This is a genomic window from Paracoccus sp. Z118, from assembly GCF_019061185.1.
Lineage (GTDB): Bacteria > Pseudomonadota > Alphaproteobacteria > Rhodobacterales > Rhodobacteraceae > Paracoccus.
This window is the reverse complement of record NZ_JAHQZU010000019.1, coordinates 1-46,492: the sequence shown is the minus strand read 5'-3', so window position 1 is coordinate 46,492 and position 46,492 is coordinate 1. Positions and strand designations below refer to the sequence as shown.

Sequence of the window (46,492 nt, the reverse complement as noted above, 5' to 3'; positions counted from 1 at the left end):
GACACCCGCAAAGCGCCATCGAAGACCTCATGCCCTGGCGCTTCAACCAGCCGTCAAGCATCGCCGCATAGGGCAACGACCTCGCGCTTACGATCACAGTGCAGCACCACAGCTTGAACCACCGTTAGAAGAGCAGTATATGACCAAGTCATACCAAGGAGACTTGTCCATGACAGTCAAGACCACCTTGAGCTTTACGGACCGTCACCACCAGTTCCTGAGGGAACAGGTGGAGAAAGGCATCTATGCAACTGCCAGCGCCAGCGTCGCCGCTGCCATTGAGCAGATGATTCAGGACGAAGAGGCGCGGCAAGTCATGCTGTCGGCGCTTGCAGACGAGGTCCGCTCCCGTGCATCGACGCCACGGGAGGCCTATGTCGCCGAAGATGAAGCCTTCGCCGGCGTCTTCGCGGATATTGAAGTCGCCGAGGAGGGGTGAGTTACCGGGTCCGCTTCCATCCGGCCGTTTCCGATGACCTGCGCGGAATCGCTCGCAGCATGCTTCCGCATGCAGGCAAGACGATCACCACCCGTGTCGCCTCCGAACTCCGCGATGCAGCCCGCTCACTTCAGGAGGCTCCACATCGCGGATCGCTCAGGCATGAGATCATGCCGGGCCTCAGGGCCATCCCCGCGGCTCGACGAGGCGTGATCGCGTTTACTGTCGATGATGCGACGCGGGAGGTGTTCGTCCTCATCATTGCCTACGGAGGCGCAGACTGGGTGTCGCGTGTCCCGGGGCGGCGGGCCTCAGGCCGGGAACCGAGGTCGATTTTGTGATCGGCAATGACGGGCTGGTGCGGGTGATCCCCTCGGACCGGCTGCGGAGCGAGCAGGCGGCGAGGCTCCAAGGGACGATGGCCCGACTGCGTGGCAGCCCTGACAGCGCCCTCTCCACGGACGAGATCATGGCCCTGACCCGCGAATGACGCCGGTCCTAGCCGATTCCAATATCCTGATCGACATCGCCACCAGCGAGCCGGCTTAGCGCCCGGGGTCGGTGGACGCCCTTGCCGTCACCCGCCCGTAACCTTCGCACCCTATTCTGTCGGCACGTTGACGGAGGATCGTCCATGGGCCACTGGCACGCGTCATCTTTGGCGGGGCTGCTGCTGACCGGGTGCTACAGGCCGATCTGCGCCTTTGTCTACGGCCTGCCGGACAGCCGCGTCCGCACGGCGTTCATGCGGCTCATGGAGATGGCATTTTCGGAAACGGACCATTGCGCGCGAGTGGCGCGAACCTATGCCATTGGTGTTGCGTTGCGGGATTACAAACCGCAGCCAGAGCATCGAACCCATGACCAACTTTCTGATAGAAGTCGCGACCTTCCTGATTATGGCGATTGTCACTTTCGCGATTACCTTGGCGGAGCACGCCGCCTGACCTGAGCATCCAAAAACTTAACCAATGGCTCCGCCGCGCGGGGTCTCTTGGTATGTGCCCGTGACCCGGCCAGAAGCGCGTTCTTACCGGTCTATTCAGTGCTGAGGCTGGCTTCAGTCACAGCAAGCTTCATACCTGAGCTTGCTTCCTCCGGGCTGGCCAGCGCGAGCTTGCGAAGTCCTGTGGCTACCGCGGATATACGATCCTCAACACCTTCCGGTATCGGTGAGGCTGCCAGACTGTCAGCTATTGCGAGCGCAGTCTCCCTGGCGGGCGGCTGAGCAGAGAAGATCGCCTTCAAGGCCGCTTCAATCACGTGGAGCTTGTCCATGACCTCACGGTGCCGATCTTCAGCCTCCTGAGCGACGAAGCCAATCGCCTCATAGTAGGACCGGAATGAATAAATCTTGTCAATGTTCGACATGTTCTGTCTTCCCGCGGTCCAACCCGGCCGGCAGCGCTCTCTGGCGCGCCCAAATACGCTCTAGATGAAGCCGTGGCGTTCGTAAGCCATCTCTAGCCTGCTCCAACCCGCTAATGTTACGCAGAGCATCCCTTAACCCGCTCATAAGTGACGTTGAGTGCCGGCTAGGCAAACATCTCCTCAGGCAGACAGTTCGTCCAGCGAGCGCCCTGCCTCGAGTGCGGCCTTGACCCAACCGGGCCGACGGCCTCGCCCACTCCATGTTTGGTCGGAGTTGTCGGGGTTCACATAGCGGATGTCAGCAGACGCGCTTGCCCGCTTGCGCCCGGTCTTTGTTCCTTCAACCAGATCGGCAAGCTTGAATCCATGTTCCCGAGCCACCTCTTCCACGGCATCCAGCGCTGCTTGGCGAGTTCTGGTCTCATAGCTTGTTATCGCCTGGTCGACGTTCTTCCGCAGTTCGCGCAGTTGCTCGATCGTCATGTCATCCAGATCATGCATGGGAAATCATCCTTGATGAGTTTTCGATCCCATACCTACAACTTCAACGAGGTGCCATGCTCGAGTTTTCAGGGCGTGTTCAACCGGCTTGAATCACCGTCGACATCAGCCATCTGGCCCACCTCCCTCAGAGCGGGGTGAGGCCCGCCGATAGCCATCCGGCGAACTCCGTCTCGCTTATGCCTCCTGCCGCCAGGTCCTCCATCATCCTGACGCCTTCGCGGGGGTCAGGACGACAGGAGAAGCCGTTCAGGCGCAAGAAGGTGAGTGTCGTGACAAAGGCGGTGCGTTTGTTGCCATCCACGAAGGCGTGCGCCTTGGAGATGCCGAAGGCGTAGGCTGCCGCGATTTCCGCAAGCCCGGAGTCAGTGTAGGCAGCCAGGTTCATTGCGCGAGCGCAGCCCATCTCCAAGAGCGCCCGGTCGCGCATGCCGGGAGCACCGCCATGCCGGGTGATCTGGCGGTCGTGAATAGCCACAACGGCAGCGAGCGGAACCCAGACCGGAGCCATCATGCGAGGGCTTGAAGCAGATCTCGGTTTTCATCCATCACAATCTCGGCTGCGGCGAGGGCTTCAGCCACCGACGGATCGTGCGCCATGACTTTGAGGCTGCCATCGTCTCCGCGCAGCACGAAGAGTGTGTCACCCTCTTTGACATCAAGAATGGCCAGCATTTCGGTTGTCAGGGTCAAGACAGCAGAGTTGCCAACTTTCCGAACCTTCGTTTCGATCATTAGACGACTCCCTCAGAATATACAGAAGTATATACGATGAAAGGCGGTGTAGACAATCAGCTCTCTCGGCTGCTCTCGACCTGGGTGAGCCAACCGACTGGGCGATCGAGCAAGCCGCACCCGCGTGAGAGCCATCGAGGACGCAGTCTTCGCTCGGTGGTGGCCCGCATCAGGGGCCCAGATCACGAACCTCTGCCCAGCCTGCGGCGCGTGATCAAAGAGCGCGCCATCCCGTACTTCGACACGGACGATGAGGCGCCGGTCGTGCGTGTTCTCGTGATGTTATTCGGGAGACAGGATCACCGTTGGGGATGCTGATCAGGGGGCTGGAGGGCTGATCGGTCGCGGCCAAATGGGAAGGCCGTTTCTGGGCGACGATTGCACATCATGGCCCCCGGTGGGGGCGACCCCACTTATACAGCCGTTATCAGCTTCGTCAACCTCTATCTGCTCTCAGCCCCTAGGGTTCCGCAGGACTGAATGGAGGTTGTTTCGACCAGTTAGCCTTTCGGACGATGTTTTCCCTGACCTTTCGACCGTATTGAGGCTCGATCAGCCCCCTGATCCTGCACGAGACTGTACGTTTGCTATGGTCTGGGGTTCCCTCCCATTAACTGCCAGTCTTTCGGAATGATGTTGGGCTGAAACGATCGGGATCATAGGGGTGATACAGGTCTGACTCATGTGGTTCTGGAACTACAGGCTCCGGATCATGAAGGTGATGGCGAACACGCTCAGGGACAGGCCGCTGACGGCCCTGATGTTGGCGGGGGGTGTGGGACCGCAGACAGGGATCGACACGGTCTGGGACGGGTCTCTGGCGGGTAATGCGGCCGATGGATCCGTCTGGTTCTCGGTGGGTCCGCAGATGGGCTTCAATTCGCCCTCGCTGCACCCGGTGCTGGAAAAGCACAATCTAGCTATAGCGACCTGCGAACGGAACTGTCACCTATAGGTTGTGTTTAACGCGGAGAGTGGCTTCGTGCTGCCCTTCCTTCTGAATTTTCTGGAGTAATCCTGGCATGAGAAACATGACTCTTCCGCTTGCCTCGGCCATCGCGCTTGGCTTAACCGCGTCGGCACACGCCGGCGGATACACGGCCCCCGTCACCGAAATCGCCCCGGCGGCTCCCGTGGTCGTGGCACCTGAGCCTGCGGGTACCTGGGAGGGTCTGTATGCCGGTGGCACCCTCGGCTATGGCTTTGGCGGCGATGACGAGTTCACTCTGGGCGGCGTCACGGCCGACCAGGAAATCTCTGGCGTGAACGCGGGCTTGCACCTGGGCTACCGCTGGCAACGCGGCAATCTCGTGATCGGACCGGAACTGTCGGTCATGGGCGGCAGCGTCGACGACAGCGTTACGGCCGGCGGCCTAGACTACGAATCGTCCTTGAACCACATGATGACGCTGAAGCTGAAGACCGGCTACGCGGTGCGTCCCGACACGCTGGTCTACGGTACCGCCGGTATCTCGCGCGGCGACTTCACCTTCACCGCCGGGGGCGAGGAATACGACTACGATACCAACGGCTACGTCTTCGGCCTCGGAATCGAGCGCATGATCACCGACCGCCTGTCGGTCACCGGCGAGATCGAGCGCAACCACTTCAAAAGCGAGAACTTCGACGTGGGATTGCTCGGCGATACCAACGCCACGCCGTCTTTCAACAATCTCAAGGTGGGGGTGAACTACAGGTTCTGATCCGCTTGGCATCGGTCAAGGGCCGTCCTTCGGGGCCGCCCTTTCTCGTTGGCGTCGGTTGAGCATCGGTGGCCCGGCCCCAGCCCATACGGGTAGCGCGAATGCATCCGGAGACGGCAGCGGACCCTAGCCCCTCTAGGCAATCCACACGCTTGTATTCAGCCACCAGGGGCGGCGGCCACGGTATCGGCAACTTCACCTGCGAGAGCGCGAGCGCGTTGGACCACATCCCGCGGAAGCTCGGCGGCATCGGGCGAGACCACATCGCCGATCTGCACGTTGAGGGCGCGCCCGTAGATCTCGGCAATACAGAGGTTGTAGCCAAGCTCGCCCACGCGCGAGGTCATGCAGTGCATCTTCAGGCCGCCGGGGCTTTCGACGCTCTCGCGGATCACCGGGATCTCGCCGCCGGCCATATAGGTGTCAGCACGGGCAATGTTACCTTCTATCCCTCGCTCATCCAGGGGATAGAGCAGCACCTGCATGTTCCGATCGTCTTCTGGGCTGCCGTAGGTCGCCATGATCCGGCCTTCCTGCGGTCGGCTCTGGATCGAGGAACGCGCCAGTTCGTCGATTTTCTCGGGAAAACCCGGAAGGAACGCGTTGGTGAGATGACCCGCGACCTCGTTGGGCGCTCCCTTGTCCAACGTGGTCTGCGCTGAGGCGGGCGAGATGAGAGCGGCGAGCAACGTCGCGGCAAGGAGAAGTGTGGGTCGGGAATCGCGCGTCATCTATTTGTCCTTCTGTAGCCGGCAGGTGAACCGGCCTCGCGGGTGCAGGGTTCCTGCGAGCTTGCCCACCGCGAGGCAGGCCATGGCTCTCAAGTGCGCAACCTTTGATGACGGTGGCGGTCACCGGCATCGACAGCCGTCAACCTCCCTCGCTTAGCAGATGCTTTCGCAAGGAACGCCGTCGCTGTCGCCATCAAGGCGTCCGCCCCAAGAGCAATTATCCAAATACCAGCGCGCTTCCTGGCAGCTACCAATCTGAGAGCACGTCCGTCGAGGGCTACATGAATACGAGCGCTGGACCAACTGGTGCAGCATCGCCGGAAGTTCAGCCCGGTCATCCGACGTGCGTGATCCTTTCCGCCAATCCCGCGGCATATCGAACTTCGTTCGCCACATGCCCTTCCCAGCTTCGCGTGCTCGAACTTCATCACCGATGTATTCGGAGGAGTACTGGCGATAGGCGATGGCCACGCCTTCACTCACCATCCATTTGTTGAGGTCTTCGCGCTTGCTGAAGCATCTAGCGACGATACGCTCATAACGGTCCGTATCGGTTTGCTCACATCGAATGGGGGTCCGACTGATCTTTTCGGCAAGTGCCAACGCTGCCGCCTGCCCGCACCGCCACTTGGTCCCATCACGTTCAGTGCAAACCTGCCCACTTTCGGCTGCGTCGATGCCGTGCAAGCGGATACGCGACCCGTGAACCTCAAGGGTATCGCCGTCAATGACAGAAGCCACACCCTGTATGATATTTTGTTCAGCTCTGAATGCAGCAGTCGGTGTGTAGCTGGCCAGCACCAAAGCAGCAGCAGTAAAAAGGTACTTCACGGCCTTACCCTCGTTCTCCCTTACTGTCCCGATGAAGTCCCAGCTGCGCGGGCCCTTCACGCGCCGAAGAGGCTGGTCGCCCGCTCCAGCGGGTAGAACCGCTGCATGTTGCAGGGAGTATCCGCGCAGGTGACGAGCACAGACGCTGGCGACTGAGACCTGGTACCGGTCAGGACACCAGCGGCCTGGCGTTCTGAGCGTGGCGCATGGCCAGCTTGCGACCCATCCGGCCCGAGGCGAGCGTCCGCGCCGGGGCGCGGGCGGCCGCATCGTCGCTCAATTCGGGGAAGATTTCGAAGATCTCGTCGCGCCCGGCCTCGCCGACGGCGCTCAGGGCCTGCTTGCCGGGATAGAGCGATTCCGTCTCGGCCCCGTTCGACCAGACCACCTGGTGATCGTCGAAAAGGAAATGAACATAGGTCACGCCATCCAGATCCTCTGCGATGTCCACACCATCCATCAGGAGAAGCTGCTTGGCAGCGACCAGCACCTCCTCCGTGCCGAACATCTTCTGGGCAATCTTAGAGCGGATCAGAACTCGGTGCTGCGGCGACACGACCAGATCGGACGACGGCGTATTCGCCCCCAACGCGCCGGTGGCGATGCGGATCGGGCGCAGGTTCGGCGCGGCCTCCAGGTCGGCCCCGGTCAGGTGGCGTTTGCCGACCCAGCGGATCGGCTGGAGCCCGGCGTCACGGGTGCGGACCAGATCGCCCACCGCCAAATCGGCAGCAGCCACGGGACCCCGGTCCGTTTCGATCAGCGTGTCGGCGGCGAAGCACGTGACACCGGTGCTGAACCTGTCCAGTTCCGAGGCTGCCAGCGGCGTGCCGTCGGCGTCAGCCGTACCGCCGGTCTGGATGGTCAGGGTAAGGCTCGGCAGGCCATTCTGGCCGTCCAGCATGTTCAGGGTGCCGTCCGCCTGGTCGGCGCGAAGCCATCCCAGCGGCGTGGCGAACTGGTTTTCCGGGTTGGCTGTGTTCCAGCGGACAAGGTTTACGTCGTTGTAGTAATCCGTCAGGGCAACGTAATCCCGCTCGGCCGCGTCTTCACCTGAGTTGAAGTCCCGGATAACGGCGTTGGTAGCGCCGAAAAGGATAAAGTTGTCCGCCCCGGCACCGCCGACCAGCGTGTCATTGCCGGCGCCCCCTTCGATCGCGTCGTCTCCAGCCCCGCCCTCGAGCAGGTCATCGCCGTCGCCGCCGCGCATGGCGTCGTTGCCGTCGCCGCCGCGCAGCGTGTCATTACCGGCCCAGCCTTCCAGCGTGTCATTCCCCGCGCCGCCTTCCAGCAGGTCATCACCGACATCGCCATCGAGAAAATCGTCGCCGTCGCCGCCGAGAAGCGTGTCATTACCGTCGCGGCCAAGAAGCGTGTCGTTCCCCCCACCCCCATCGAGCAGGTCGTGGCCGGCACCCCCGTCGAGGGTGTCATCACCTTCCCCGCCATCGATGGTGTCGTCACCCTCCCCGCCCAAGAGCAAGTCGGCTCCACCCAAGCCCAGAATCTCATCGTTCCCGCCAAGACCGTCGATCGTGTCAGCCTCAGGCGTCCCGGTCAGGACATCGTCAAACTCCGTGGGAGTGGTAGGCATGCTATCTTCCTCGTTCCTGTTCGCGGGGCTGGACCTGCTTTTCGACGTTATCCGCTAGTCTGCAGCGGATCGCCAACGGTTTTTGGTTAGCTGAGGGCGTGCTGTCCTATGCGATGATATTGCCGCTGCCCCCTGACTACCGGCCCGCGGCGCTCGTCCCGTCGAGCCAGCGGCATTAGATGACCGCGTGGGCAAAGGCTCGCTTCGAACTCCGTCGCTCTGTGCCCGGTCCGGAGTCCGCCATCTCGGAGAGCTTGGCCCACGCCACGTCGTCAATATCCTCGGAATGATCGGTACCACCACCACGGGGCCGCGGCTCAGCCAGATTCTGCGGTGCGGCCGCGCCGTGCCCTTCACCAGCTCCAGCTCCAGCTCCAGCCGAAAAAATAAACCACCGCTACCCCTCGCAATAATGGCGACGAGCGTATATATGCAGGTAGCAATAAATTTTTCGAACCTGTTCCTGACGGCTCAGCTCTCGATTTCAGCTTTGCCGGGCCGCTGCATTTTGTGAGCGGCAAACATACAAGGAATGTCATGATGGCCAATGGCACCGTGAAATGGTTCAACTCCAGCAAAGGTTTCGGCTTCATCCAGCCTGAAAGCGGCTCGAAGGACATCTTTGTCCACGTGTCCGCCGTCGAGCGGGCCGGCATCCATCAGCTGAACGATGGACAGGCCGTCTCGTTCGATCTGGAACGGGACCGAGACGGCCGCGAGTCGGCAACGAACCTTGTTCTCGCCTGAGCAAGAGCCCATAGATCATGAAGGTTGGGCGGCTCCGATGGCTGCCCTCCTTCCCTGAGGACCGGCCGCATTGCGATGTGCCCGTGTTCATTTTTCCCGAAAGTACCCACGTTGATTGAGATTTATTGGGGCAAACCCTTGTCCTTTGTCGTTTCGCCAGAAGGCGATATCCAGAACTTCAGCACTGCTGAACAGGTGCGCTACTGGCTGCGAAAAAAATGGCCTGTGTCGGACCACGCCCGCGAACGGGCTCTTCACCAGGTCGAGGCGGCCATGAACTGCCTGGCATCAGTCGGGACTGCGCGTCGGGCGTTCATTGCCGCCGCGAAGTCTGCTGGTTTCATGCCTGAAAACCTTATGACCCAACCGAACCGCGACACTGCGGTGTGAAACGTGTGGACAGGCGGCCGGCTTGGCCGTCCGATCCTTGAAGTCTCTGGAAAGGGTGCAGTGCAGACCAATGCCACCCATGAAAGGTGATGCTGTGACGAAGCCTGCTGAGCTGACCGACGATGAAGTGGCCTATCTCATACTGCAGAACTGCTACGATCTGGGCGTTGGCCACGGAGCTGCTCAGGCGATGGTCGAGCGCTCCCTGCAGCATCGTCGGAAATTGCGAGACGCGAACGCCCTGGCCAAGCAAGCTCTGTAAGGTCCATGTCGCGCACGGCGTGACCGGGTCGCCTCTTCAACGCCGGTATAATACTCTTGCCCCTCATCCGTGGGTTCCTACGGGCATGCGGCGTTGCGAGAGATAGTCCGGGCGGCCTGGGCATATCACTGCCAGTCAGTGCCGCGGATAAAAATCGTTCATTAACAATCACCTAACCTCTTCCAAAGCGGGCTCTTAGGAAAATTGCCAATTGGCAATTTTTCATGTGAACCGGTCAATCTCCGGCGGCGCGACCGCTAGAAAATTGGGCGCCCCACGGAACCCCGATGACGCCCCTGCCCTCCCCTGATCCTGCTGAGCTACGATGACCCTGCATGAGCAAGGATCGCTTCGCTGGAAATTGCCAGTTGGCAATTTTTTTCCACCGGCCCTATCCGAACCGGTTGCTCAGGTACCTGTCGAGCTCCGCGCGGAGCGTCTCCGCCGGCACATCACTGTCAAAGCGCATTGTCACTTGCCCCCCCCGTTCCCGGATGTGCAGGACGCCTTCTTCCGCCGATTTCGGGGCCGTTGATTTTTTGGCCGCCGCCTTCAGCCGCATCAGCACTCGCGGAACCGGGACGAAGCCTCCCTGCCCTGCCCTCGCCTGATCCTGCTGGGTCGCGATCGCCTTCGCTTCGGCGAGAACGGCCGCCTGGTCTTCCGATAACAGGGGGCGCAGGGTCCGGGCATGCAGCTCCTTCAGGTCGGTGATCCGAGGCCACGCGCGGATCAACGGCTGGGGCAGCCGGGCTAGGTATAGATATCGGGAGAGCCACGCCTCGGATACTTCGAGCCGCGCAGCCATCGCCTTCTGCTTGCCCCCGTAATAGAGCGACAGCGCCCGCGCATAATCACGAGCTCGCTCATAGTCCGACAGGTCTGCGCGGTCCCGGTTCTCGATATCGGCGAGGCGAAAGGCTTCCTCATCCGTCAGGTCCCTCACCTCGATCAGGTAGCGGAACTGCGGATAGTTGTTGGCCCGTAGCCACGAAACCGCAAAGTGCCGGCGAGCGCCGCAAATCACCTCGTATTCGGCCCCCTGCCCCGTGCGGCGCCGGACGATCGCCGGAAATTCCTGCTGTCCTTGAGCGCGGATGCTGTCGATCAAGTCGCGGCAGTTCTCTTCCGTCAGAAGATCATAGGCGCGGTTATGGCCTTCCCACATGACGCAGCTCGCGGGATCGACCCACCGCAGCACCTTTTCCTCCCGCGCGCCCGTATCGGCCAGCGCGTTGGAGCGTTTGAGGAAGCGGCTCCCGCCACGTGAGACCGGAGCATCATCTGGGATGTCCCGAAGGACATCGTCGAAAATCGCATCGTGTCGCTTGCTCACAGCAGCCCCTCCCTGCGCAGATCATTGTGGTGGCTGGGCCATGTCTTGCGAACCAGCAATTCGACCTCACGGCCGACTGCATCGAGATAGGCCCGGCAGCGTTTGTGAGTTTCGGTTCGTGCCGCCGCCCCGGTCATCTCATAGACGGTCATCAGGTTGGCGCTGGCGTTATCGATCTCGGCGCTGTCCTTGAGGACCGACTGCAGCATGTCTTGGGGGAACACCGCGTCCATCATCCGTTTGATTGCTTGGTGAGCGGACTTCTGGTCGTTCATCTTCGAGGTCAGGATCTTGACGAAGCTGAACTGCCGGTCGCCACCGACCTGCGCCAGTTCGGCGAGGGTCGTCTCCAGCATCTTCAGGAAATGCGCGGTTGAGGCAAAGTCGATGTTGTTGGGTGGTGCTGGTACCAGCAAGGCGTTGGCGGCCCGCAGGACGGACAACGACAGCATGCCGAGGGCAGGTGGCGGATCCAGCAAGATGATGTCGAACTGGTCGGCGATGCTGTCCACCCCTTCGCGGAGGCGATCGAGAATGAAGGCTGGATCGCGCGCCATCCGGGCGGCGAACTCGTATTCTGCATCATATAGGCCAAGATTCGCCGGAATGATGGCGATGCCCGGCCAGTAGGTAGCGCGCAGCGCGTAGTGCAGTGATTTCGGCCCGCCATGGCGCAGGAAGGGATAAAGCGTATCCTCCTCCTCATCGACATCCACGTCAGGGTTGAGGCCGAATACGGCTGTCGTCGAGGCTTGGCTGTCACAGTCGATGATGCAGACGCGATATCCCTTGAGGGCGAAGAACTGTGCGAGATGGGACACCACGGTTGATTTACCGACCCCACCTTTGAAGTTCTGCACCGCCAGCACCAGCGGGGGATCGTCCGCTGCGCGGCGGGGCAGGGTACCGAAAACCTCGCGCATCCGCTGGATGTCAGCGAGCGAATAGCCGACCCGGCGACCGGTCTCGGGATCCTTGGCCGGTTCCGGGAGTCGGCCGTCTGCCTCGGCGTCGCGGATGGCCTTCTCCGAGCGCCCGACCATCTCGGCGGCTGTCCGGACGTTGAAGCGGAGTGCAAGCTGTTTCTGCGTGCCTGGGGCAAACACCCTTTCGCGCAATCGTTCGATCACGGTTCCTGCGCGCTGGCTGAGCACTGCAAGCTCGTCGAGTGTGACCGGTGGAAGAACACTGTCCATGATGTCTGTCCTGATTGTCCGCTCCATGGTCCTACGTATCATCGGCCAAGGTCGGTTATTTGGTGGCTCTGAGACCCCAGAGCGTAAGCTGTGCTGATTTGTAGCTCAGGCGCTTCGTTTATGCGAGACGGACGGGTTCTTGGGGAGCCTCTCGTGCCATGCATCCCAATCTGTAAGGGCTCCGCTCACGTGAGACGTTGAACCAAAAATCCTGTGGATAAGTAACCACCCCTTGTTCTAGATTCATAGTTCTAAGTTCATCGACCGCAATAGGTTGATTATATTGAATTAAAAGGTTGGTTCGCTTACGTTTCGGGATGGTTCTCCTTACGTTTCGGGACGGCTGGCGCTACAGATCGGGATGGCCCACGTTACATCTTGGGTGGGCCTGAAAGCTTACTTTTCGGGATGGTCATCGAGCCGCAGCGCTCCCCGGCGAAAAGCTGAGGAAGAACAGGTAGCTGCAAATCAGCAACCGGACTGGCCAAGGCAGTACGCTTACGTTTTGGGTGCCCCGACCTTTGTCCTGTTGAAGAATTACCAACAACTGTCTAGTCAGGTAAGGATTGAGGCCAAAGCGGGCAGGGGGATGACGATGGTTTCACCGGTTTACACCGTTGAGGCGCGCTCCAATGCCGACGGGCTGATCAAGCCGGGAGAGCTCATCGACCTGGTCGAGGTCACGCCGCTTACCTTGAACGACCGGCGGATCTACAACCAGCTGCTTGAGAACGCTTGGGACGCGATCGACAAGCCGGTAACCCACGTCATCGCCAAGTCGTCCCTCCGGGGCAGCCACAACTCCAATGACCGCGTGGGAGACAGCCTCGAGCGGTTGATGTCGGCGGTCGTCAAGGTCTCCGTCATCTGGGAGGGCGAGCCCGCGATCGAACGCGTACAACTGCTCGGCGGAAACCTGGAAAGCATGCGCCCCGACGGCATGCTCGAGTATGAGATCCCGGCACGGCTGCGCAAGATCATCCGCAACAGCCAGATCTTTGCGCGGCTGAAGCGCGAAGTGATGTTCGCGCTGTCTTCAAAATACGCGCTGACGCTCTACGAGATGGTCCAGAAGCGCGGCAACCTGCGCTGGAAGGCCTCGGAACGGTTCACGCTGGACAGCTTCCGGGGCATCATTGGCGTTCCCAGAGGAAAGCTTTCATCCTGGTCGAACCTTCGACTGCGCGCCATCGATCCGGCCGTGGCCGAGGTAAATGCGCTGTCGGATTTCATGGTCGAGGTCCTGCCGGTCAAGACGGGCAGGGCGGTCACGCATGTGGAGCTGCGCTGGTGGCGCAAGGACGGCGACGCGACCGGGGCGGCTGACCGGGCGCTGCAGTTTTCCAAGGTGGGGCGACGGACCAAGGCGGAAGGTCGCACCGAGCAGGTCGAGGTGGGGCAGGGGACCCACACTACGCCATCCTCGATACTCCCTGGCCTGCGGCCGCGCCCGGCCTGGCTCGACAGCCGTGGCGTGGCGCTGCAGACCGAAACCTACGAGACGGCGCGGCTGCGCCACCCCGGCTACGACATTTATTTCGTCGAAGGCGAATGGCGGGCCTGGGCCCAAGGGAAAGAGCCCGCGCGGGATCCAGACCGCGCATTCCTCGCCTTCTTCCGGCGCTATGCAGAGGACAACCCGATCTGAGCCAGAAGAAGTTGACATCCGCGATGTTAAAGCTAGTCTTCAAACCAGTCTGGGTGCTAGTCTAAGGAACATGGCCGTGCGGGAAATTGGAGCATTTGAGGCCAAGACACATCTGTCGGAACTGCTTGCCGCAGCGGAAGCTGGGGAGTCGGTTCTTATTACGCGCCGAGGCACTCCGGTGGCGCGGCTGGTGCCAGCCGCACCCGAGAGTGAGGATCGCGCTGCCGCTATCGTCCGACTGAACACTCTGCGCAAAAAGCTTGCTGACCATCGGGTGGCGATGACAGCATCTGAAATCTTGGCCGCGCGCGATGAAGGCCGGCGGTGAGCCTGGTTCTTGACGCTTCGGCCCTGATCGGCTGGGCCATGCCGGATGAGAGTAACCTCGATCTTGAGCCAGTGCTGATGAGCCACGACGTGGTGCTGGCCCCGTGGCTGTTGTGGGTTGAGCTACGCAACATCTTGCTGGTCAGCGAACGCCGCGGCCGGCTTCCCGCCGGGATGGTCGAACAGCTGGTCAGTACCTTCGATGCGCTGGCAATTAACCTCGACATATCGCCGGACGGGCCAGTCGTGATCGACCTTGCTCGCCGCCACAGCCTGACCGCCTATGATGCGTTGTATCTTGAGACGGCACTGCGCCACGGCGCGGAGCTCGCAAGTCTCGACCAGGCTCTTATACGCGCTGCCAGGGCCGAGGGAGTGAAAGTGGTGGCTGAAGGGCAGGGCCCCTGATCCCGTCCGGTATTAAGGTTGCCGCTATTCCTCCATGTCCGCTTCCGCGGCTTCAAGGACTGCGATCAGATCGGCCACGCGACCTCTGGGTAGCGGACGCCCCTCGCTGATCAAGGCTTCGTCGGCATGCAGCCATGCCCATGCCTCCGCCAGTTCCTCCGGAGTTGCCCCCGTCTGGTGGACCTCAGCGATCAGCGTCTCGTCGGCGGGCCCAAGAACGGCTCTGATATCCTCAAGTCGCATGGCTTTCTCCTGTAGGGTTCGGGGTAACTACCTGTAAAATAGGTATTTCCCAAAGAATGAAAAGAGGCGACATGCTCAGTCTGCCCAGACCTTGAACCGCCGCTTCTGCCTCCTAATTCTTGTTGCGCCGGAAGCCTTCAATAAGGGTCCGGCATGCCGGAGAGTCCGGCAAGATCTTGTACCCATGTTGCTCAAGTGGAGGATGTGGCTATGAGCACTTTCGATTTTTCTCCTCTCTTCCGGTCGAGCGTTGGTTTCGACCGAATGCTAGACACGCTTGAAGCGGCAAGCCGCGTCGAGACGACCAACAACTGGCCACCTTACGACATCACCAAGGCCGGCGAGGATGACTATTGCATCATGATCGCGGTGGCAGGCTTCTCGCCGGATGATCTGACCATCACCCAGGAACATAACGTCCTGATGGTCACGGGCCAGAAAGCTGGTGAGGGCAAGAACCACTATCTGTACCGGGGCATAGCCGACCGCAGCTTCCGGCGGCGGTTCCAGCTCGCCGATCATGTGAAGGTGATCGGAGCCGACCTGGCGAACGGATTGCTGACGATCAACCTGCGGCACGAAATCCCAGAGGAGATGAAGCCGCGCCGGATCGAGATCGCCACGGCGGGGACGCTGCCCGACCTGGCCTCGAAACAGGTGGAGATCAACAAGCAAGCAGCCTGAAGGCCATCCCACGACAAGATCTCCGCATGGCACCGGGACCGGCCCGGTGCCGGCGGCTTCTGGTACGATGAAGGAGGAAAAGCCATGAATGTCCGTGATTTGATCCCCTGGAGCCGTAACGAGGGCAATCAGCTTCCCACAGCCTTTCGCGACTCTGACCGCGACCCCTTCATGTCGCTGCATCGCGAGGTGAACCGGCTGTTCGATGACGCCTTCCGCGGTTTCGGTTCCGGTCTTCCATCTCTGGGATCTAATTCGACCTTTGGTACTGTATGGCCGACCGTCGAAATCTCTGACGGCGAGAAGGAAATCAAGGTTACTGCCGAAGTGCCGGGCCTCGAGGAAAGCGATATCGAGGTGCTGCTCAACGATGGCGCGTTGACCCTGAAGGGGGAGAAACGTTCGGAAATAGATGACAAGGAGCGGCAATTTTCTGAGCGCTACTACGGTCGTTTCGAGCGGCGTATTCCACTTGGTGTCGAGGTCAAGGAGGAGGAGGTCGATGCGCATTTCAGAAACGGCGTGTTGACCGTGACCCTGCCCAAGACCGAGAAAGCGCAGTCACAGGTCAGGCGCATCGCAATCAAGAGGTGAACCAGTTGTGGAGGCGGCGGCGCCCGCCGCCGCCTCTCTTGCCGATGACGAAACGCTGCCAGTCGCAAGCTGCCGCTATCGAGCGACTGAATACGCTGCGCATGAAACTTGCAGACTGCGGGGTGGCGATTATGCCAGATAAAATCCTGGCAGCGCGCGGAGGTGACCACCTGGACCTTATCATAAAGCCCGTTATGGGCGGCGGGACGTCGCCTGAGGGCTGATCGGGCGCTTGCTGCCGGGTGGCCCGGAGCGTACGCCCGCGTCCGTGAACCCAGAGGTTTGGGTGGCGACTTTCTCATAAAGCGGGCGGTAGGTCGTGTTGTGCTGATAGGCGCGCAAGGCGCCCATGATCAGCGCCCACTCTTCGGAGGTCAGACGCAAACCAACATCAGGAACGCGATAAGCAAAAAACGTTGAACTCGACTGAAGCGGGCGAGAGGTCAATTCATCCTCCAGAATACTGGTACAAGGGCCGGAATAGGCCAAAATCATTAACTATAACGCTAGTAGAGCTAAACTTCTTCTTCTCATAGTTGTCTAAATGGGTAGCTGTCTAAAAGGTCAAGTTCGTCTCCGGGCGCAATGATAGCCGTGGCTGCAATACCGAGGGCCGCCGCGAAATCATCGGCATGGGCATCGGCCCGTTCGAGACCGAGACGTTCCGGACCGAATTTCAGCAGTCCTTGCGTGCCCGGGTCTCGGCGGGGTCAGGCTGGTGGCACTCGCTCTGGTGGGCCATGCCTATACTCCCACAGCCCGTAGAAGCCCCGCTACAGCGCCACCACCGCCCAACACTAGGCTCGGGCCTTGAGGGGCGCGCCCCAAGGCGGCCGAGGCGCTGGCAGCAAAGCTGACCGGCCTCCTGAGCACTCATGGGGCTCCGGCGCCCGCCATATCCGAACTACTTGCAACCACGAACGCTCCGGCTGGCACTCAGCGGATTGACCCCAGCTAGCTATGGGAAGCATGATCGGACAGTCTGAAGGACCGCACCAGGCTCGGATCCTAACCGGGACGGGACCGACAGGCGCACTGGCTCGATTTCAGTCAAGGGCATCCGCTGGAGCAGGCCAGGTCACCGCATCCAAGGGTGGGAGAATGACCATGGCAGAGACAAACGCCGGAGACATCGCGAAGTCGGAGGGCGAACCTGCGGCCCCGCCGGATGTGCTGCTGCAGGTATGGACTTCCTGGATCGATCAGATCGCTGCGTCGTTGCGAACTGAAGACGCCTCGGGAAATGCCTGGTGGAACCCGCTCAGGACTCCTCTCTCGGCATCATTCATGGGCGGCACTCAGCATTTCCAGGATGCACTGTCCCGAAATCCGACGCTTCGCTCGATCGACCAGATGTGGAATGCCAACCCCCTGCGCGACGTCATCCCACTCGACTGGGCAGAGATTGCTCGCGCTCTGCGCACCGTCTGGCTGCGCACGCTTTCCCGGCCGGAGACAGCGGTATCCGTCACGGAGTTCAATCAGGACCTGTGGCGCTCGGCCGTAAACGTCTGGCAGGAGGCGGGGCAGCGCTGGCTGGGCGGAGAGCAGGCTTCGCAGGGGAAGGCCCCGACCTCCCCGGCGGACAAGCGCTTTGCGGCGTCCGAATGGCACACAAACCCCGCCTATCGCACCCTCATGGAAATCTATCTCCTCGCCTCAGACTGGCTCATGGAGCAGAGCAAGGGCGAGGACATGGACGACGCCGAGCGGCAGCGCGTCAACTTCCATCTCCGCCAGTTCGTCGATGCGATGAGCCCGACCTTGATGCTGCTCTCCAACCCGGCCGCGCTGCGCAAGGCGATCGAGACCGGCGGCTCCAGCATGGCAGCCGGGGTGAGAAACCTCATGGCCGATCTCGCGGCAGGGCGGCTCAGCATGGTCGATGCGGAAGCTTTCGCGCCGGGGCGCAACCTCGCGCTCACCCCGGGCAGGGTGGTCCACCGCAATCGGCTGATCGAACTCATCCAGTACGAGCCGACAACCAGGCAGGTCCACCAGATGCCGCTGCTGATCCTGCCCCCCTGGATCAACAAGTTCTACATCCTCGACATGCAGCCCAGGAACAGCATGGTGAAGTACCTGGTGGATCAGGGTTTCACCGTGTTCGTGGTCTCGTGGAAGAACCCTGACGCCTCGATGGACGGAATCGGCATCGAGGATTACATGGATTTGGGCCTGCTCGAGGCGAGCGATGTGGCGCGGGACATCACCGGCAGCCCTACGGTCAACATCATGGGCTACTGCATTGGCGGCACGCTCCTGACGATGACACTTGCGATGCTGGCGGCCAAGGGCGAGGGCGAGGAGCGCATCAACTCGGCGAGCTTCATGGTCTCGCTCCAGGACTTCTCGCGGGTGGGGGAGACCGCCGTCTTCATGGACGAGCCGGGGCTCGACCTCATCGAGCAGCAGATGATGGATCGCGGCTATCTCGACAGCCGCGAGATGTCGAACATGTTCAGCCTTTTGCGCTCGAACGACCTCATCTGGGCCAACGTGGTCAACAACTACCTGCTGGGCAACAAGCCGCCCGCCTTCGACCTGCTCTATTGGAACAGCGACGGCACCCGGATGACCCGCGCCGCGCACAGCTGGTACTTGCGCAACACCTATCTCGAGAACAACCTTGTCGAGCCCGGCAAGGTCACGCTGAAGGGCGTGCCGCTTGATCTCAGTCAGATCAGGCAGGATTGCTATGCGATCGGCGCCGAGAAGGACCACATCGTACCCTGGGATGCAGCCTGGCGCATCACGGAGCTCTTTGGCGGCGATGTGCGGTTTGTCCGCGCTTCCAGTGGCCACATTGCGGGGGTCATCAACCCGCCGGGTGGCAAAGGTTCCTACTGGACACGTGAGAGCGGCACACTGGCGACCAGCCCCGAACAGTGGCTGCAGAGCGCCACCCGGCACGAGGGCAGTTGGTGGACCGATTGGGCAGCCTGGCTTTCTGCCCGATCAGGCAGAAAGATTGCCCCCCCCGCCATGGGCAACAAGAAGTACCCTCCCCTTCAGGACGCGCCGGGCAGCTACGTCATGGAGAAGTAGAGGATGCTGACGGAGTGACCTCGAGGCAGGGTGACCGGCGGCGATGGCCGTGAGAGAGCGACACTCGCGTGGCATGTCGCCCAATGCCCTTTCACGCCCCATATCCGGCAATGCTACCTCAACCGCGACCTTGTTCGCGGTTGTTTCTGACCCGCTGCGGGGGGCGACGGCGAGGACGCTTCCGGTCGCGGAGGCATGCCCTCGTTTTCGGCGGCTTGGATTGACGAATTGTCCCGCGCCCATCGGCTTGCCGTTTTTACTCCAGCACATCCTTGCCGGAGTGGGATGTCTGGCGCTCTGAGTAGACATCTCGCAAATGGGCCTCGGAGACGCCATCAGCCTTCATCACAAGGCGCACCATCGGATCGGCCAGCATTTCCTCGAGGAAGAAATCGGACAACGCCCTACCCGTAAGCTTGTCCCTGGCGCGTGCATGGTCGAGGTCAACAAGAGAAACGGTCAGAGTCCGCGCAAGCCCGGGATGAGAAATTCGAGGATGAAGCTTCACCAGAACGGAGGCTTTCCAAGCTTCGGGATCCTGTTGATCCGGGGGTGAAACCAACTCCGTTTCGATCTCGTACTCTCCCGCCGGGAGCGTCTCGGCAAAGCCCGGAACGGTGAAGGGTCGGGCGAAAACCGCAACCGTCTTGCTCGTCAGATCTTCCATCGGCGTGATCCTCTCCCTTGTTGCTGCGGATGGTCCGCGCCCCCTTTAAGAATGGGGCGCGTGGCCTGTGCAGGTCTCAAGATGTCTTGGATTTCGCTGGCGCTTCCTTGTCGGCGGCCTTGGGCTCGTTCGCTTTGGCAGGGGCCTTTTCTGTTTTGGCAGGCTTCGGCTTCATTGCGGCCGCCGTCCTGGCAGTCAGGTCCTTGAAGGACATGTCATCGATCCTTTGATTGACCGATGCCGAATTCCTAGTCCGTGACGGACCGGGATGTTTCGCATCGGTCTTAAGTATATGGGGGCGGGCGACCCAGTTTACGATGGCGCGCCGCGAAGGAAACCAAAGTTTAGCCAATTCATCGGTCTAGGCACTGAATTCCGTCGAAGTGCTCTCCTCGGATGTCTGGTCAGCGGCACGTCGGCGGCATCGCGACCGCGCGAGATCACCATTCGGGAGGGGAGCCGATCATGTTGATCCTTTGCACAAGCAGGCGACGACACGTTGATCCGGGCGAGCGGGCGGGCCGGTACCGTCACAGCCCCGCTTGCCGCGCCGGTCCAGAACAGCGCCCAGCCCCCGATGGCGCCGGAGCGCGTAGTGACCGGACAATAAGGATCCCCTCAGATGCATTGCGAGTAGCACGAGAGGCGACGGTCAGTGCCAGCAGCCCTGCGGTCCAGAGAGGTGCGCAGCGGAACCTGAGACCGCACCGGCCAGGCGGGCTTCCTCTCACCAGCGCAGATTCCGAAAACGGATGTCCAACGTGACCTGATCGTAATTTGCGATGCCTGCAGTCGAACGGCTGTCCAGGTATGCCAGCCGCAAGGAGGTGCCTGGCCGCAGGTCCGTCGCCAGCCCTATGCCGTGTGCACGGTCTTCGCGCGGAACGCCCAGGAACATGCCGCCCTCCGCGCGCTGGGTCCAAGCATCAAGATTCCAGCCTCGGCCGGCGGAGATCCAGCTGACACGGGCATCGGCCCTGTAGCGCAAGGAGATCGTGTCCTCGAGTGGCTCGCCAAAAGTGACCGAGAATTCGGTCAGAACGCGACGCCAGACCGATTCAACGGAAAACGCCAAACGATCCTGATCTGAGCCAACAGTTGAGGCGCGAAGATACTCCAGCTTGATTTCGTGCAAGCTGTCGGGCGCAGGAGCGATCTGGGTGAAGGCTGCGCTGACCTGCCAGGCCGTATCTTCGTCCAGTTCGCGCCAGTAGTGACGACCGGTGGCGCAAAGGTCGAAAAAGCTCCATCCTTGGAGATGGTTTCGGGAGCAGGCCGAGAGAAGCAGGTCGGTACGACCTATGTTGTGCTTGGGCGACCAGCCGAACTCCGCAACAGACTGGAACTCGACCAGGCGGCCGGTGCCCCACGCATAACGAAGCAGGCTCGCCGCCGAGAGGCCGGCCACGAGCCCAGACTTTGCAACGAAGTCGGGGTCTCCCTCGAACGTCAGCCCGTTCAGCACGAAGCGATCCTGCAAGAGGCCGCCATTGATGTTCCCGTCCCAAGCCAGAAGCGGCGCAACCTCCAGACCCCGTGCAACCAGCTCAGGTCGACCCTTCGCGAAGTAATAACCTTGGCGGGTCATGTCTTGCCGCATCCTCGAGAGGGCAAGCCGGGGCAGCTTTCCGGCTGTGAGCGCCTGACCATACGCACGAAGCCGCAGCCGCTCGGAGCTGGAGAGTCCGGCAATCTGCATGCGGTCCAGTTCATCCGCATGGATTGATTGTCCTCCCAGCAGCAGAAGCATTGCTACTGCCAGGATTCCGCCTTTACGGAAGCACATTAGGGTCGGCGCCCATGAAAACGCCGTCCACGGTGACAGCGGTGCCGCCATCACTTCCGCTCGCGCGATAAAGGCCGGAGGTCGTCAGGCCATGGACATCATTCCTGTAGCCCGGTCGGCCGCCCACATTTCCCCGCAAATGGCCGTCTATGCTGTAGGCTTCGGTTACATCAGGATTGTTCACGTTGATGGTAACCCCGCCGCCATAGGCGCCGCTGACGACATCGAAGGGCAGCCCGGCTGCCTTGAGGCCAATCTCGACCTCGGAGTTGCGGGAGACCTCGGTGCGTATATCGATGTTCGCTGTGCCGGCGTCGAAGTCGAGCACCAGGCTTTCGAGCCCGCGGTCGTGACGGCCTGACAGCAAAGGACCGCTATCGATGGTCACCCAAGCCAGGCTCTGGCCCCGGAAGTGATATTTGCCACTGGCCTCGACGAGACGACCGTTTCGAACATTCTCGAACGGAGCCTGATCGGCCGTCAGTCGCAACAGGCGCTTGGCTTTGTCGCCGTTGTCCGTATCAACCTCGGCGATCACCTCGATGACCATGTTGCCCTCATAAAGAGCCTCGTTCTGCGCGATCAGGTTGCGATAGCCGACTGGGTCCGCAGGATCGCTGTCCTCGAAACCGGCCAGAACGGCGGCGTCCGCGGCGGTCGCGTAATTCATCCTGACACGGGAAAACCCGTTGTGATTGGCCTGGTATGCCTCAAAGGGGCCGTCCGGGACGGGAACGGCGTCGGGGCGGTCTCCTGGGCTGGGACCGCCGCCGCCACCACCGCAGGCCGACAGGGAGAGAAGCAACAGAACGGCAGATCTGGAGGGTAAAGTCATTCAGTTCGTCCTTCTGTCCCTCGAGGGGATATGAGCTATCATCCTGCAGGCCTGCCCTGAGGCTGCTGACCGGGATCACCGTCCTGAAGACGTCCATGTTCGGGCTGCAGGCAAACCATGCCTAGCCACCAGAAGCAGCAGAGAGACCAGCACGGGATTCCCGGGTGGATATCTCGTTGTTCAGGCGGAGAAACTCAGCTCGCGCGCGGCTCTGATTGCCGGAATTCAGATATGCATAGGCCCGGAGGATGGCGAGATCGCGCCGGATCCCTCCGGCGACCTGTTCCAAGGCGTCGAAATACTGGATTGCTTGCTTGTACTGCTTGTTACGGTAGGCGAGAACCCCTCGCTGATCCAGGATCTGGCGCTCGATGTCGACGCGCTGACTACGGGTGAAATCGGTTCCGGCAGAAATGCGAGCAGCTTCCTCGGGCATGTTCATCTTCAGATAGGCCAGAGCCATGCCGAAGGCAGCATCCCGCCGCTGCGTAGGGTCCAGCCGCCCCGCCAGGGCGGTGCGGAAGGCCGAGATCGCTTCCATGGGGCGCTCAAGGTTGAAGGCACACCAGCCGCGTTGATAGATCACGGTCGCGACGGTCGATCCCGCCGAGCGCTGCATGCAGCCACTCCAGTCTCCTGCTGCGGCCAGCGCGTCTACTGAGCTGGCGCCCGGCTGCTGAGCCCGCGAGGATGTCGTGCGAGGTGGCTGTGAGGCAGTGGCCTGAGCTGCAGCGGCGGGGGCTTCCGGTGCGGGACGTGCAGTGGACCGAGGAGCGGTGGCCGAACGCGGCACGGGTCGCTCGGCCCCAGTGCTGTCTGACGTGACGCTTGGTTCCCCGGACCCGCGCCCGGCCAGAAGCCGCTGAAGGACCTCTGAATAGCGCTCTTCCTGCTCGGGAAAGCGCGACATGACCTGCGCGAACAGAGACCGAAGTTCGGTTTCCGAGGCAACCTCGTCAGCTTTTTCCAGCGTCGCAACCAGATCGGGTTCATTGATGCACGCAGTCAGGACGGCCCGATAGGTGCCCAAGGCGTCGCCATCACTGCCTCCGGCTTGCTGTGCCTCGGCCAGCCGCCAGGCGTTGTTGATGCGGTCGCAACGCAGGAGCCCCGGTACATTTCCAGCGATCTGAAGCGCATTGGCGAGATTCTCTTCTTCAAGCGCTGCGTCCAGCAGCACCTGCCCCTCGGCGATCTCGAGGAGGTCAGGCATCTCTGCCGGAGGATTCCAGTCCGGATAATCCTGCCGGGCCTTCGCCAAGGTTTCGCGCGCCTGATCGAAGCGACCCTCGGCGACCTGACGGTAGAAGGCGTCGATCTCGGCGGAGGGGGCGGTCACTCCAATCCGCGACAGATCCTGAGGAGGGGTCCACTGCGGATATTTCAGCTGCAGCCGCAGGAGCTCGGCCTCGACAGCCTTCGTGTCTTGTTGCTGCACGTAAAAGTTGAGCGCCAGGAGCTCGTCGGCTGCAGGGGCGCTTTGCTGCGCGCTCGCCGGAAGCGCACCCGCGAGAACGAACGCCAAAGCGGCAAGTGAGCGGATCATATCGGCACGCACCTCGGGAAGACTGTGGATTGAACGACAAGCGCCATCAGATGCAGGGTGGCGGGATAGTAGGGCTGGGCATCCGAGAATGCCGGGATCAGCGAGCCGACACGGTTCGACGTGGCGCAGGTGGCGAGGGCCGCAATCGCGGCATAGCCAGGGTGGCTGCTGCGCTCCAGAACCTCCCGGGTGACCGGATCGAAGACCGTTACGGCACCCGACTGAGGTTCTGCTGCTGCCAACGCTTGGGAGAATGCAGTGACCGCCGGCGCTTCGGCTCGGTCACTCCAGAGGGCGAAGAGCGGCACCCGGATCGCCTCATAGCCTGATCGGCGCAAGAAATTCTCGGGTGGTGCCGCGGGACCGTCAGCGGTCAGGCTGATCCAGTCGGGTACAAGGCCGCCACGGGCCAGCTCGTCGATCAGCGCCTCCCCTTCGCTTGCGAGCGTCGCCAGCGAGCCACGGCCAGTGATCCGGGCAAGATCGTGCATGGCGAGGGGCATGTAATAGGAAGGGTTGAGCACCAGCGCGTCCTCATGCCGAAACCCGGCTGCGCCGGGAAGCAGGAAGCGTCGCCCGCTGCCGTCGGGATGTTCAGCAGTGCAATGGGCGAGAAGGGCATCGGCGGTCCTCTGGGCGCGCTCGATCAGATCCGGACGCGCCTGACGGCTTCCCATGAGAGCGAGGCCCCAGGCGTAGAACAGGTCGCCATCACTGGCGTTGTTGGGATCTTCGACATGCGGACTCGTCTCGGGTCGCCACCGCCAGGACAAGAGCCCGTCGCCTCGCTGGTTCAGGCTGCGTTCGGTCCAGCCGATGATCAACTCTGCCGCGTCGCGATCGCCGAACAGTGCGGCCAGCGTCAAGCCATAGCCTTGTCCCTCGGAATGGCTGGCAGCATCCTGAAACTGATCGACCACCCGGCCTTCTGGAAGCAGACACAGCGCTTTCCACGCCGTCCACGCCTCTTGCAGAGGGTGGTCAGGGGCCAGGTAGCGCGATTGCAGGTACTCCGGAGCCGGGGTGGCGTGCCCCGTGCGCGAAAGGACGGTCGCCGCCGCGGCGGCCGCCAGAAAGCTGCGACGGTTCAAATCTGGCCCCTCCGCCGGGTGAACAGAATAAAGAAAAGCGCGGGGATCGCCGAAAGCAGCGCCACTCCCAGGATCGCGATGGTGAACAGGAGCGGCGACCAGGAGGCGTAATTGCCGAGCACTGCCGGCAGGTTAGACAGCCGGAGGGGCTCCCGCAGTTCCGGTGGGCGCACAGGGGACCAGGTTGCCCAGGTACCGTTGGCCATCAATATGGCGGCCTCTCCGTTTGCCTGCCCGCTGTCACGCAGCTGGACAAGAGCACGCAGCGTACTCTGGGCCGATATCTGCGGCCCCAGAACCAGCCACAGGTCATTCGGTTCCTCGGGGTTGGGCCGCAGGAGAAGTGCGCTGCCCTGTTTCGTCTCGAGCCAGGACGACAGGCTTTCGTCCGAACCAATGAATGATGCCGCTTCCAACCGAGCAGCTACTCCCGCCAGCCAGTTCCTGAGCCTCCAGCTACCAGCCAAACCAGTGTTGTCTTTGCTCCCCGCATCCGGGTCGGACTGCTGGGCCGCCTCCGGTGCATCCTCGGTCAGCTGGTAGCGAGGGGCAGCGGGAATGGAGGGCGAGGGAGACTTGGCCGCCGGCAGCGGCGCTAGCGTAATCAAGGCTTCCTGCAGGGTGCGCCCTGTAACCCCAAGATGCTCGGTCGGAATCAGGGACATGTCGCTGACGCTGATCACGTTGAGCCTTACCGAAGGATCCGCAGAGGCGGGTGCGGGGGGCAGGCCGGCTGCCATTTCCGCAGCAGCCCGGTCCAGCGGGGTGCGATCGAGAACACCGTCGGGCACCGTGATATCGCCGGAGCCCAAGCCAGATAGCGGTTCCGAGATCCCGGCGAGAGTCATGGCCGGGGCAGGGGGCACCAGCAGGGTGCTGTCGCTGCTCACCACCAGCATGTCCGCCCGGCGCGGCAGACAGATCTCATCGGGGGGGTCTCCGGGCACCATCATCTCGAAGATCAGGCTGTTGCGTCCGGAGTGAAGCAGATTGGCCGAGAAGATGATGTCCAGCGGCTCCTGCATCTGGCCGCCGTTCCGGTCGAGTGGAAGCAGCCGAATGGTCTCATCGTTCGCCTTGACGAGCAGGATCGCTCCTTCGGGAAGGGAATCCGCGAAGCCGTAGCGGAGCTGCAGGCGCGCCTTCTGGTTGGACAACAGCAACCAGTCCTTGGGCAGATCGAAAGGCACCTCGTGACGGAAGTACCGGGTCCGGCCGATGATGTCCTGTTGACCAAGCTCGGCGAGGGCAGTTGGGTCGCCGGGTGACAGTGCTGGAACGATATTTGAAGGCGATGGTAGCTTCGGGAGCAGATCGTCGAGCGAGGGAAGCTGTCCCTCCACATGCTCGACTTGGAGCACGAGTCCGCCGTCAGCACCCTCCCGCAACTCGGCATGGCTCCGATTTGAGCGGATCAGCGCGATCGAGAGCGGCGAGGGCGTCTCCAGGCTGTAGAATGAGCGGAGCTCGATCCGCGCTTGGCCGTCCGACCACCGGCTCAGCCTCTCGGCGAGTTGCTGCAGTGGCGCTGCATCCTCGTCCTCGTCGATCCGCACCGGTACGGCACGCCCGGAGGCCATCTGAGCATGCAATGCCAGGGCAAAGCCGGCAGCGTCCGCGGCCACGGCATTGGCATCGATGGGAGCGCCACTCTGAGGCAGATGGATCTCGGTCCAGACACTGAAGCTCGCTTCCGGACCGCAATAGATGCGGTGCGGCTGGCGAAGGTCCAGGCGCACGCGGTTCACCCCGGATGTCAGCCCCGCCGCCGGGACGGCAACGGTCCTGAAGCCGCTCAGGTGATCGAGCGGAATTACCACCGGAGGGGTGTCGTTGATGCTGATCGTCATGCCGGCAACGTCGGGCAGAACGTTGACCGTGGAGCGCAGGGTCAGCATCAGTTCGGGCGGGACTGCCGCACTTTCTGGAAGATCGAGTTCAAAATCGACGGAAACCACCTCTCCAGTCAGTCGCAGGATTCCCGGCGTTGGCTGACTGGCGCCTATCTGTGCCACGTCGGTCAGTCGGCGGGTGGGGATCAGCGGCACCAATAGTTGTTGCGCGGGGGCCGCCAGGGCGCCTTCACTCCGGTCGCGCTCAGGAATCACCAGAGGTCCCTGAGCGCCGGCCGCTTCTGATACCGCGTGGGCTGAAGGCAGCTGAATCTGCGGCACCTCCACCGGCCCAGTGCGCGGCTGCCCTTCTGCGTCCTCGGGGGTTCCCGTTGACGATTCTTCCTGCTGGGTATCGAGCAGGATCAGCGGCGGCTCTTCCTGCGCAAGGACTGGCTGGAAAGAGGCCAGTGTCCCGGCAAGCAGTCCGACAAGGAGGCGCCGTTGCAGATTCACTGCTGCGTCTCCGGCTCGATCCACGTAGCGCCTGGTGCGGGCATGAGCGTGTCGCGGAATTCTTCGCGGTCGAAATCGGCGCCGAAAGCCACCAAATGGGCGGGCTTGCGTGTCTGCCGCTCAGACAACGCTGCCTTCCGCCGGCGGGCTGGTTCGCGCAGGAAGTCGCCGAAGGTCTGGGGGATCGAGGTGACCATCAGCCACAGGATGTAGCCCAGGCCCGCGAGCAGCCCCTTGCGCTTGTAACTCTGCTCTCGCTGTGCCGCCCAGTTCTCGCTGGAACCAAAGACAAGTTGGGCGACGGCCTCTCGCACATCCATATCCTGTTCGGCGACAAATTGGAGGCCGAGGACAATACCCTCACGAGGATTGCCGAAGACTCCGCGTACGATGGCCCTCACATCACGCTCCAGATGCTGGGCCTGCTCGAAGCGGGGTCGGAACACCACTTCGTCGCCCTTCTCCACCATCCGAGTGCCTGCGGCTTGTGGCATTCCGATCAGCTTGAGCCTGGCGCCCGACGTCGACCCGTCGCTGATCTCGACGGGGATTGGTTGCGGGCCGCTATCAGCCCAGCGGATCACGCCTGGGGCGCGCATCTCGACGCGCGGTGCGCTGCGGCGCTGCTGCTTTTCCGACACGGCCCGCAGTGACAACGATACCAGCAGGAAGTTGAGCACCGCCCAGACACCGACCACGGCGAGCACGTTGCGGTCCCCAGGAAAGGCAAGCCAGCGAACCACCAGCGTAACGACGCCGGCAAATGTCAGCATGAACAGGAACATCAGTGGCCCGTAGACGGGAGAGATATAATCCTCGGCCAGCGTCTCGTCCTTGGCGGTCACGTTGAACCGCGCATTGCGGGGCCGCAGCACCGTGCGAAAGATGGCCGATATCAAGTAGGGCGTCTGCGCGATCTCGTAGATTTCCGATATCAGCGGCCAGCGATAGCTTGCGAATACGGCGTTCTGGACCAGCAGCACCACGGCCATGTAGCTGACCACATAGGCAACCGCCTCGGCGAAGGTCGTGACGACGATCTCGACCCCGAAGAACAGATAGGCGAGGGGCGCCAGAAGGTAGACCATCCGAATGATCGGGAAGAACCAGAAACTCATGGAGTTGAGGTAGCAGAGCCGCTGCATGAAGCTGAGCCCGGGCCGGAACAGCGGATTCTTGAGCATCAGCATCTGCATCATGCCCGAGGCCCAACGGCCCCGCTGCTGGATGAACGAGGCGAAGGTCTCCGGCTGCAGCCCGGCGATCATGGCGCGGTTCAGGTAGATGCTGCGCCATCCCCGCGAATGGATCTCGAGCGCGGTCTCGGCGTCCTCGGTAATGGTCTCCCCCGCGAAGCCGCCGACGCTGTCCAGCGCCTTGCGGCGCAGCACTGCTGCCGAGCCGCAGAAGAAGGCACCGCCCCATCGATCCAGCCCTCGATGGATCATGCCGTAGAACATTTCGTTCTCGGGCGGAGATTTGAGGTTCAGGTTGCGCTCGATGGGGTCGGGGTTGATGAAGTGGTGGGGTGTCTGGACCAGGAAAAGCTTGGGATCCTGCACGAAATAGCCGACGGTTCGGGCCAGGAAGTCCCGGGACGGGACGTGGTCGGCGTCGAAGATCACGACAAGCTCACCGTCCAGCCGCTCCAGCGCGGCACTCATGTTGCCAGCCTTGGCCTGCTCGTTGCGCGGCCGGGTGGAATAGATCACTCCCAGATCGCGGCAGAGATCCTGCAGCTCGGCACGGCGACGCCGTGCCGCTGCTGCCAGCTCGGGATCAGGCGAGTTGCAGCGCTGGTCTGTTCCACCATCGTCGCAAAGAACCACCCGGCGCAAGTTCGCCGGATAGATCATGTTCTTGGCTGCCGACAGCGTGACGCTCAGCATCTCCACCGGCTCGTTGTAAGACGGCACGAGAATGTCGACGGTTGGCAACTGTTCGAGTTTCAGCTGGGGTGGTAATCCCCGTTCTACCGGATCCGCCGTGATGAACGCATTGAGAAAGAAGACGAAGATCGAATAGGTCTCGACCATCAGCAGGATCACGGCAAAAATGAACGACGCCGACAAGCCTGGATCCGGCAGGGTCGCAGTAAGGCGCCAGAGCCAGTAACGCAGCACGATTACGCTGGCGACCGCCATCAGGCCGACACGCGCCGGCATGCTGGCGGCAAAGGGCTTGAGCAGGATCACCAGCAGTACGGCCGCCAACCCGAACATCCCTTGGGCGGTGTTGGAGACCGGCGTTGCGGCCATGACCAGGACCGGAATCAGCATCAGCGCCCAGAGGGAAAACAGCATGGCACGGGGGAGCTTGCGCCGGCTCATTCGACCATTCTTCTTCGTCTCGCCGGTCTGGCTCATGGCAGCGTCGGTCCGGCAAGCGGCGAGATCAGCCGGCTCTGGTCGGTGCCGGCCCGGGCGATCGAGGGAGACCCTACGCTTGCAGCCAGCAGCGGCCGCAGCGCCTCGTCTGCGGTGCCGACCACGCAGTTACGCAGCATGACGTCCATTGCACCGTCCCCAGCGGGAATCTGGCGCATGCTGCTGTCGAGCCGCCGGATACCGAAGACACAGACCGTACCTGCTCCGATCTGTTCTTCGGTCCACAGATAGCTGCCCAGCTCGTCGTTATCGCTGATCAGTTCGCCAGATGACACGTCCCCGAACGGGAAGGGGATCTCGCCCACCCGACGCATGAACTCCTCGAAGCGCAGCCTGCCGTTGGCGGACATGCCCGAGCGGGTACGCAGCACGATCAGGTTGTCTTCGGGAACGAGCGTCCGGTTTTGCAGGCTGATCCTCTGCTCGGATCCAAATCCGAGATCACGCTGCAAGACCATCTGCGCCTCGGGAGCGCTGACCCAGGCATGGTTGATGGGCACCGGCTGCATTGGAATACGCTCTTCCACCTGACTTTCGGTGAGGATGTTGCCATTCGGACCGAGGGCGCAGCCGGACAGGACTGTTGCACCGGCTGCGAGCGCGAAAAGCAGACGAGCCGCCCATGCCGCTCGTCCGCAGATCCTCCGCTTCAGATCTGCAGCTATCGGTTGGTCAAGCTGACCCAGCATCGGCGCCTCGTCCCCTCGTCTTCGTGCTGGTCTATCGACCAGCAAACAGCTGTGAAAACGGGCGCGGGCGCCCTAACTCGTAACCCTGAACCTTGTCGATCCCCAGATCCCGGATGGCGGTCAGAATTTCGGGTGAGCTGACATGTTCAGCCACGACCTCGATTTCCAATCGATGGGCGAGGTTGATGATCGAACGGACGACCTGGGCCTCGACTTTCTCGGGGTCCACGACATTCGGGATCAATGATCCGTCGATCTTGATGCAGTCTGGAGCGAACGCCTTGAGATAGCTGAAGCTGGACATCCCGGAGCCGAAGTCGTCCAGCGCGATGCGGCAGCCGAGCTGCCGTGCCTCGCGAATGTTGGTACAGGCCTGGTCCAGGTCACGGATGACCGCCGTTTCCGTGATCTCGATCTGAACGCGACCGGGATCGATCCGACTCTCGCGCAAAACACCTGCGAGGACATCCCCGAACGCGGGGTTTCCCAGCGAGGGAGCCGAGACGTTGATGGAAACCCAGAGCTGGGGGTAGGCACGCAGCTGGGGCCCGAAGCCGACGAGTGTCCGGCGCAACACCCACTGGTCGACCATCTCGATCAGCACGCTTTTCTCCGCCTCGGGCAGAAAATTCGCGGGGGGGTATACGCGCCCTTCGCGGTCCTCCATGACCAGAAGGATCTCGACTTCCTGCGGAGTGCCGGGCCGGTCGGTCGCGACCACGATATCTTGCGCATTGAGCCGGAGCCTGTTCTCCCTCATGGCAGCGGGCAGATCGCACAGCAGCTTGGCCGTAAGCTCGGTTTCGTGGAGATTGCTGTCTTCCTGAAGGCTCGCGGCCACGCACGAGCGGTGATTCCGCTGCGCGGCCACAAGTGCGGTAACCAGCTTGCGCCGCAGCAGTTCGGGCGCAATGGTGGGCACGCCGTCAGTCCAGATGACCCCGGCCCGCGCAGTAAGCGCGTAGCCGTGGGCTCCACGATCCAGCTGAATTCCTGTTATCTCCTGCAGCACCTGACCCATGAACGCTGTGCATATGGGTGGGTCCCGGCTCTCGAGAGCGACCAGGAACCCGTTCATCGACCCGCTCTTCGCGACGTTGTGCGAGCCGAAGACAGTGCCCAGTTTGATTTCGATCTGCTGACGCAGATGATGCATCTGGCTGGTACCCGCCGCGATTTCGAGCATGTCCAGGTTGTCGGGCACGATCAGCGAGAAGCCTTCCGGAGGTGGCTGGCGCGCCAGCCACTCCTGGAGGATGCTGTTTGGGCAGAAAAATTCGTGAAGCCCCTGTGGGGCTGACGTCACATCGTCCATTCGGGCCCCTGCATGCCGGCTTATGCCCTTACCGCAGTGCCGCAGGCGCAAGAGCCCGAGGCAGGTATCACTTGACCTCCAGGGGCGCGGCAGCGACCGCCTGATCGCGGCCATTGTGCTTGGCCGCATAGAGCGCACGATCCGCGCGTTCGAACCAGGCCTGTCGCGTTTCACCGCGACTGCGCTCGGCTACTCCCGCGCTGACCGTTACCCGTTCGTCCGGGAGACCGGGAACGGAGAGTTGGGCGAGGCGCTCCCGCAGACGCGCAGCAAGCCCCTGAGCTGCTACAAGGTCCGCTCCATGCAGCAGGATGCCAAATTCTTCGCCGCCCACTCGACCGATGCTGTCCGGTTTTTTGACAAGTCCGCTCATTGCGGCCGCCACATGCGTCAGAACGGCATCGCCTGCAGGATGGCCGAACCGGTCGTTGATCGACTTGAAATGGTCGAGGTCCAGCAGGACCAGGCTGGTCGGATCGCCGGTGTCTTCGGCCACTACCCGGTCGAGGCGGGTGACAAAGGCCTTTCGGGTCAGCACTCCAGTCAGGCCGTCAACTCGTGCCGTCAGCCGTAGCTCCATCTGCGACATCACGACCTTTGCGAAATTGCTGAGCACCTCCTTGTCGGCCGACGTGAAGCTGCGGGGCTCTGTTCCAAAGACGCAGAGCGCCCCGATATTATACCCATCGGGCGTCGTCAGCGGAACGCCCAGGTATGACCGAACACCGAGCGGCCCTGTCACGAAGCGGTTGTCGGCAAATCGCGGATCCAGCGATGCGTCCTCGATCATCGTCGCCTCCTGGCTCCGGATCGTATAGTCGCAGAAGGCTTCGCTGCGGGGGCAGTTATTCTGTGAGGCGCAGCGATTGGAAGAAGCGTTGGCTGCCGCCTTGGACCATTGACGGTCAAAGTCGATCAGGTTGATCGCAGCCGAGGAGATATTGAAGATAGATCTGATCAGCGCAACAATCTCGTCAAATTCTTCTTCCGGCTCTGTGTCGAGAATGTTGTAGCGACGTAATGCGGCCAGTCTTCCTGCCTCGTCATCCGCGCCAAGCCGCGCCGCTTCATTCATTCGTCTTTCCCCAGTACCTGGATGAGGTCATCTTCGTAGCTTCGAAGCATGACAGCCACCAATTCACGGATGGCGTCCCGATCCCGGCCAGAGGCATGAAGAGACTGCACAAGCGTTACAAGGTTGGAGCAGTGGCGTTCGAGCGCTTGCTGAAGGTCAGCCGTCAGCTCTCGCTCCCCCAGCGTCCCTCGCTTCAGCTCTTCAGCGACAAGTTGTGCAGGCTCCATCTGCGGCTCCCCATGAGGACCTTTGAGATCAACTCTAGAGAGTATTCGGGGGGGCTGCTAGGGTCAGCCTTCGCCTTCAGGATGCAAGCCGAAGCTCATCCTTCCGCTCTTGATGAAAGGTCACACGATCGCGACCCGTCGCCTTTGAGGCATAGAGTGCCTGATCCGCTCGCTGATAGCCCTGGTGGAAGTTGAACGGCTCCTGCTCGAAGAAGAACCCGCCAATGCTGGCATGGGCTTGTCGGCCCGCCCCAAAGGGCACGCGCAGGGCCTTCCGGAACCGCTCCGCCACCAGGCGTCCGGCCTCTGCGCTGCCCGTGCGCACGATGACGGCGAATTCTTCGCCTCCCACGCGGGCCGCGAAGTCGCTATCCCGAACCGTGCTCCGGATGGCCGATCCGATCTCCCGCAGAACGGCATCTCCTGCATCATGGCCGTATTCATCGTTGATCTTCTTGAAGTGGTCGATATCGATCAGCAGAAACAGCACATCCGTGGCCTTCTCCCGCTCGAGCTCACGGGCGTATGCCTCCAGGGCGCGGCGGTTGGGAAGGGCGGTAAGACTATCTGTCGAAGCCTCTCTTTTCAGCTCACGCTCCCGCTGACCGCGGCGCTGCTCTGTCTCAAGCATCTTGCCGAAGACGAACACGATCAATGCAATGACTACGCTCAGGAAGATCGATGTCATCCACATGCTGCCGGCAACGGCCAGGAGCGTGATCGCGGAGGGGGCGATGCAGACCAGGCTGATCGACAGCCACTCTGCCCATGTCCGTTTACGTGAGTTGCCTACCTGATAGCGCCATAGAAGGGCGCCTGCCGCCGTGACCGCTATGACCAGGGCCCCGGCGACCACGCCGTTTCCACCGATAACAACCCGGGCCGCTACGGTCAGGATAACTGCCATCCCGGCGGCGATCGGCCCCCCGAATGCCGCAGCCATGCCGACAAAAGCACCGCGGGCGTCGGCCTGAAACCCGGGGCTCAGGATGATCGGCTGTGCCATGACGACGATCCCGCCGCAGCCAAGCACCAGCCCCACCGCGGCGCGGCGAAGAGCGGTCATTCTGATCCCTCGTTGAGCGAGGCCGTACAGGAATGTGCAGACAGCCATCGCGCCCACGGTATTTGCAAAAATCAACAGATATTGGGCCATCGCGGGGCTGCCTCTCCGGCGAAAAACGAAAATGAACTACAATACAGTTTCCAGGCGGTTCACCTGATGACCGGTAGGTACCATTCCTGATGGTTGCTACCGGGGCGGGTGAAGATAATCACAGGTGCTACTGGAGGTAGATCAGCAAGTCGATCTGTCTAGAAAGACACCTCCGAGGGTGACGGGTAGCCTGCAGGGCCGGTTCAGCTTGCCGAGTGTTCTCCTCGCCTGCTAGGCCTTCCAAGGCCTGGCTACGGACGCCCGCGCTTTGCGTACCAGCTGGCGCAGAACTTCAGGAAGTGTTTCTCGGGATGGTTCGGGGTGATCTCGTTTTCCGCGAGCCACAGCCGCCATTCCTGCTCCAGAACGTAGACATCCCAGCCGGGAGCGGCCGAGCGCGCTTCGGCATGGACCTCGCCATCCAGCCGTCCCGACCATGAGACAAGGGCGAGGCTGCCACTTGCCGACTTCATTGTGCCGCGATTGGTGAAGATCACCATGTCACGCTCGCTGTCGAACTCGACATGGTAGTCAGGCAGGTGATCATGCTGTGCCAGGTGGCGGACCATCTGCCTGAACCGCTTCTCGGGGCTCTGCGACCCCGTCTTCTTGAGCAGCAGCGAAAGGCGGATCTTCCAACTGTCCTGCTGGCCGCAATGCTTGCGCGCGATCTCGTAGACCCGGCGCTCGAGCGGCTTGCGGAGGCGGAAGTAGTCCCGATGCAGGGTCAGGACCTCCTGGGCGCGGATAGCGCTGAACACCCAGTCCGAGAGCTTGACCTCGCACCAGAGGAGTCGTCCGTCGAGGCCATGCTTGCGCCTGATCGATGAGGCATCGATCAGGCCGAAGCCATCAATCTGCTCCTCGTCGCCGGTCACGATGTTGGTACGGATACGCGTCCCTTCCAGCCGGTCCAGAGCTTCCACCAAGGCCATGTAGTCCCGACCTGACGTACCGCGATTGCTGAAGATCAGGAGCTCTCGACAGTTGATCCGGACACGCTGGGAGACGGCCTCACCCTGCCTCAGCTTATGCATGATCTGCGAGATGCAGTAGATCAGGATATCCTTGTCGTAGATCGTCGCCAGACCCTTCACGCTCGGGGTGATCTCGAGCCAGTGGCCGTTGTGCTCGTAGCGCCGGACATTCGTCTCCGGCTTCTTCGACAGCGAGTAGAACGGATGCTCCATGTGCTGCATCACGTCCTTGAGCACAGCGTCGGACACGTCGCAGATGAACAGGTCATGCTGCGGGTGACGGTCGGGGATCAGCTGATCCCGTGGATTCGTGGTTTCAGTGCCCATACCTCAGCTTCGTGGTTTCAAGCACCGCCGTCAACATTCGTGGTTTCAGATACCACCGAAGGATTCGTGGTTTCAGTTACCGAAAGCAGGATTTCAGTTACCAAGATTCGTGGTTTCAGTTACCAAGGCCACAGGCTGTTCTTGTAAAATCAATCGTTTACCAAGTCGCTTTTGGTGCTTAACACATACTTAACACCAATCTAACACCAACGGACGTCTGGACGACCTGGCTCACCAGCAGCGGCGCTTGGCACCACCGAACCCTTGCGGGCGTCCCTGCCCAAGCCGCACGCGCAGAGTGGTCAAGAGACCACAGGACCTCCAACAATCAGGTCACTCAACGTTGATGATCCTCAGTCGATCAAATACACGTCCCGCGAAGAATCCTGGTCGGGGCATGCAACCGGAACCAGATCAAACCTGTGGGACAGCTGGCTTCAGGGCAGGCAGGCGCCACCTGTGCGGAGAGCATCAGAGTGTTAGACCAAAAGAACGCGACTTCGCGGACAAAGGAAACCAACACGACGAGCGCCGTCGCAGCTGTCGTCATCAGCTGGGAAGGGATGCACGACGCAGCCGAGGAAATTGCCCGGAGACTGGAGGGTAACGTCGATTCACTCTCCGTGATCTATTCGAACGACCCGGATCAGACTGAAGACGGCCCTGGTGACTGGCACCAGGTTCCCCAAAGCTGGTATTTTGGTCGCAAGTTCGCCACCGCTCTCGAAGTTGCACCACAGGATGCCACGCTGCTCATCGTGTCCGCAGACGCTTCGAGCGAGGACTGGGCGGATCTGGTCCACGGACTACGTGTTGCCCTGAAGGCCGATCCATCTATCGCGGTCTGGGCACCTGATCTCGACCGAACCCCTTGGCCCACCAACATTGTCGCTGAAGAACAGCTCGAGGATGAGCACGGCCTGCTTGGGGTCGTGCAGACGGACGGGGTCGTATGGGCCATCACGCCAGAAATCGCGAATCGTCTGCGGGATGTGGATTTCTCAGCAAACAACCTGGGCTGGGGCATTGATTGGGCGGCAAGCGCAATTGCGCATCTGGCTGGCCGCCGCGTGGTGCGCGACCTGAACCGCCGCGTGCATCATCCAGACGCGCGCGGCTACAGCACTGCTGTCGCAGGACAGCAGTTCAAGAGCCTCCTGGAGCAGCTCCCGCCCGAGGAGCGAGGTTGGGTCCTTGACACCCACAGCCGTGTGGTTGGCATGCAGAGCGCCAACAAAGGCCCGCTACCGGAGTTCATACTGGATCATGCGCCACAGGACGTGGCCCCCACGTCCCCAGCAGCCGCCGCCAGACATGAGGTCGCCAGTACCTTTGTCGCGGCACAAACGCTCGAAGCCCCCATGGAGGCAATCAAGGCCGTCCACCTGGTGGATGGCGCCGCTTGGGTTTTGGCCAGCGGTTCGCTTCTGGGCCGCGATGTCGCCATTGAGGCCGGCGGGCAGATCGTACCTCTGACTCCCATTTTTTCCCCTCCACCCATTGCCGGCATCTCCCTTCCTTATCCGATGCACGAGATGAAGGATTCGGCATGGGTTCAGAAGTTGAATGGCCATGGCGACTGGCAAGTCCAATCTTGGAATACGCTCTGCATCACCATGGGGGATCGTGACGCGCCTCGTCGCATTCCGGTCGGCGGGACCCTGCCGGTCAACGAAGTTGGTCCCGGTGCCGTGCTCGAGGCGCGGCTTGCCGCCCACCGTGCCGCCGGCAACTTCGTGGTGCTTCTGAAGCGTAAAGATGGCAGCCTGTTCAGCGAAAACACCATACCGCTGGATATGCGCGCAGTGGGTCGGAATTCTCCGGAAAACTACCAGAAAATATCGCTACCGCTGCCTGCCAACAAAGAAGTTCATGCAGTCGAACTTGCCATAGATTTCGCGCGCAACACCGACCCCGAAGGTGATCCGCCGGCAATATTCGTGGCTCAGCCTGAAATCATCCCAAAGCATCGTACGGAATCCACCATATGGAAGCCACACCATACCGTATGGGATAGTACCGAAACGCCGCACTGGCATCGCGCGGACCTACTCGTCCGCGCGTATGATAACCCGAAGCCGATAACCCTGCTTACAAGCGGTGAGCGGCGCGTCGTCGCGAAGATGGAGCCGCTGAAGGTTACGCTGGAGCGCGACTGGGGCCATGTGCTCGAGCTGCAAGCCTCTAGATCTTTCAGCGGAGTGCTCTTGCGCAATGGCGTGCCGGAATTCCCGGTTCATTTGGCGGCCGGGCACAACGTCCTTCGCTTGCCCCTAAGCTTCCTCACCGGAACCACCGCGGAGGTAGAAATCCGCGATGCGAGCGGGATCCAGCGCGTCTGGCGTGACTGGCTCCAGCCGCCTCGGCAGCTGACTTCTCTGGATCACCTGCAAACGGAGGCATGTCCGCCCGTCCCCGTCGAGCTGTTCCCGCAACTGGGTTATCGCTATGCTGCGCTGCGAGCGCATTGTAGCGGCGGGAGCCCGCCAGCTACCCTGGCCCAACTCGACACGGTGATCCGACGCCTCGAGGCAGGACCAGAACGCTGCTCCCTTGGTTCTCTGGCCTTCCCGGAAGTCGAGGATCCCGAAGTATCGATAGTGATCCCGGCGCATGGCAAGGTGTCCACTACCTTCTATTGTCTTAATGCGCTTCTGCTGGCCTGGAACCAGGCAAGCTTCGAGGTGATCCTGGTCGACGATGCTTCTCCTGACGAAACCTCGCACATCGAGGAATTCGTCTCGGGTATTCGAGTCGTGCGCAACGAGGAACCGCAGCGTTTCATTCGGGCCTGCAACGCCGGTGTTGCGGCAGCGCGCGGGCGCTACGTGGTGCTGCTGAACAACGATACAGAGCCGACCACGGGTTGGCTGGATGCGTTGATCGATCGCTTCGACCGAGATCCGACGACCGGCTTGGCCGGATCGCGTCTCATTTATCCTGATGGCCGGCTCCAGGAAGCAGGTGGCATCGTCTGGGGAGCGGGCGATCCCTGGAATTACGGTCGCCTCGGAAACCCGAACGATCCGCGGTTCACCTATGCGCGGCAGGTTGACTATGTCTCTGGCGCCGCCCTGATGACAACGCGGGCGCTCTGGGACGAGGTTGGAGGACTCTCCGACTACCTGGAACCCATGTACTTCGAAGACACCGATCTGGCCTTCAAGATTCGCGCCGCAGGCTCGACAGTCTGGTATGTGCCAGCTTCAACGGTCTATCATTTCGAAGGCGTTACCAGCGGCACCGATACCGGTTCTGGATTCAAACGCTTCCAAGAGGTCAATCGCCCTAAGTTCAAGCGCCGCTGGGTGCGTGATTATGCTTCCCATGGGACATATGGAGTCGCCCCGGACCTCGAAAAAGATCGGAATATATTCGGTCGTATTCTGTTCATCGACTATACGACACCAACTCCCGACCGCGATGCTGGATCATACGCCGCAATGCGGGAGATCGAGTTGATGCAGTCCCTTGGCTTCAAGGTAACGCTGCTGCCTGAAAACCTCGCTTGGGTCGGGGGTTACACCAAAGCGCTACAAAACCAGGGCGTCGAAGTCATCACGGCACCATTCTACGAGTCGGTAGACGCGTTCCTTGAAACCCGGGCATCCGAGTTCGACGCTTTCTACGTCATGCGCTACCATGTCGTGAACAACGTGGTGCCCAAGATCCGTGAACTTTGCCCCGCGGCTCGCATCGTGATGAATGGCGCTGACCTCCATTACCTGCGACTTCTTAGAAAAGGTCTCGCCGACGGCGATAGCAACAGCCTTGCAGAAGCGCGCAACGTCAGGGTCGCTGAGTTCGAGGCAATGCGGAGCGTCGATGCCGTGGTTTCTTACAACGACGTCGAAATGGCCGTCATCGAGGCCATGTCCGAGGGCGAGGTGAGAGCCATGAAATGTCCTTGGGTGCTCGACTTCCCCAAGGTGATCGTGCCGCGTTCTGACCGTAAGGGTCTGAGCTTTTTCGGCGGTTTCCAGCATCATCCCAACGTCGAGGGGCTGCGCTGGTTTGTGGACCAGGTGATGGAGCCGTTGAACGAGGTCTGCCCAGGCCTTGAGCTCTCAATCTACGGATCGCGGATGGGTCAGGACGTCCGTGCGTTGGAATCGCCTACGATCCGGCCGATCGGCTATGTCGAGGACGTTGAGAGCGCCTATGATCCCCATCTGGTTTTTGTCGCTCCCTTGCTGTCCGGAGCCGGTATCAAGGGCAAGGTTCTAAACGCGCTCGCACGGGGGATCCCCTGTGTTCTGAGTCCCCTGGCAGCCGAGGGAATTGGACTGCGACACGGCCATGACTGCCTGATCGCAGACACACCAGATGATTGGATTCGGGCAATCAGTCGATTGATTGAGGATGCAGACCTGTGGACACAGGTGCGCGACAACGCACACAATTTGGCCCGCGAGCGCTTCGGTGTTGATACCGCCCGCGAGCAAATGCGTAAGGTATTCGAGGCGGTCGATCTATACGGCAAAACATGACAGGAGAGATGCCGGCCAAGGCGAACGCCTGAGCGTCGTATTTAGCTCTTTGTGGCGCTCCCTGTTACAACAGTGTAGGTCCCGATCAGGCCTTCCCCAACGGCGATAAATCTACCACTCAGTCTGAAGGCGGACGAAACGTGATCATAAACCACACGCACCGATTCGTGTTCATCCACATTCCAAAGGCCGCTGGTACGACGGTTACCCATACGTTGTCACAACTGACCCGCTACCGGGACCATGAAATTGGCGGCACGAGGCTTGGGGATGCGGCTGAAGAATATTTCGAGAAGTGGTTTGGCCTTCGAAAGCACTCTCGGGCCCAGACGGTTATGGACGTCATGGGGCAGGAGGAATACATGCGTTATTTCCGATTTGCCTTTGTACGCAACCCCTACACGAGGCTCGCCTCCGCATACTACTTTATAAAGTCATGGCGTGAGCTGCCGGAGCATTTCCGGGGACAACTGGAGAAAATTCCAGACTTCGATAGCTTTCTAAGATCAGATTTGTGGACAAGCTCGAACTCCGAGCGGGGTCCAGATGGAATTTTTCGGCCGCAGGCACACTGGCTTTTTTCCCCGGAAGCTAAGTCGGAGCTTTTGGTGGATTTTATTGGAAAAACTGAACATCTTACATCAGACCTTGCAACGATTTTGGACAGAATTGGTGCGGGAGTCGTTCCTCAAAATCTGAGCCGCATCAACCCTAGTCCACCGTATTTGTTGCCGTCCGAATGGGAGCCCGAGATAGTCGCGCGTGTCCAAAGCGAATACAGGCGCGATTTTGAGGCATTTGATTATCCGATAGAACCGCCTGTCTCTCAAGAGAAAACCGGAGAGGCATAGATGCCCACTTCATCGACTGTTATTTTACATTTTGGGCCACACAAGACCGGTACAACCTATATCCAAAAGACACTTCTTAACAACCGTAGCGAACTGATGCAGGCAGGTGTTATTTACCCGGACCTCTTCTTGGAGGATCCGGGGCACCATGCCTTGCCTCGTGCACTGGGGCAAGACACTGCCACGGCGGTCCGCGACCTGCGTAAATTTATGGCTGATCTGAACGGCGAAACCCGACGCGTAATTTTTAGTTCTGAAAATTTGTCCTTATTATCTCACGCTGAGATGGTTTCCTTGCGTGACGCGCTTGCGCCACAAACAATCCTCCCTATAATTTATCTTCGGAACCGTGCTCAGTCTATTTGGTCGCAGTATCAAGAACATGTGAAGTTTGGAGAAGTGAAAAGTTTCTCCGACTACGTTTCTTATTTATTATTGTTGCAGCCCGACGCAAACGCAATTGATCCGCTCGGCCTCGCCCTCCGAGTTGGACGCGTGTTCGGAAGCGTTGATATCGTAAGTTACGACGGCTGTGTTGCTGAGTTCCGCGACCTTACTGACCCGATACTAGTCGCCGCTTGCGGCGCTTCGCTGGCACTGCCTCACCGGCTGGGCGGCCGGAGCAATGTCCGGATGGCGCAGGAGCGGGTAGAAATACTGCGGCTTTTGAACCTCGTACACCTTCGCAGAGGTAAAAAGCCGGCGAACTTTGTACGGGCCGCCTTTCTGAAAGGTTTACGCGAGAACAGTGAGCTATGCGCTGCTGAAGCACTAGCCACCGTGGCCATTCGGCAGCGCCTTACGGAATTTCCACTGGCTGAGCTGGAGCATTTCTACTCTAAAATCGACGCCGAGCGCCTACGTGACCTGTCCAATATAGGGATAGATGTCCCCGCCTTCAGAACGGATTCCGTTTCTGAGCGTGTTGTTTATTCTTATCTCCCTGACACGGCTATCCTGTTCTCCAGCATTCCCCAGAGCATCGCTTCCATCTACAACCTTCTAGAGTTGAATTCTTAGATATGCCGATAGTTCATTATCAAGAACGGGACGATGTAGCGTTCGATTATTCTCCATATTTTTTTGAGGACTTCCCCATTGCGTTTCGAGGCCCGCGCATCCCAATACACCTGCTTGAGCGTTACCTAGTGGCCGTGGGATCGGCTGCAACCTTCGGCCGGTTTGTTTATCAACCCTACCCGGAGCAGATGAGTTTGTCCGGCGCGCCTATGTTGAATTTGGGAATTTCAGGGGCCAGACCAGGTTTTTTTAGCCGAATTCCTCGCGCTGATATGATTTTTGGTAAAGCCGACTGTGTTGTGTTCGAAATTATGTCGGCGCGTGGATACGAAACAGAATTCTACCAGCCGCGGGGTGCCTTCAGTAATATCGGAGACTATACGGACGCGAGCGGGGAGAAGTCACCGAGGATTTTTGTTGACCGAGCCTGGAGGCTTGCGTTTGGCGAATATTCAAACAGGGTTGTAGAAGATGCGATAACGTCTTCCATTCAGTGCTATTTGGCCGAATTCGAAAGTTTATTGACCCTATTTCCACGTCGCGTTATTCTGCTTTGGTTCAGCCAGCGGTCCTATTCTATGCCGTTGGTATCTGGATGCTTCGATAGTCGGACAGGCAAGTTCCCGCATTTCATCGACGGTGACACCGTCAGAAGTATGGTTCGGCTACTGGAAAGCCGAGGGCATGACGTGTCACTAGTGGACATTACGTCGACAAATGGTTTACCTGCCGCGATCTTGGATCGAAAAACCGGAGCGCCTGCATCAGTGATTACAGAGCCGGGTGTCCCTAGCTTCAACAGTTACTATCCGTCTCAAGCCATGCACGACGCGGTGGCAGCTGAGTTGACCGCGGTTCTTCGGACCAATTCTTCCACATAGACGCAGAGTTCAGCGGGAATTATTATAATCCGTAGGTTTTTTTCCCTGAAGATATGCATCGACTTCCCATGAGGCGGTCAGGTCACGTCTGGCGCTGCGCCCGAGTGCCTCTCGCCATCCCGGCCGCAATGCACCAGCCCTGCAGCTGTTGCGCTTCGTCGGTCTCGAGTCAAGAAATCGTCAAAAAGACGGAGCGCCCATGCCGAGCTCTACAATAACGCCTGTCATTCTAGCCGGAGGATCAGGAACGAGGCTCTGGCCTCTATCGCGAAAATCCTATCCCAAGCAATTCGCTGCGCTACTTGGTGATCAAACACTGTTTCAAGCGACGGCGCTTCGCTTCGCTGGAGACTCTGCATTTTCCCCGCCTGTTGTTGTTACCGGCGCGGATTTCCGCTTCGTGGCGACGCAGCAGATGGTTGAGATCGACGTGGATCCCGGCGCGGTGCTGATTGAGCCGGAACCAAGGAACACGGCTCCCGCAGTTCTCGCCGCCGCATTTTGGCTCGCTAAGAAGAACCCTGATGCGGTAATGTTGGTCGCGCCCTCCGACCAGACCATTCCAGATGCGTCGGCTTTCAGAGCGGCCGTACGCACAGGACTTGCTGCCGTCAACCGTGGCAGGATTGTAACCTTCGGCATCACGCCAGTCCGGCCGGCGACTGGCTATGGTTATCTACAACTTGCAAATTGGCGCGAGAGGACGGCGTCTGGGATTGTTGATCTAGAGGGGTTCGTTGAGAAACCGGACCGAGCTCGTGCAAACGAGATGCTGGAGTCGGGTGATTTCCTATGGAACGCGGGCATATTTCTCACTCGAGCGGCCGACCTCATTACCTCCTTTCGCGAGCATGCACCGGATGTTGTTGATCCGGTCAGCGCAGCGATCGATGGTGCGAGATCCGATCTGGGCTTTCTTCGCTTGAATGAGGACGCATTCGCGCACGCACCCTCCATCTCACTAGATTACGCAATTATGGAGAAGGCTTGTAACCTTGCGGTTGTCCCCTACGGGGGTGGTTGGTCAGATCTGGGGGATTGGAACGCGGTTTGGGCAGCACAGGATCGGGATGGCGACGGTGTTGCCGTTGGCGGTGCGGCGCATGCAATCGGATGCCGCAATACCCTGCTGCGCAGTGAAGCAGAGGGACAGGTCGTAATAGGCCTTGGACTTGAGGATATTATCGCAGTAGCAATGCCTGACGCTGTTCTGATTGCGGCCCGAGATCACGCTCAGGAAGTCCGCCAAGTTGTCAATTTGCTCAAGCGCGAGAACCTCACTCAGGCTGAAATGTTACCGCGAGATTATCGCCCATGGGGGTGGTACGAGACTTTAGTTCTTGGCAAACGATTCCGGGTAAAGAGGATTGTGGTTCAGCCTGGGGCCTCTCTTAGTCTGCAAAGCCACTATCACAGGGCAGAACATTGGATAGTAGTTGAAGGTACCGCGCGTGTAACTGTGGATGAGACGGTCCGCCTCGTAACCGAGAACGAGTCTATTTTCGTGCCTTTGGGCGCAGTTCATCGCATGGAGAACCCAGGCAAGGTACCGATGGTACTGATTGAGGTTCAGACCGGAATCTACCTCGACGAAGATGACATCATTCGCTATCAGGACGTTTATGCGCGCGACTAAGGGCAGCGTCGTTAAGGAGCCACTGGAATTGTTCTGGCCGGAGCCCGGATCTGGTAGGTAGGCTTAAGCGTTCCCAGGAGGATCCTTGCCGATGCCGAAACAGCCCGCCATTCCCGGCCTGCGCGCTGCGATGAAGAGAAAGGTAACGCGTCGAGAGAAGTTCCTGACGGAGATGGACGCGGTCGTGCCTGGGTGGCGTTTGCTCGGCAGAGCGATCAACCCGCCATCTCGGTGCACCCGAATGCCTAACCAAGCGTTCCTTAAGTCTATTGCGGCCAGCGAGTTGCTTTAAGTTCTCTCTTTGGCTGGCGCCGCCTCCAGTTACTCCGGAACGCAGAATTATATTGATGTCATGATGATGGTCGATCAGATATGACCAGCCCTAAACCAGGTGGCTGTTTTGATAATCTGAAAGCGTTTGATATTGTTTCTTTTTATCTGATTATCTGGATCAAGATAGGCAAGCGCCATTTTCCCGTCTGGCTGATTTATGATAGAGTTAACTCGGTCTAGATTAACGAATATAAGTCGGCCGTCTTCCAGTTCGCACTGAATCATTTCTATTCTTCCTCTAAATATTAGACTCTGCGTATCACACCGAGGCTTCGCAGGAAATCCGTATCTTTCAAATCAACTCAAGTCAAGCCAGCCACGCTCTGCTCCAGGACAGCCATGGCCCCTTAAGACCTTGCTGTTTGAACAAACGGATGAGGCGAGATCTCACAAAATCCAGCTCTACGAGGCGGATAGAACAATGTCTATAACTGTCAGAATGAGGGTCAGTGATGCCGGCAATATCAGGCTGATGGTCTTCGGAGAAGATCTGGCAGTACGGTAATAGTCTCTCGGATGGTTGCGCTGAGCTGCGGAAAGTATCGCGTTATCTACGACCGGATAAATCACGGAAATTGCGAGCCAGATACAGGCAATACGCTGGAGGATACGAAAAACTTCTTCAATCATCATTGGCGCGCATCTTTTCCATCAGCTCCATCGGCTCTTGATTTTCTGCGTACGTTGTTTGCTCCGTTTCCCGATCTCCAGCGTGCGCATTCTTTTCAAATTCGGCGCTTGAAAGCCCGCGGAATGCGTCTGCAGTGCCAAGGAAGCCAGCCGCCTCTGCTTGTCGAGCGGCCAAGTCGGTTATCCACATCCACTCGTCCCAGGATGTGACGTGAGTTAACATATCAAGACCATGCTCCGTTGTGTGTCGCGAACTGCCCAGGTCGGCTACAACTTTAGGGGATGTCCAGTTTGTGCGCCACGGTCGGTGTGCGTTGGGGTAGTACTGCGGAGCCAGTGCATAAATGTTGATTTTCGCACGGTTTTGGCGAGCCAGTGTTTTCAAAGACTTGCTCCGTGCGAAACTCACGTGCATATGTGCTGTTGAATGTTGGCCCTAGCTGGCCTCACAAGACACCCTGCCCGGACTCTGGCCGAGGCATCAGAAGGGCACGGCATGATCATCGGGTACGCACGGGTCAGCACGGACGCCCAGACACTCGACGCCCAGATCGATGCGCTGCGAGCGGCGGGTGCCGATTACATCTTCCATGAGAAGGTCTCCGGTGCTCAGCGCGACCGGCCGGCGCTATGCCGCTTGCAGGATCGGTTGAGCGAGGGCGACGTGGTGCTTGTCACTCGACTCGACCGGCTCGCGCGATCGACGCGGGACCTGCTGGATGTTCTCGCACGCATCAGCGAACGGGGCGCCTCCTTCCGCTCGCTCGGCGATGCCTGGGCGGACACTACGACGGCGCACGGGCGGTTGATGCTGACCGTGCTGGGCGGACTGGCAGAGTTCGAGCGGGAGCTGATCCGCATGCGCACGACGGAAGGCCGTGCTCGGGCAAGAGCCAGGGGAGTCCGTATGGGACGCAAGCCCAAGCTCACCCTGCACCAGCGCACCGAAGCGCTGACGCGCAAGGCAGCCGGGGAGCCGGTAACCGAAATCGCCCGTAGCTACAATGTCAGCCACTCAACGATCTCGCGGCTGAGTTGAGGGCGTCGTCAGCGGAAAAACGCCGAGAGCGATGCCGATTGAGCACCTGCCTTTTTGGGCAGCTATTCTGCGAAACGTGAGTCAGCTAAACCGTCATCAAGATGTTACATGGTGATCTGTTCGGCGTTAACTGAGCTATGGCAAGGGGGTGGTGAAGACCGCCCCCTTTTCCGTTTCCGTTTCCGTTTCCGTTTCCGGACACGCTGACCCGCTCAGCGCCAGAAGCCTTTCCCAGGTCCCACGCAAGCAAACCGGGTTCATACAGCCTTCGATCCACTGATCCACTTGAGCCAAGGGATCACAGGTAAGCGCCACGGCGCTCTCCTCCTGCCGCTGCTGATCTGATCGGTCCATTCTCCGCGGGTGGGCATGGCGCGAAGGAGTTGGTTTTGGAGATA

General features: G+C 60.5%; 47 protein-coding genes. 21 read left to right on the top strand and 26 right to left on the bottom strand.

Going from position 1 to position 46,492, the window contains the following annotated elements; translation table 11 throughout:
- Positions 1–169 precede the first annotated feature (169 nt).
- The 4 genes from KTN05_RS13705 to KTN05_RS13690 all read left to right on the top strand — a co-directional run bounded on the left by KTN05_RS13705 (position 170) and on the right by KTN05_RS13690 (position 1,391).
- Positions 170–439 carry a hypothetical protein gene (locus tag KTN05_RS13705; RefSeq protein ID WP_217329973.1) on the top strand — a complete coding sequence of 90 codons (270 nt, stop codon included), beginning with the start codon at positions 170–172 and terminating at the stop codon, positions 437–439.
- Positions 436–780 (top strand): type II toxin-antitoxin system RelE/ParE family toxin, encoded by a 345-nt coding sequence (locus KTN05_RS18695; RefSeq protein ID WP_217329972.1) that lies wholly within the window; start codon positions 436–438, stop codon positions 778–780. Before KTN05_RS13705 ends, KTN05_RS18695 begins: the two co-directional genes overlap by 4 nt.
- Positions 777–929: a hypothetical protein gene (locus KTN05_RS13695; protein ID WP_217329971.1), complete on the top strand. Its 153-nt coding sequence runs from the start codon at positions 777–779 to the stop codon at positions 927–929. The genes KTN05_RS18695 and KTN05_RS13695 overlap by 4 nt, the downstream gene beginning before the upstream one ends.
- A 144-nt stretch (positions 930–1,073) precedes the next feature.
- Positions 1,074–1,391: a hypothetical protein gene (locus KTN05_RS13690; RefSeq protein ID WP_217329970.1), complete on the top strand. Its 318-nt coding sequence runs from the start codon at positions 1,074–1,076 to the stop codon at positions 1,389–1,391.
- 86 nt (positions 1,392–1,477) lie between these two features.
- Here KTN05_RS13690 and KTN05_RS13685 read toward each other — a convergent pair whose 3' ends face one another.
- From KTN05_RS13685 to KTN05_RS13670, 4 genes are all read right to left on the bottom strand, one after another.
- Entirely contained in the window at positions 1,478–1,810 is a 333-nt protein-coding gene (locus KTN05_RS13685) for a hypothetical protein (protein ID WP_217329969.1), read from the bottom strand.
- 180 nt (positions 1,811–1,990) lie between these two features.
- Positions 1,991–2,311, bottom strand: a complete 321-nt coding sequence (locus tag KTN05_RS13680) for an H-NS family nucleoid-associated regulatory protein (protein WP_217329968.1) — start codon at positions 2,309–2,311, stop codon at positions 1,991–1,993.
- A 127-nt stretch (positions 2,312–2,438) separates the two neighbouring features.
- A complete protein-coding gene (locus KTN05_RS13675; RefSeq protein WP_217329967.1) occupies positions 2,439–2,825 on the bottom strand; it encodes a type II toxin-antitoxin system death-on-curing family toxin in 387 nt (128 codons plus the stop codon).
- A complete protein-coding gene (locus KTN05_RS13670; RefSeq protein ID WP_217329966.1) occupies positions 2,822–3,046 on the bottom strand; it encodes a transcriptional regulator/antitoxin MazE in 225 nt (74 codons plus the stop codon). The genes KTN05_RS13675 and KTN05_RS13670 overlap by 4 nt, the downstream gene beginning before the upstream one ends.
- Before the next feature lie 682 nt (positions 3,047–3,728).
- Between KTN05_RS13670 and KTN05_RS13665 the strand changes: the two genes are divergently transcribed.
- Together KTN05_RS13665 and KTN05_RS13660 are read left to right on the top strand one after the other, a co-directional pair.
- Positions 3,729–4,001, top strand: coding sequence for a hypothetical protein (locus tag KTN05_RS13665; RefSeq protein WP_217329965.1), 273 nt, complete (start codon positions 3,729–3,731; stop codon positions 3,999–4,001).
- A 76-nt stretch (positions 4,002–4,077) separates the two neighbouring features.
- Positions 4,078–4,749, top strand: coding sequence for an outer membrane protein (locus tag KTN05_RS13660; protein ID WP_217329964.1), 672 nt, complete (start codon positions 4,078–4,080; stop codon positions 4,747–4,749).
- A gap of 158 nt (positions 4,750–4,907) precedes the next feature.
- Here the strand turns inward: KTN05_RS13660 and KTN05_RS13655 are convergent, their stop codons facing one another.
- The 3 genes from KTN05_RS13655 to KTN05_RS13645 all read right to left on the bottom strand — a co-directional run bounded on the left by KTN05_RS13655 (position 4,908) and on the right by KTN05_RS13645 (position 7,905).
- On the bottom strand, positions 4,908–5,480 hold the full coding sequence (locus tag KTN05_RS13655) for a hypothetical protein (RefSeq protein ID WP_217329963.1): 573 nt from the start codon (positions 5,478–5,480) through the stop codon (positions 4,908–4,910).
- A 153-nt stretch (positions 5,481–5,633) separates the two neighbouring features.
- Entirely contained in the window at positions 5,634–6,311 is a 678-nt protein-coding gene (locus KTN05_RS13650) for a thermonuclease family protein (RefSeq protein WP_217329962.1), read from the bottom strand.
- Positions 6,312–6,480: 169 nt separating this feature from the next.
- Entirely contained in the window at positions 6,481–7,905 is a 1,425-nt protein-coding gene (locus tag KTN05_RS13645; protein ID WP_256449520.1) for a Hint domain-containing protein, read from the bottom strand.
- Between the two features lie 540 nt (positions 7,906–8,445).
- Here KTN05_RS13645 and KTN05_RS13640 point away from each other — a divergent pair.
- The 3 genes from KTN05_RS13640 (at position 8,446) to KTN05_RS13630 (ending at position 9,304) form a co-directional block, all read left to right on the top strand.
- Complete coding sequence (locus KTN05_RS13640) at positions 8,446–8,652, top strand: cold-shock protein (RefSeq protein ID WP_217329960.1); 207 nt, start codon at positions 8,446–8,448, stop codon at positions 8,650–8,652.
- A gap of 111 nt (positions 8,653–8,763) precedes the next feature.
- On the top strand, positions 8,764–9,042 hold the full coding sequence (locus KTN05_RS13635; protein ID WP_371823365.1) for a DUF982 domain-containing protein: 279 nt from the start codon (positions 8,764–8,766) through the stop codon (positions 9,040–9,042).
- A 79-nt stretch (positions 9,043–9,121) separates the two neighbouring features.
- Entirely contained in the window at positions 9,122–9,304 is a 183-nt protein-coding gene (locus tag KTN05_RS13630) for a hypothetical protein (RefSeq protein ID WP_217329959.1), read from the top strand.
- A gap of 391 nt (positions 9,305–9,695) precedes the next feature.
- On the opposite strand, the gene KTN05_RS13625 is transcribed toward KTN05_RS13630, so the two are convergent.
- A complete protein-coding gene (locus tag KTN05_RS13625) occupies positions 9,696–10,640 on the bottom strand; it encodes a ParB/RepB/Spo0J family partition protein (protein ID WP_217329958.1) in 945 nt (314 codons plus the stop codon).
- A complete protein-coding gene (locus tag KTN05_RS13620; protein ID WP_217329957.1) occupies positions 10,637–11,836 on the bottom strand; it encodes an AAA family ATPase in 1,200 nt (399 codons plus the stop codon). The genes KTN05_RS13625 and KTN05_RS13620 overlap by 4 nt, the downstream gene beginning before the upstream one ends.
- A 589-nt stretch (positions 11,837–12,425) precedes the next feature.
- Between KTN05_RS13620 and KTN05_RS13615 the strand changes: the two genes are divergently transcribed.
- Genes KTN05_RS13615 through KTN05_RS13605 form a run of 3 tightly spaced genes read left to right on the top strand, consistent with a single transcriptional unit; the run spans position 12,426 to position 14,219 of the window.
- Entirely contained in the window at positions 12,426–13,484 is a 1,059-nt protein-coding gene (locus KTN05_RS13615) for a replication initiation protein (RefSeq protein WP_254368209.1), read from the top strand.
- Positions 13,462–13,812, top strand: a complete 351-nt coding sequence (locus KTN05_RS18690; protein ID WP_371823364.1) for a type II toxin-antitoxin system Phd/YefM family antitoxin — start codon at positions 13,462–13,464, stop codon at positions 13,810–13,812. Before KTN05_RS13615 ends, KTN05_RS18690 begins: the two co-directional genes overlap by 23 nt.
- Positions 13,809–14,219 (top strand): type II toxin-antitoxin system VapC family toxin, encoded by a 411-nt coding sequence (locus tag KTN05_RS13605; RefSeq protein ID WP_217329955.1) that lies wholly within the window; start codon positions 13,809–13,811, stop codon positions 14,217–14,219. Before KTN05_RS18690 ends, KTN05_RS13605 begins: the two co-directional genes overlap by 4 nt.
- A 24-nt stretch (positions 14,220–14,243) precedes the next feature.
- Here the strand turns inward: KTN05_RS13605 and KTN05_RS13600 are convergent, their stop codons facing one another.
- Positions 14,244–14,462 (bottom strand): hypothetical protein, encoded by a 219-nt coding sequence (locus KTN05_RS13600; RefSeq protein WP_217329954.1) that lies wholly within the window; start codon positions 14,460–14,462, stop codon positions 14,244–14,246.
- A gap of 210 nt (positions 14,463–14,672) precedes the next feature.
- Here KTN05_RS13600 and KTN05_RS13595 point away from each other — a divergent pair, with 210 nt between their 5' ends.
- On the top strand, positions 14,673–15,146 hold the full coding sequence (locus KTN05_RS13595) for an Hsp20 family protein (protein ID WP_217329953.1): 474 nt from the start codon (positions 14,673–14,675) through the stop codon (positions 15,144–15,146).
- Between the two features lie 84 nt (positions 15,147–15,230).
- On the top strand, positions 15,231–15,740 hold the full coding sequence (locus KTN05_RS13590; RefSeq protein WP_217329952.1) for an Hsp20/alpha crystallin family protein: 510 nt from the start codon (positions 15,231–15,233) through the stop codon (positions 15,738–15,740).
- Positions 15,741–15,932: 192 nt separating this feature from the next.
- Here the strand turns inward: KTN05_RS13590 and KTN05_RS13585 are convergent, their stop codons facing one another.
- The gene (locus KTN05_RS13585) at positions 15,933–16,235 is read right to left on the bottom strand and encodes a hypothetical protein (RefSeq protein WP_217329951.1); all 303 of its coding nucleotides are present in this window, start codon (positions 16,233–16,235) and stop codon (positions 15,933–15,935) included.
- Positions 16,236–16,841: 606 nt separating this feature from the next.
- Between KTN05_RS13585 and KTN05_RS13580 the strand changes: the two genes are divergently transcribed.
- Positions 16,842–18,788 carry an alpha/beta hydrolase gene (locus tag KTN05_RS13580; RefSeq protein ID WP_217329950.1) on the top strand — a complete coding sequence of 649 codons (1,947 nt, stop codon included), beginning with the start codon at positions 16,842–16,844 and terminating at the stop codon, positions 18,786–18,788.
- Positions 18,789–19,044: 256 nt separating this feature from the next.
- On the opposite strand, the gene KTN05_RS13575 is transcribed toward KTN05_RS13580, so the two are convergent.
- The 14 genes from KTN05_RS13575 to KTN05_RS13510 form a co-directional block, all read right to left on the bottom strand.
- Entirely contained in the window at positions 19,045–19,455 is a 411-nt protein-coding gene (locus tag KTN05_RS13575) for a hypothetical protein (RefSeq protein WP_217329949.1), read from the bottom strand.
- A 76-nt stretch (positions 19,456–19,531) separates the two neighbouring features.
- The gene (locus KTN05_RS13570) at positions 19,532–19,669 is read right to left on the bottom strand and encodes a hypothetical protein (RefSeq protein WP_217329948.1); all 138 of its coding nucleotides are present in this window, start codon (positions 19,667–19,669) and stop codon (positions 19,532–19,534) included.
- Positions 19,670–20,182: 513 nt separating this feature from the next.
- A complete protein-coding gene (locus KTN05_RS13565; protein ID WP_217329947.1) occupies positions 20,183–21,205 on the bottom strand; it encodes a hypothetical protein in 1,023 nt (340 codons plus the stop codon).
- A 22-nt stretch (positions 21,206–21,227) separates the two neighbouring features.
- Complete coding sequence (locus KTN05_RS13560; RefSeq protein ID WP_217329946.1) at positions 21,228–22,076, bottom strand: viral aspartic protease; 849 nt, start codon at positions 22,074–22,076, stop codon at positions 21,228–21,230.
- Between the two features lie 121 nt (positions 22,077–22,197).
- A complete protein-coding gene (locus tag KTN05_RS13555) occupies positions 22,198–23,622 on the bottom strand; it encodes a tetratricopeptide repeat protein (protein ID WP_217329945.1) in 1,425 nt (474 codons plus the stop codon).
- On the bottom strand, positions 23,619–24,713 hold the full coding sequence (locus KTN05_RS13550) for a glycosyl hydrolase family 8 (RefSeq protein WP_217329944.1): 1,095 nt from the start codon (positions 24,711–24,713) through the stop codon (positions 23,619–23,621). Before KTN05_RS13550 ends, KTN05_RS13555 begins: the two co-directional genes overlap by 4 nt.
- A complete protein-coding gene (locus tag KTN05_RS13545) occupies positions 24,710–27,061 on the bottom strand; it encodes a cellulose biosynthesis cyclic di-GMP-binding regulatory protein BcsB (RefSeq protein ID WP_217329943.1) in 2,352 nt (783 codons plus the stop codon). Before KTN05_RS13545 ends, KTN05_RS13550 begins: the two co-directional genes overlap by 4 nt.
- Positions 27,058–29,391, bottom strand: coding sequence for a UDP-forming cellulose synthase catalytic subunit (gene bcsA / locus KTN05_RS13540; RefSeq protein ID WP_217329975.1), 2,334 nt, complete (start codon positions 29,389–29,391; stop codon positions 27,058–27,060). The genes KTN05_RS13545 and bcsA overlap by 4 nt, the downstream gene beginning before the upstream one ends.
- Positions 29,392–29,423: 32 nt before the next feature.
- Positions 29,424–30,137, bottom strand: coding sequence for a hypothetical protein (locus tag KTN05_RS13535; RefSeq protein WP_217329942.1), 714 nt, complete (start codon positions 30,135–30,137; stop codon positions 29,424–29,426).
- 31 nt (positions 30,138–30,168) lie between these two features.
- Positions 30,169–31,452: an EAL domain-containing protein gene (locus KTN05_RS13530; protein WP_217329941.1), complete on the bottom strand. Its 1,284-nt coding sequence runs from the start codon at positions 31,450–31,452 to the stop codon at positions 30,169–30,171.
- Positions 31,453–31,519: 67 nt separating this feature from the next.
- Positions 31,520–32,527: a sensor domain-containing diguanylate cyclase gene (locus tag KTN05_RS13525; RefSeq protein WP_217329940.1), complete on the bottom strand. Its 1,008-nt coding sequence runs from the start codon at positions 32,525–32,527 to the stop codon at positions 31,520–31,522.
- Positions 32,524–32,754 (bottom strand): hypothetical protein, encoded by a 231-nt coding sequence (locus tag KTN05_RS13520; RefSeq protein ID WP_217329939.1) that lies wholly within the window; start codon positions 32,752–32,754, stop codon positions 32,524–32,526. The genes KTN05_RS13525 and KTN05_RS13520 overlap by 4 nt, the downstream gene beginning before the upstream one ends.
- A gap of 76 nt (positions 32,755–32,830) precedes the next feature.
- Entirely contained in the window at positions 32,831–33,910 is a 1,080-nt protein-coding gene (locus KTN05_RS13515; RefSeq protein ID WP_217329938.1) for a diguanylate cyclase, read from the bottom strand.
- A gap of 251 nt (positions 33,911–34,161) precedes the next feature.
- Positions 34,162–35,214 carry a replication initiator protein A gene (locus tag KTN05_RS13510; RefSeq protein ID WP_217329937.1) on the bottom strand — a complete coding sequence of 351 codons (1,053 nt, stop codon included), beginning with the start codon at positions 35,212–35,214 and terminating at the stop codon, positions 34,162–34,164.
- A 476-nt stretch (positions 35,215–35,690) separates the two neighbouring features.
- On the opposite strand from KTN05_RS13510, the gene KTN05_RS18685 reads away from it, so the two are divergent.
- From KTN05_RS18685 to KTN05_RS13485, 5 genes are all read left to right on the top strand, one after another.
- Positions 35,691–39,704: a glycosyltransferase gene (locus tag KTN05_RS18685; RefSeq protein WP_217329936.1), complete on the top strand. Its 4,014-nt coding sequence runs from the start codon at positions 35,691–35,693 to the stop codon at positions 39,702–39,704.
- A gap of 140 nt (positions 39,705–39,844) precedes the next feature.
- Positions 39,845–40,555: a sulfotransferase family protein gene (locus tag KTN05_RS13500; protein WP_371823363.1), complete on the top strand. Its 711-nt coding sequence runs from the start codon at positions 39,845–39,847 to the stop codon at positions 40,553–40,555.
- Complete coding sequence (locus KTN05_RS13495; RefSeq protein ID WP_217329934.1) at positions 40,556–41,575, top strand: hypothetical protein; 1,020 nt, start codon at positions 40,556–40,558, stop codon at positions 41,573–41,575.
- Between the two features lie 2 nt (positions 41,576–41,577).
- Positions 41,578–42,456: a DUF6473 family protein gene (locus KTN05_RS13490; protein ID WP_217329933.1), complete on the top strand. Its 879-nt coding sequence runs from the start codon at positions 41,578–41,580 to the stop codon at positions 42,454–42,456.
- A 199-nt stretch (positions 42,457–42,655) separates the two neighbouring features.
- On the top strand, positions 42,656–44,092 hold the full coding sequence (locus KTN05_RS13485; RefSeq protein ID WP_217329974.1) for a mannose-1-phosphate guanylyltransferase/mannose-6-phosphate isomerase: 1,437 nt from the start codon (positions 42,656–42,658) through the stop codon (positions 44,090–44,092).
- Between the two features lie 955 nt (positions 44,093–45,047).
- On the opposite strand, the gene KTN05_RS13480 is transcribed toward KTN05_RS13485, so the two are convergent.
- Positions 45,048–45,440: a hypothetical protein gene (locus KTN05_RS13480; RefSeq protein WP_217329932.1), complete on the bottom strand. Its 393-nt coding sequence runs from the start codon at positions 45,438–45,440 to the stop codon at positions 45,048–45,050.
- 111 nt (positions 45,441–45,551) lie between these two features.
- Here KTN05_RS13480 and KTN05_RS13475 point away from each other — a divergent pair, with 111 nt between their 5' ends.
- The gene (locus KTN05_RS13475) at positions 45,552–46,094 is read left to right on the top strand and encodes a recombinase family protein (protein WP_217329931.1); all 543 of its coding nucleotides are present in this window, start codon (positions 45,552–45,554) and stop codon (positions 46,092–46,094) included.
- Positions 46,095–46,492: the final 398 nt, after the last annotated feature.

Coding starts and splice junctions, on each gene's coding strand:
- KTN05_RS13515 (WP_217329938.1), bottom strand. CDS start 33,910: ATGGCCCAATATCTGTTGATTTTTGCAAATACCGTGGGCGCGATGGCT.
- KTN05_RS13585 (WP_217329951.1), bottom strand. CDS start 16,235: ATGATTTTGGCCTATTCCGGCCCTTGTACCAGTATTCTGGAGGATGAA.
- KTN05_RS13530 (WP_217329941.1), bottom strand. CDS start 31,452: ATGGACGATGTGACGTCAGCCCCACAGGGGCTTCACGAATTTTTCTGC.
- KTN05_RS13485 (WP_217329974.1), top strand. CDS start 42,656: ATGCCGAGCTCTACAATAACGCCTGTCATTCTAGCCGGAGGATCAGGA.
- KTN05_RS13580 (WP_217329950.1), top strand. CDS start 16,842: ATGACCATGGCAGAGACAAACGCCGGAGACATCGCGAAGTCGGAGGGC.
- KTN05_RS13575 (WP_217329949.1), bottom strand. CDS start 19,455: ATGGAAGATCTGACGAGCAAGACGGTTGCGGTTTTCGCCCGACCCTTC.
- KTN05_RS13590 (WP_217329952.1), top strand. CDS start 15,231: ATGAATGTCCGTGATTTGATCCCCTGGAGCCGTAACGAGGGCAATCAG.
- KTN05_RS13490 (WP_217329933.1), top strand. CDS start 41,578: ATGCCGATAGTTCATTATCAAGAACGGGACGATGTAGCGTTCGATTAT.
- KTN05_RS13620 (WP_217329957.1), bottom strand. CDS start 11,836: ATGGACAGTGTTCTTCCACCGGTCACACTCGACGAGCTTGCAGTGCTC.
- KTN05_RS13615 (WP_254368209.1), top strand. CDS start 12,426: ATGACGATGGTTTCACCGGTTTACACCGTTGAGGCGCGCTCCAATGCC.
- KTN05_RS13475 (WP_217329931.1), top strand. CDS start 45,552: ATGATCATCGGGTACGCACGGGTCAGCACGGACGCCCAGACACTCGAC.
- KTN05_RS13565 (WP_217329947.1), bottom strand. CDS start 21,205: ATGCTTCTGCTGCTGGGAGGACAATCAATCCATGCGGATGAACTGGAC.
- KTN05_RS13510 (WP_217329937.1), bottom strand. CDS start 35,214: ATGGGCACTGAAACCACGAATCCACGGGATCAGCTGATCCCCGACCGT.
- KTN05_RS13660 (WP_217329964.1), top strand. CDS start 4,078: ATGACTCTTCCGCTTGCCTCGGCCATCGCGCTTGGCTTAACCGCGTCG.
- KTN05_RS13600 (WP_217329954.1), bottom strand. CDS start 14,462: ATGCGACTTGAGGATATCAGAGCCGTTCTTGGGCCCGCCGACGAGACG.
- KTN05_RS13630 (WP_217329959.1), top strand. CDS start 9,122: ATGAAAGGTGATGCTGTGACGAAGCCTGCTGAGCTGACCGACGATGAA.
- KTN05_RS13670 (WP_217329966.1), bottom strand. CDS start 3,046: ATGATCGAAACGAAGGTTCGGAAAGTTGGCAACTCTGCTGTCTTGACC.
- KTN05_RS13535 (WP_217329942.1), bottom strand. CDS start 30,137: ATGCTGGGTCAGCTTGACCAACCGATAGCTGCAGATCTGAAGCGGAGG.
- KTN05_RS13665 (WP_217329965.1), top strand. CDS start 3,729: ATGTGGTTCTGGAACTACAGGCTCCGGATCATGAAGGTGATGGCGAAC.
- KTN05_RS13570 (WP_217329948.1), bottom strand. CDS start 19,669: ATGTCCTTCAAGGACCTGACTGCCAGGACGGCGGCCGCAATGAAGCCG.
- KTN05_RS13495 (WP_217329934.1), top strand. CDS start 40,556: ATGCCCACTTCATCGACTGTTATTTTACATTTTGGGCCACACAAGACC.
- KTN05_RS13685 (WP_217329969.1), bottom strand. CDS start 1,810: ATGTCGAACATTGACAAGATTTATTCATTCCGGTCCTACTATGAGGCG.
- KTN05_RS13680 (WP_217329968.1), bottom strand. CDS start 2,311: ATGCATGATCTGGATGACATGACGATCGAGCAACTGCGCGAACTGCGG.
- bcsA (WP_217329975.1), bottom strand. CDS start 29,391: ATGAGCCGGCGCAAGCTCCCCCGTGCCATGCTGTTTTCCCTCTGGGCG.
- KTN05_RS13555 (WP_217329945.1), bottom strand. CDS start 23,622: ATGATCCGCTCACTTGCCGCTTTGGCGTTCGTTCTCGCGGGTGCGCTT.
- KTN05_RS13675 (WP_217329967.1), bottom strand. CDS start 2,825: ATGATGGCTCCGGTCTGGGTTCCGCTCGCTGCCGTTGTGGCTATTCAC.
- KTN05_RS13655 (WP_217329963.1), bottom strand. CDS start 5,480: ATGACGCGCGATTCCCGACCCACACTTCTCCTTGCCGCGACGTTGCTC.
- KTN05_RS18690 (WP_371823364.1), top strand. CDS start 13,462: ATGCAGAGGACAACCCGATCTGAGCCAGAAGAAGTTGACATCCGCGAT.
- KTN05_RS13560 (WP_217329946.1), bottom strand. CDS start 22,076: ATGACTTTACCCTCCAGATCTGCCGTTCTGTTGCTTCTCTCCCTGTCG.
- KTN05_RS13525 (WP_217329940.1), bottom strand. CDS start 32,527: ATGAATGAAGCGGCGCGGCTTGGCGCGGATGACGAGGCAGGAAGACTG.
- KTN05_RS13705 (WP_217329973.1), top strand. CDS start 170: ATGACAGTCAAGACCACCTTGAGCTTTACGGACCGTCACCACCAGTTC.
- KTN05_RS13595 (WP_217329953.1), top strand. CDS start 14,673: ATGAGCACTTTCGATTTTTCTCCTCTCTTCCGGTCGAGCGTTGGTTTC.
- KTN05_RS13645 (WP_256449520.1), bottom strand. CDS start 7,905: ATGCCTACCACTCCCACGGAGTTTGACGATGTCCTGACCGGGACGCCT.
- KTN05_RS13520 (WP_217329939.1), bottom strand. CDS start 32,754: ATGGAGCCTGCACAACTTGTCGCTGAAGAGCTGAAGCGAGGGACGCTG.
- KTN05_RS13640 (WP_217329960.1), top strand. CDS start 8,446: ATGGCCAATGGCACCGTGAAATGGTTCAACTCCAGCAAAGGTTTCGGC.
- KTN05_RS13690 (WP_217329970.1), top strand. CDS start 1,074: ATGGGCCACTGGCACGCGTCATCTTTGGCGGGGCTGCTGCTGACCGGG.